Genomic DNA, 56829 nt, shown 5'->3' with positions numbered 1-56829 from the left:
AGCACGGCGCAGGAAAACCAAGCGCTGCCAGTACCAGATCTTCCGGCAGAAGATCGGCGGGCAATGTTCGATAAAGACGATCTCGTTATTTATGCCCATCATCTTTACCTCTTGGGGATTGAGTAAGCCCCGCGCTACTTTGGATCTAGTGACGTTCCCAGCCTGCAGGCTTCTCGCTGGACGGGAATACGAAGTGCTATCGACAGTAAAAGTGCCGAGCTCTCTCGATATATCGGTTGCATACTCGCTGTCATTTGGGGCATACACGACTCGTGCACCACAGCAGGCAATGATGTTCTTGGTTTGATCCGGGCCATACACGGCGCGCAGCTGAGGAATGGAGTGCGCAATCAGCAGCGGGCGGATGCCATACCCGCCCATCAACTGGATGCTGTTCTCGATAATTGGCATGCGGCCCAGCGCCGCAAACTCATCCATGATCGGCAACAACTCATGCTTGATGCTCGGGTCGTCTTCCGGCATCGTGTCCATGTTCGCGTCCAGCAGTTGCGTGAAAAAGAGATTCATCAGCAGAGAGAGGCGCGTCAAATCACCGGGATTAACTCCCAGGTAAATCGATAAGCGCTTTCGGCGAAGGTCGTAGAAGTTGAAGGAATCCCCGCTGGTGGCGGCGTCGATGAGCGGGTTCGTCCACAATTGGAGCTTGGCGGTGAAGCTCTTGCGCACCGACGACTGGGTCTGGGGGCTCAGCGCAATGAAGTCGTAAAGCATCCTCTTGCAGGTCGAGGACAGGGGCTGCCCCACCTTGTCGCGCTCGCTGATGATCCGCCGCCAATGATCGCTAACGGAGTCGTCCGCGCCATGCATGATCTGGCGGACTATTTCGCCCATGGTGCGCGGCAGCGCTGGAGTTTCGATCACATACAGGCCGAGTCCGAGGAACAGGTCGCGGCAGGACGCCGGCCAAAACGGATCGCCAGACGCCGGATCTGGCGACAGCTGGTTGGCCAGCTTCTGCAGTGCGCTAACACGCAACGGCGGATCGTCCGGGACATAGTGAATCGAGATTGGATTCCATTGCGCAGTTAAACCCTTAGGCGACAAAGGGTCGAACAAATAGACTTTGGAGAACAACCTGCGATAGCCAGCCGTGATTCGATAGCACTCCCGGCGCACGTCATTGACGATCAGGCTTCCGCTCCAAGACAACGCATTGGGCTGGACAAGACCGGCTCCCTTGCCTGAACGCGGCGGTGCGATAATGATCGCCGCCAACTGCCGGCCGAGGACTAGATAGCGCCGTCCCCATCGTCCAAGGATGATACCTCGCTCATCAAATAAACCGGCGTTGGCCACCTCGCGCAGCGTGGCAAAGCGAGCATCGCCATGCAAGGAACGGTTGATTGGCCGCAAAAGGTAGAAGACGCCCGCGGCAGCCGGAGCAGCGCCGGCGACCAGACATCCAATTAGCCAGTGTCGGGTGTACGGGTCTGTACCGTAATGCTGCCAGTACCGCACCACCGTCATTGGCGTGGCGGCAGTGGGCGGAAGTAACGGGCTGGAAAGCTTGATCAAGAATAGGTAGCTTGCCAAGTAGAGGGCGATGAGCACGCATCCGATCAGTAGCCCGCTGTATGCCAAAGCCTTGTAGCGGAGACTGTCGATCGGGGTAATGAGCATGGCAGTCTCCTATCCAAGTTGACGTGCGGCGAAGGCAGGGTCGTAGTACACCTCTGTAACAACCCTTCGACCGCCAGGCAGGCGCGTCATCTGCACCACAATGTCGACCAAGGTGTACAGGTTGTCAGTGATATCGGCGAGCTCCAGACCTGCGCCCTCCACGCTGCCTTTGATCAGCAGCGCCAGGCGGCGAAACGCGAGCTTAGCCCGGGTGGCGTGGACGGTGGTTATCGTTCCTGGGTGACCTGAATTGAGCACGTTCTGGATGAAGAAGAACGTTTCGTCGCTACGCAGCTCGGCCAGCAGCACGCGGTCGGGACGCATGCGCAGCGTGGCCTCGAGCAAGTCACGCGCTTTCAATTTAGACACGCCATTCTCGCCCTTCTTGTACTCCAGGTTGACCTGGTTGGGATGCGGCAGGCGCATCTCCCGCGTGTCCTCGACAGTGATGATCCGTTCATCGAGCGGGATCATGGCGGCTAGGGCATTGCTAAGGGTAGTCTTCCCTGACCCGGTCGCTCCGGATGACACGATGTTCTTGCGACCCTCGACCGCGGCCTCGAAGAAGCTAGCCCACTCACGCTTTCGGAACAGCTCGAGCATGGCGCGCTCGCTATCTGGCAAAGCGGCTTCGAGTCTCGTCCGTTCCTCAGCGTTCAAGAGCAGCGACTGTTCACAGCGGGTCAATTCGAAGGCGCCGCCGTCGATGATATCGTTCATCGTCAGCACCTCGCCGATCGGGCGCCGGGTCGTAAACGAGATCTTTCCAGCCTCGATAGCAGGCGGGATTACAACCTGGACCCGAAGGCCGCCCGGGATTTGCGCGCCAAGCAGCGGCCAACCCTCGGTCAAGTCCTGATTGGCTTGATTCCGCAGAAGCATGGCCAAACCTTCGCACCATTTGTAGGAGAGAGCATCATTCAGCACGGTCTCCCAACCGTCGCGCCGCTCGAGCAGTAGTTCACCCGGCCGATTGATCACGACTTCGGTAACGGTTTCATCGGCCAAATGCCCTGCTATTGGCTGCAGGTGCAGGTCAAGCGTCGAGGCGTCCGGACCCAGAGGTAGATTCTCGGCTTTCATGATTTATCTCGTCCTTTCCAGCTGGTAGACGTCGCGGAAGTCGACATCGCCTGCCAGGTAGATTAAGACTTGTGCGGAGTGCGGCTTGGTGATCGTAGGCGGAATGTTGACGGTACTTTTCAGCACTTCGGACATGACATCTTTCGGCCCTGTGATAGGCGGGAAGGAAACTGTCGTGTTGTTATTTCCGCGCTGTCGGGTGGCGATGAGGTACGGCCCAATGTCGGTAATCAGACTTATGGCGATCGCGGCCCCGAACCTGTCCCAGAAATGGTTATCAACCTGGCCCGGAATTCCCGGACGTCCGAGAAAATCCGCAGCGTCGGAGGTAAGAGGGACCATCACGTGCTGGGGCGTCTCACAGCGCTGCCAGATAATGCCTACTCGTCGCTGGCCCTGCGTAATGCCGCCGCCCTGCTTGCCCGTGCAGATTGTGCCGCGGTCCATTAGTGATACCTTGTTGTCGGCACCCGTCGCATCCTCGCCGGTAATGCATGTGACTGTGCCAGCGAGCGTCGTGTCGATCGCCGGCAATACCGTGCACGGGATTAGCTTCCCGCGAGTCATCATGAGGGTCGGATCGGGTAGCATGTAAGCGCGTGAATCAGCGACGTTGGCCGACGGGGAACCACTGCGACCGGCAGGATGTGATAACGCGTGCGACGTGGCGTCGCCCAACGGACCACCCGCCTCGACGGCCGCGGCGTGATCGCCCGTTACTACGCCAGCGGCGGCAGCGCTCACATTGCCGTCAAGATTGAAGCGAACTTCGCGTTTCAGACGACGCTCGCGCACAAGCTCACCCAAACTTTTGACCGGTGGCTGGCCAGAGGCAACACCAATACCGCCCCCCGCCTCGCCGGGCTGGCGCAGGGGCGGCGGTTTGTCGGGCGCATCATTCCCAAGGGCCGGCGTCTCTGTTTCAGGTCTGGAATCGGGCATAGTCAGCGGCGGAAGGCCGGCAGTAGCCACGGTACGTGTAAGGTCCTTTCGTGGTGCCTTCTCCTCTTTGAACTTGTCGTACACGCTCGCGTAATACTTGTACAGGAAGACCGCTGCTAACACGCATGCCGCGCACGCGACCATCCAGTTGATGATCTTGTTCTGCCGCGTAAGGCCTTTATTGACTGAACTGAGCTCACGCTCTCCCTCGATGCTGTCTTCTTCGTCGGGATCCGGCTCCTGGTACCGGGGCTTGAACAGGGACTTGAGCAGGTTCATTTGCCAGTTCCTTTCAAAATTCGTTTCACTTGAGGCGATGCTGTGTTGGTGCTGGGGCGCGGGGCGGTCGGATCATAGCCGTCGTTGAACACGCAGGCGACCTCCTTCCCGGTTTGCAGTACAAGTTTGCGGCGCACGCCCTGCACCTGCACGACGTCGTCCTTGACGTTGATGTTCTCGATCCTTTTTACGGTGCCGTCGTCATTCGATTCGTAAATTCCTGGAATGCTAGACCGGGCACGGAAGCGCAGGAAAGTCGTTCGCCCGTCATCCCATGCCTCGATAGGTGCCAGATCGCTCGTCCCTTGGACCGAGTAGCGGTGGTTGGTAACTGGAGAGGCGGCCTCCAGCAAATTGCGGACCTGGTCTGCTTCTTTGGCTGCCGTCTCTGCAGCTTGCGCGGCGCCTGGGTAGCGGAAATAGACGGTCATGAACGCAACTTCACCCTTCGCCTTCTTGGCTAGCTTTAAGTCGAAGCTATAGGAGCGCTTGTTGGTCACGACGTGCAGGTTTGCGTCGGCAACTTCTGCTGCGGGCTTGAGGAACACGCCGTCGCGCGCCTTCCGGGTAGCGGCGCCCCATGCCTCGACGTCGCCACCTGTCATGTCCACGATTTTCTCGTCCTGGTCGAAGACAATCTGGGTAAGCAGGCCAACGCGCGTATAGATCGTTACTACGTCATGCGGATCGTAGGTAGCGAAGCGGATTCGCGCGTCTTTGCGCCCAGCCTCTGGCAGTTGTGCGCCTTGGGCGCCAGCGACCATAGACAGTGCTACTAGCGCAAAACGAAGTCTTTTGTTCATGGCGCCACTCCCTGGGCATTACTTGGAGCGACCAGGGCCATTTGGGACGTCCGTGTTTGGTGGGACGCTTGCCGTGCGGGCGCAGGTGAGGGGCTCGGCTTGGTAGCTGTAAGATCACGATCGGCGGCGTAGTCGGTGACTTCCATCCCAAGGTCGTTGACACGGCGATCGCGCTCGTTCGTAGGCTGATTCACCCAACGGAACGAGAGATTGGCGACCCACGTGGTTGGCGCGCCGTCCTCAACGCCGTTCAGCGTTTCCGTCCGTGTGAAGCTGGCCCGACCGCCGATTGCCGCGCCCAACCCGTTACGCAGGACCGTGATCGCACCGACTTTGGCGCGTACCTTGCGCTCCTTTTTAAATTTGTTCGGCGGGGATTCCGGGTTGGATTTGTCCCACTTCCGCGCCCACTCGGCCTGCAGCTGGGGGCTGAGGAAGGCTGCGCAGTGGTAGTAGTGCGTATCGGCCTGTTCGTAGCTGTAACCTTCGCAGGCGGTTACGAGAGTCTCGATATTACGGCGGATCGTAGCCTCTTCTGGGGCCATCTGAAACTCGGCCAGGGAGATCAGCGGCTGCACTACCCCTCCGGCTTTGTCAACCACTAGGACCTCAGGCGGAGGGGCTGGCCGCATCGACGTCTGGACTGCGCTCCATGCGATGCCAAATGCAGCCACTGTTAAGCCACCGAACACACCGGCTATGCGCCAGGCGACGCGACGCGAGCGCTCGTTGCTAACGGCGTACCGGTCGGCCTCGTCAGCAGCGAGGTCTAGCAACTGCTGCACGTCAGCGTGGGTTTCGATCAGCTCACGTATGGCGGCCATCTGCTTGATCAGCTTGTCGGCTTCGGGTTGCTTTCTCATCGAATTCTCCCTATGCGGCGATGCCGCAGCTTGGATAAACCATCTCGGCGCGAGCTGGGGTATTGATCGGACGACGGTCTTTACCGTCACAGACCTGGAGGGTGCTCACACATCCGGCTAGGGTGCTGGCCATGGCCAACAGAATCATTAGTCTGCGCATGGTCTTCCTCACGGTTCGTAGGTAAGGTATAGCGTCTCCGGTTCGCTTTTGGCTGGACGGGACGGCTCATAGTTAAGCGACGAGGCCGGCGCCTTCGTCTTCGCCGGCTGGATGGTGTTGCGCTTGCGGCCCTGATACGAGTTCCACGCACTGCGAGCGATCTTCTTGCCAGTCCGGCCCAGCGGCTTACTGGCCTGGGCACCGAGTCTTGCACCGCTCTTGCCGAGCTTGACACCGCCGCTTCGGAGCAGCCCCGCGGTAAGTCGTCCCATACCGAACGAGGACAAGGACACCCCGCCCGCTAGTCCAGCCGCCATCGTGAGTACCGATGCAAGCGCCAGAAGCGAAACGAGACCCATCGCGATGAATGGGAATACCTGCGCGACCTCGGTGGTCGACGTCATGCTAGCGGCGCCGCTGCCAGCGTTCGCGAACAGCTTCATGATCAGCAGGTTGACCATCACGACCAGCAGCGGAATAAGGAAGTAGTTGGCCAACTGGCGGATCCAGGAATTGAAGAACCCCGCTGTCGCCTGGAATAGCAGACCAAGGAAGAACAGGGAGCCAAGTCCGATAATCACGGTCAGCGCGACTTTCGATAGCGCCATCAGGAAGAAGGCGTAAGCGGTGACAACGATGGTCACAAACCATACAAACAGCGCCACAAAGTACATGCCCATATCGCCGTCGAGCACACCTGCCTTCGCCCAGAAGCGCGCGCCGAGATCGAAACCATGTGCGAGCATCGCATCAAGACCGTTCACCACGCCGTTCGGTCCGCCCGACCTTGCTAGCCCGGTCACGAACTCATCTGGACCGCGCAAGAAAGTATTCGTGATGAGGATGTTGTAATTCGCGAGATTGAAGCCGATCCCGAACACGACACACACGGTAATGACGCGGTTGATGAACTCGTTGGCAGGCTCTTTGATCAGACCGCGATACTGTGCGAACCCCCACAGGGCCACGTACAGCGTCAACATGGTGAATGCGAATGGACCGATTACACGCGCGACTGCGGCAACGTTCTCTCCGACGTAGCTTTCGCAAACGGCATTAATGTAGTTGAGGCTGTCTGTGTAGAGACTGATCGGCGCAGCCATGATTGCGCTCCTTAGGGAACGATTCGCGGCATGCCGGAAGCGTTGCCGGCAGAAGCGACGCGGTCTGCGCGCTGCACATTGATGCAGTTCGGGTCGTGCGCGGTGCGGCCAGGATCGTTGCTGCACACCGCACTGACTCGCTGCCGCAACTCGGGCTGCGCCACATACTCTTCGACGGTGTAGATCCGATCTGCTGGCACTAGGGACACCTCGCGCTTGCAGCCGGCCATGGCGAATATGAGCAGAAGAAAAACTGGGACAAGGCGTTTCATGGCGTTCTCCTGGTAGGGATGGAAGCGGTTCCGTTACAGCTCCGGCATAGGGAACTTTGGAATTGCGGTCCCGGCCGATGCCGCACGCATCTGGCTGATCATCAGGCGTTGCGCGCGGTCTTGCGCTGTGGCGGCGCTCGCGGCGGCTTCGAGCTGGTTCTGGTCCTTTAGCAATGCGGCGTGCTCGATGGCGATCCGGTTGGCCAGGTCGTAGGCGGCTTTCGGGTCCTCGGTCTTTGCCAGGGTGGCAGTCAGGACCTGCAGGCGCGATTGCCGGGCGGCCGCGTCGTTAAATGCCGTTTGCGCCATCGCCTGGTTCGCGGCCGACAGATCTTGTGCCTGAGCGAGGAATTGCTGAAGCTGCTGGGACATCTGTGCGGCCTGCTGCGGAGTCAATACCGCCTGAGATTGGCGGATCTGCTGCGCCAGCGATGACAGGTTCCTCATCGACTGGGTCCAGTCCGGCGGCAAGGCAGAGGACATCGGCGGCAGCACCCCTGCCATCCCCCGATTGCCAGTGAAGGCCTTGTACTGGTTCGTCATGTGCTCGATCTGGGTACGCATTTGTTGATACTGCTCGGCCCACGCGGCCACTTGCTTGATCGCCTGTAGGGTGTTGATGGGGTCATTTACGATCCACTGCGCACTGGCTTGGAACGATGTTCCGGACAGGACAAGGGCTGCGACGATAGTGCGGATTTTCATGATGCCTTCCTTTCCTCGTTGAAGTGGGGAACCCAGACATCCGGATCTTCGCCGTACTGCGCAATGAGCCGGTCCATCAAAGCAAGATTGGTGGTGCGCGCCGACAGCACGGCCATGTCGTCGTCCATCCCATCCAGGGGGAGCCTGACCACAGTCGAGTGCCGTCCCTGCTTGAGCAGGAACATGCCGCAGCCCTCGGGCAGGTCGGTTTTGATCAGCTTGAATTCGCGCTCCGACAGGCCGAGGTATTCCCGATACTCCCTGCGGTCGGCCTGGGGATTAGGGAATAGGATCAACGTAGGACACTGCTCGATCAGCGTGCGGGAGATCTCCAGCCGGAGCGCATCGCTGGGCGACTGGGTATCGAGGACCACGAAGCCATTTAACTTCCGCACGGTCTTGAGCGCCTTCTTGAAATAGGCGGCGTAATGCGAGTCACCCAGTGGCTTCCAGAATTCGGCGACAAACAAGCCGAAACGACGCCCGTCGACAAGCCGCGAGGCCAGGTGTAGCAGGTGCATGTTGATTGGCGTACGCAGCTCTGGGTCGTCCAGGTACGCAGTGGTGTCGAATGCCGTTATGGGTGCGGTCCCTAGCTCGGTAGCGATCGTGGGCATTGGATTGTCGAATACCCATGCCATCGGCCCATCTGCTCGTCCTGCTTCGCGCGAGTAGCACCAGCGCGCCAACCGATCGTAAATATCTCCTTTCGGAAGGAAGTCCAGCACGCGGCCAAGACGTCTTACTTCACGCGGCTGCATATGGAGCACTGCATCGATTGCCTTGTCGACGTCCTTCCCCTCTTGAACGGTCAGTGGCTTTGTATCGATTTCAAATCCAGCCTCGGTGACAACTGGGCGGCTCATCAGTTTGCGCACAAGGACCTGTAGATGTCGCCGGGTTTCCGGCTCGTCTGGGTCAAGTGCGAACGGAGCGAGCCCGGTCGGTTCGTCAAGTCGTAGCGAATAGACCTTGCCACGCATGCGACGTACTGCGATTTCGGTATCCCGATCGGTCGAAAACAGAACCGAGGTCATACCGAATTTCTGCATCATCGTCAGCGTGAAGGTGACGGTCGCGGTCTTGCCGGATCCAGTCGGTCCCATTACAAGGGTGTTGGCCACGTCCTTCTTGTTGCCGCCGTTTTTCGCCTTCGGGTCCGACGCATGCAGGCTGAAATAGTGAGGTGTGCCGGCAGCTGTTACCAGCATGGTTATCGCGGGCCCCCAGTGGTTTCCGCTTCGGCGCCCGGTCGGGAAGTTATGAAGGGGGATGAATCCGCACAAGTTCCGGCTATTGATCGGCGAGAGCCGCGGTCGCATGCCAAAGTTTGCGGGCAGCTGCGCCCAGTAAGCTGCTTCCACGACCAAGTCTTCCCGTGCTGGCCTGATGCCGGCTTCAATCAACGCGCTGCGGGTATCAGCGACGTTCTCCTGCAAATCACTCAGGGAATTGGCCTTTACCATCACTGTGTAATGCTGTCCACCGATGACGGTTCGACGCGCCACCAGATCATCGGCAAGGTCGGGAATTTCATCAATCTGCGACTGCGCAGCATCGCCGACGTTCTCCATGCGTCGCCCCTTAAGCTGCATCTTGAGCAATGCTGCATCCTTGGCATGAAATTCAAACGACTGTGTAATGACCAGTTCGAACGGGAGTGTCAGCAAGTCATCGAGAAACAACGGGTTTGTCTCGGACGGATACCCCTCAATGCCCAACATTGCGCCGAAATGGGTTCCTGCAGGATTGAGAACCTTCACCGATTCGTCACCAAAAACGGGACGCATGCCCCCGATAAGATGCTTCAGCGGAATCGGAGCGTAGGGCACCCGTTCCCACTTGCCAGTCAGAAGGTAATTGAAGAATTCGGCGGGCCCGGAGAACAGCACGCCATTGCGTTCATAGAGTTCAAGGCACTCGGCCTCGTAATAGCCCAATGCGGCGACCAAATCGGCTACTATCCGCTCCAACTCCGCAACCTGTTTCAGTCTGGCTCTCCTGATCTCCTCCGGACTGCGCATAGCAAACAGGGCGGCCAGCACGCTCTCCGTCCGGCTTCCATATGGGCGTAGAACGACAGTGATATACAGCTCGTTTGCCATGAGGCGCTCAGCCCCGACCTTGGCCATAAATCGTTCGTTCAGCTCTCGCGCGTAACCCGGGGGGAAGTCTCCTTCGGGGTACTGGTTTTCCTCCCGCCGCACAATGTGCTGCCAGAGCGTGACGCGCGGATCTGCAAGGCTCATTACGATCCGATTCAAGCGGTCGTGCCGGTTGTTGATGACATCATCATCGGCGCACTCGAAAGCGGCCCCGGCCAGACGTAGCACGCAAAGGCACTCGCCAGCCGTGGTATCGACGATGCTTCGCGTCAGATGTCCTTTGTAAGGTATGTTCTTAGCCGCTGGCGTTTCCCGCCGCGCGGCTCTTTCTCGTCTCTCGGAAGTATTCACGCTAGTTCCTCCTTGTCAGGCGGCGCTTGATGCGCCACCGTTTAAAGAAACCGAAACGTTCCCTGAATGTGAGCGGACTGTAAGAGGCCGCAGACCAGTACCAGCGCGACGCGATGAGTGTTCCTAAGGTTGTTCTCGCCCACAACGCCAGGAGCTCGAACGTGCGCGGATCTTTCAACGTAATGAGATAGAAGACGCCGTGGACGGGAATGCACATCAGAATCCAAAGCAGGTTTTCGGTCAAAGCCAACGCTTCGACCGATACCAGCAAGTTGAGCATCGCGGCCCCATAAGGCACGCCCAGGACAGTCGAGGGCCGGGTAAGTCCGACCGCAAGGGTATCGACGTTGACGCCGTCCTCGTTGTCCATATCAGGCCCCCATCCAGCCGCGGAACATCGTCACGACTTGGTCGCGGCCGAAGAACAGGCCGGTGCCAACGATGGCGCCGATGAACCATCCCCAATTCACACGTCCAGTCCATGCAAGGAGTCCAACCACCGCGACAGCGAGCGGAATGATCGGGGTCAGGATTTGAACTACCCAATTGGTAGCCTGAGTGCCGGCGCCCGTGAACTGGGCGAACGCGGGTGCTGCCTGCAGAACGCACAATGCAGTGATCAGCACCAAACTAACTGAGCGGTTGACGGTAGTACGCATGATGATTCCCTCCTAAGGGGTGGTTGGAAAATTGGACGGTGCTTCGGAGTCTGGAGCGCGGTTGTAGGGGTTCCAAAATGCAGCTGCACCGATAGATGCTCGAGCATGCGTAGTGGCAACCGATTGCCTGGCTTTGGCAACGACATGCACGGGCTTAGGTGGCTCACGCTGGTCGACGGTGGCGAGTTCTCGCTGGAGCGCCTTGATGTTCTCGAGGCGACGATGTACTTCGGCGGCTCGATCACTAGTTGCCGCTGCAGCAAACGCGGTCTGCGCATGCGCAAGCGCTTGATGTTCAGCGGTCAATTCCGTGCGAAGAATCAGGTGTCGGTCCCTGTCGCGTGCTTGTTGCTCTTCTTTACTAATCGTCAGCTTCGAGGTCTGCGCTAACGCACATGTGGAATATGCATTTAGTAAAAAAATGGCAATAAGGAATCTGGCCATAACACATCCTTTATTTGAAGAAATTCCAAAGCACGAGATAAATGGTCAGAACGAGCAATTCGCAGGAGAAACAAGTATTACTGTTTACACAACCCCTAGAAGTTAACCATTCCGGCTTCTTCTAGACTTTGAGTAAACGCATATTTCGACCGTTGACTTAACACTAAAGTTAGTTAGCGCCGAGCTGCGCAATACGGTGCGCGATGGAGCCGAATCATGAGAAACAAAAAAAGATTAACGGCAACAGAATTCGGATCGATCAAGCTCCATCTAGGAAATTTTGAAAAGAAGAACGTTGACGCGCTTCGTCGCATATTGGTCGACGGTGCAATGCAGAAAGATATTGCGACTGAATTGGGAACGAGCAAGGAAGCTGTAAGCGCCATGGTTGGACGCGCTTGGAAAATCCATTTGCAGCATGGCCGAAGGCCAGAGGGATGGAGAACTGTAGAAGTAACGCTTCCGAAGGAATACGCTGACGTTATCGAACAACTTGCCAACATCCTGCATACGAGGATCAAAAATGAAAAAATTTGAGGCTGCAAGTCAAAAAGGTGGCGTTGGCAAAACAAACACTAACTGCAACTTTGCGTTTTTCCTTTCCGATTGCGGTGAAGGGACTGTGCTAATTAACGGTGATGAACAAGAAGATGCCAATGACACGATGGCTGAGTTCCAGCTGCCAGGCCTGTACACTCATCATCTGTTTGGTCGAGATCCGCTTGTCATCCCTCCTATTACGAACAAATTATCTTTGATTCCTTCACATAGAGAACAGTTACGTGAAATTGAAGAATCCTCTGTCGATGACTTGGAGTTACTAGACAATTTGAGAGCTCGATTAGAAGAGTTGTCCTCATACTTTGCCTACGCTGTCTTCGACACGGCAGGCGCAAACAGCCGTATTGCTAACGCATTCTTAATCGCAAGCGACTTTGTGACAGTTCCAACGAAAATTGACGAACATAGCATTCGAGAATCAATTGAAACAATCGGTCGGATTGGCGGAATAAGGTCGCACCCTGATCCGCGGGTGCGTAATGAGGATCTTGTTTTCCTAGGGCTTCTCGTCAACGAATACGATCCGCGTCAGCCTTATCAAGTTAGACAATTGGATAATCTATTAAAGACGCATGCCGAGTTAATGGTGCCCTACCCCATCACCGACCGCCAAGCTTATCGCGAAGCTATCAGCGCTCGGGTTCCGGTCTGGCGTTTAAAAAGCGATGACGGTCATCACATCAAGACAGCTGCAAGAGAAGCTGGCAAAGAGATTCATGCGGTTTTCTCATATTTCAAGAGATTAATGGATGCGCCGAAGGAGATGTGATGAGAGCTCTAACAAAGCTGAATCAAGTCGGCCTCGCCAACCACAATACTAGTGGCACTCCACCTGAAATGTCTTTGGAAAGGATCATTCGTGACCCAGCCAACCCCCGCCCTCCCCTACATTTGCGATCACCAGAGGAACAACAAAAGCAGCTTGAACTAAATGCGAGTGTTAAAAAACGTGGAGTGAAATCTCCAATCTCACTACGTCCTCACCCGTCCATGCCCAACATGTGGGTGATCAACCATGGGCATTGTCGTTATGACGCTGCAGAAGCAGTAGGCCTCACCACAATTCCCTACTTCGTCGATCCAAATTTCGATAGTTACGATCAGGTAGTGGAGAACTTACATCGCTGTGACCTGTCGATCTGGGCAATTGCAGCGTTCATCAAGCGCAAGCTGGATGAAGGGGACTCTAAATCGCAGATTGCGGAGGGGCTCGGGAAGGGCAGCCAGAACTTTGTGACCGAGCATCTGGCGCTTGTGGACGCTCCCAGCTGCGTCCATCAAGCCTATGCAAATGCCGTCAGATCTCCGCGGACCCTGTACGACTTACGCCGCGCACACGACGAGTTTCCTGAGCAGGTCGAGGAATGGTGCAACAGCGGAGCGAGGGTGACGCGTGATGCCATCAAAGAGCTGTTGGATGGACTACGTCATGACGTAGTCGGGGGTTCCTCTTCAAGCAAAGAGGTGTCTTCTCTACAGCCTCGTTCCATGACGCAAACCCAGGGCGAACCCGACACGGCTGACCAGGACGACCCAGGGCCCACACTAGAGGACGCCAAGAGCTTATTACGTCATGACGTAATTCCCGCAGCGCAGACCCAAAAAATTCCGGCCTCGGTCTTAAAACCGCCTCGTCAGACCAAAAGCCCTGGTGCTGCTCCCAAATCGTCGACGACGCTCGATCTAGTTCAGCCTTCGGCCACTCCTGCAGACATCGTGGTTAGGTATCGAGGTAGAAGGGGCAGAGTCGTGGCTGGCAGCACGGTCAAGATTCTTGTTGAGGGAGACGTTCAGCCACTGGAGGTACCGCTGGGCGATCTCGTGTTCGAGTTCGGCAGTAACGGCGGCGCGGTTGCGGAAAGCGACGAATCGAATAAGGGAGGCTCGGTGTGAACAATACTGCCATGAAGATAGCCCGACGCATGGGCCGAAGTGTTTGGAAAGCGCTTCGGTTTGTTCTCTACATCTTCTTACTCGTACTCGGCAGAATACTGCTCCCCATCTCCAGTTTCGCAGTCACCATTGGGATAGTCGTCTTCTTGTTCTGCCTGATTCTTCGCCCAGACCTTTCGATACCTATGTGGGCCGGCGCCGGTCTCGCTGTTACCGCCACCGCCGTTTCTGTGTTCTACGAAGCGGCCTTACGCGCGGTGGCGCCTGCCGACGTTGTGATTGTCAGCGATGCCTAAGACGTACGCCCACAGTCCCGGAGGGACGAGGACCCAATTGTTAAGCTCGAAGAGGTTAACAATTTAAGACGACAGTCTATCCTGCCAAATCTCAAAACCACAGGCAAGGCAAAACCGTTAAATATCGACTGAAGCATCTTACGGAGCCGAAGTAGAACCGCAACCGCCATTTTGCTTGGGAGAAGCGTCATGCCAGTGATAGGTGCGAGAGTTACCACTGATGTAAAAGTCGCGTTCGACTCGATAGCTAACGCGAGAGACAACACATGCTCATCTCTCGCAGCGAAACTGATCACAGACTTCGTTAATGAAGAAAAGCAGCTGGGCAAGCAAGCCGACCAACAAACCCTTCTTTCGTTATCGGCTCCCTTCATCGATAGTCACGAAGCAAAAAGCGAACAAGTCTCTGTTCGCTTGGAACCCTACTATTTCGCTGAACTTAACCGCATGGCCGCCGAGCGATTTTGGCGCCGAGGGACCTATCTTGGCAATCTTTTACGCGCTCACGTGGACAGACGCCCGGTGTTGTGTGATCTCGAGGTTAATGCCGTCCGACAGGTCGCGCGGCAGCTTGCAGATATGGGACGCAACCTTAATCAGATAGCCAGGAAGCTCAACACCTCGGTTGAACACGCGCATCTGGTGGCATCCATCGATTTCGAACTAATCAAAATGCTTGTCGAGTTGGAGACCAATGCAGTTCGCGCTTTGATGAAGGCGAACGTGCGCGGCTGGGGGGTGAGCGATGTCGAAGCATGAGATCCTGGATCCGAACCGCCCGGGGCGCCGCTCCGGGATCAAGCGTCTGGTGTACCGGCCGCAGAAAGACGGTCCCTATGGTAGCAAAGAAACTGGTCGCATTACGTGGCGTGAAAATCGTGACTGGTCGACTATCAAAGAGCAGTTACGCTTAACAGTCAGACGGGCACCTGAAGTCGTCATCAACGTTAAGGGCAGTCGCCGTGGCAAGGACGATGACCACGCAGCGATTAAAAGCGTCCTGCGCTACATGATGTACATCTCTCGCAACGGCCGGCTACCCACAGTCAACGAACGGGGCGATCAGTTGAATGGCCGCGAAGCAATCAAGGACACGCACGTATCCTGGGACTTGGATATGCAGCGCATGCGTAGTGCCAAAGATGCGCCCCTCCATCCATCGTTCAACATCATCTTTTCAATGCCGGCCAAGACTGACCCAGACAAGATGCTGGATGCCGTCCAGGCCTTCGCACGCGAACGCTTCCAAGGCCATCAGTATGTGATGACAATACATACCCACGAAACCGATCCGGCTGACGCCCCACCGGAACATCCACATGTGCATCTGATACTTCGGGCTGAGGATGAAGACGGCCGGCGTATTCATATTCGAAAGACAGATCTGCGAAATTGGCGGGAGGGCTTCGCCAGCCAGCTGAGAGCCCGCGGGATTGAGGCCAACGCGACATCACGCGCTGAACGCGGCCGATCCTTTAAATCTATAGGCGGCGCCGAGTGGCATATTCAGCAACGATATGAAAAAGGGCTACGTAATGGAAGCAACCCCGAGCCACCGAAAGCCAAAACGGCGCGCTTTCTTGAGGCTTCGCTAGAGCTGCAAGCGGGCCGAATCGAACCAAAGCCATGGGAAATCGCCATGGCCGCCCGGCGGCGCGATGTTCTGCGTGAACTGAAACAAAACGCAGCCAGGTTACGTCAGGAAGGAGACATCGAACTGGCTAACCAGGTCGACGGGTTCATACGGAACATGCCTCCGGTGGAATCTGAACGACGCCAGATTCAGCGTGCCCTGATTGAACAAGTCCAAAAGCGCCTGCAAGATCATGCTCAAGATAAGCAGGAAGACGTACGAAGGGAAGTCGCGAAGTCCCGATAGAGATGGATTGGAATAGAAATAGGAATAGGTCTAAATGACCTGACTGACCTCAATGGTAGCTAGGTCGAAACGACCTACTATATGCAAGAGCCCAGCAATATCAGCAGGGCATACTGACAGGAGGACTTCATGGACATGTTCGCGTTGACACCAGTTCAACCGAATCCTGCGATCGTACCGATCAAGATTCTCGAATTGGCTCCGGAAGGATGGCGCGCTTGTGTGGAAAGAGTTGCGGAAGGGTTTACCGAAGTGATCGGAGACCACGCCTACTGTCTGAACTGCGGGAATACAGTTCAGGGCGCTCAGGGCCACAATGCGACATGTCTCACGATGGTCGCAAGGCGGATCCTTGTGAACGAGCCGTATCTGCACGCGCAGAGAAACACGTCAGTATCGTTACGGGGCGTGGACATCGATGCGGCTGACAAAAGTGGACCAGCCCCCATCTCCATCCCGGTATTTCTGCCGCTAACGACAGCGCTTTCAGGGTGAAAGAACGTTGCCTAATGGCCGGTCCTGCGCGTGCCGGCCTATGTCTACACACCAGCGAGTTGTGATGAACGCGACTAAATAAGAAGTCCTGGTGGACAACACTTTGACAGATACACACCGGGCGAAGGCCGCGTCATCACAAGTTTCGCATCCAAAGAGTTGCCCGTCATTGTTTGCTCCTTGGGACGCATTGCATGCCGCAGTTGGCAAGCTCGGCATCCTGATACTTTCAACGTTTCTGATACTAGCGTTATCTCCGTTCAACAATGTCATATTCTTTCGCATTTGAAAGCGAGAATCGATGAGTACACCCACGCGATTTCATCTTGCACCGGAAACCCTTCGCCTCTATACCGATCCGGCATACCGCTCACCTGCTCCCGAAGAAGTGCGAGTAGTCATACAAATTCTCGGCCTTACAGGCGACCAAGTGGCAGGCCTTGTCGGAGTCAAGAATAGTCGTGCCGTACGACGCTGGATGGCACCATTAAGCTCAAAAACGTATGCTCAGATCGACTATTCCACCTGGCGACTGCTGCTGCTCGAAGCGGGCTTGGTCCGATTGCGGAAGCGGAGGATACAAGTTGATAAGTCGTTGAGCAGTGCTAAAGCCCTTAGGTCTAGTAGACCTACGATGGAGTTGGATCCGGCAAGCACGAAACCAAGCTTGGCAGTACTTGGATAGCGAGATAGCGTATCGATCATTGGAGAGATTGTGGCCCAGCTTATTTCAATTGAGAGGTTGGAAGCGACCATTAACAGCCTTCGTCACCTGCTCCCCCCGGTAAACGGCGTTCTGTCAAAAGAACTGCGACTATTAGCCGAAATTTACGGGAATATGATTTACATGCGTTCGCGGTCCATCGATCTTGACCAGCTTCCCGACAACGTCAGGCCCATGGCTGTCACCCTCTTGGAAGCGGCCACCGAACGCAAAAACGACTCTTCGTACGATCCAAATACGGCAACTTGCGACGTTTGCCAGTAAGGAGGAGAACATCGTGGGGTTACCAAGCGTCTTTCGGAAGCTTAAGAACGAAACGCTGGATAAATCGAAAACCGATCTTCTGTTGGCTGGCTTTATTGCAGGTCGCCATGCTAATCAAAAAATGGCATCGGCACTTGCCAAAGCTAAAAGGAGTGGAGCTACCGATCAGAAACTAGCCAATGACATTGCAAAATGGTATCTCAGGCATTTCAGGCGCAAGACACTACAATCAACTGACAGCTTGACACGTGAAAAAGCAAAGCTATACATAGGCATTGATGAAAGCAATGCTGAAGAGCATGCGTCTTTTCGCGACGTCGAAATCCCGAAATATTTTCAGAAGAAGTTAGCGGAATGGAATACTGAACGCGAACTCCGGGATCGCGACGCTATCGATTTACTCGCTAGGATAAGACTAATTCGGAATCGTATTTTTGCATCGCGAACGTTCCCGTCCTTCTTAAGAGCTATCATCTTTGAGAGAGACAATTATACATGCCAAGTGTGCCTGCGAAGTCGGGACGTGCTGAAGGCAGCAGGGCTGCATCTAGAGTGTGATCATATTGTGGCGTGGGAAGATGACGGCAAGACTACCTACGACAATGGGCAGACGATTTGCAGCGACTGTAATAAGGCCAAACATCATTCAAAACACTACCTCGGCCTGATTATGCATCTCAACCGCCCAACAAGTTAAGTGCCTATGCGGACAACGGTCAAACGGTCAGTGACAGCAACACCGGCACCACGACCGCGAGATTTGATTCCTCGACATGCAATGTTGATGGCCCGTACGCGCAGCAGCGCCAGTCAAACTGTATTCTATGAGCGTAAACAAATGGCTGGTTGAGACAGCGCACCAAACAAAGTGATCAATAAGATAACTTTATAAACAGTGCATGCGCTAACGGTGCAAAAATCCTTTCTGTAAGGAGAGGCCTGTTGACCACGACTGGTGATTTAACATGCAAACGGAATTCATGCTGTTGGCGATCTACAATAAGCCGCGGATCAGTCTTCGAGAAGTTTGCGAAGCAATCGGGATGTCAATGAAGACTGCTTATAATCAACGGTCTGCGAATACCTTTCCAATCCGTATGTCAGGTGATCCGCTACACGCTGATATACGTGACGTAGCAGCGTACCTTGACTCACTCAGGGCTCCAATCGAGACAACTTGAATCACTGCCACCGTTTCTCGCTTGAGCAATGCTAAGCCCTACACCGCGTCGGCTACAATCGGCGCCACCTTGAAGCACGCCGTCGAAAGTGCATGGCAGCGCCCCGGCCGCCCGCAATCGACTGGTCCGATGGCAAATGCGGTGGCCACCGTAGAATTCAGCGCAGCAGAGGATCGACGATGAAAGGGTTCCTCACGAACTGTGGCAATAGTTGTACTGGTTTTGGAGACAGCCAGGCGCAGCGACCGCTTGGTTGGGATGAGTGAAAGCGCGGCCTACCTGCTTTTGCCAGCCTTGCCACGCTTCCTTCTGCCGCGCATATTGCCTTCTTTCGTCCGACTTTTGCGACCGCGATATCGTTGAACCTCGCCGTAAGCTATGAACCCGGCCGCGGCGATGCCGAAGATAGCACCAACAAGTACCATCAGATCGAGCATTTCGCCCGTGACAACGAAGTTCATGCAATGCTTCCCCTTAAGCGTAGCGCATTACCGATCACAGAAACCGAACTCAGGCTCATGGCCAGCGCGGCGATCATCGGCGATAGTAGCTGCCCGGTAAAGGGCTTGGATTCAACCGGTCGACGCAACAAGTTGGCTGAATCGTTCAGCGGGTGTTTGGTATTCTAAAGTCTTCCTTGGCCGTTCGTTCAATTTGCGGGCTACCTCGTTAAGCTGGGCCTGCGAGTACTCGGAGATATCGATGCCTTTGGGGAAATACTGGCGCAGCAGTCCGTTGGTATTTTCATTGCTACCACGCTGCCAAGGGCTGTGCGGATCGCAAAAGTAGACATCGATGTCGGTTGCCATCGTAAAGCGTTTGTGGTCGGCCATCTCCTTGCCACGATCCCAAGTCAGTGATTGATAGAGCTCTTGGGGTAGCTGACGAGCGTTATCAATCAATGCGTTGATTACTGTTTCGGTATCTTTGCTCGCGACTTTTACCAGCATCACGTAACGAGTATGGCGCTCGACGAGGGTGGCGATCTGGCTGTTTCGGTCTCCAAACATCAGGTCTCCTTCCCAATGGCCCGGTACAGCTCGGTCCTCCACCATGGCAGGGCGTTCGCTGATCGATACCGTATCCCTGATCCTGCCGTGGTTATCTTTCTTTTGCGTATGATGACGCGATCGGCGCATGACCCGGGTTCGCCGAAGATGCTCCAGCAGCTCCTTCTTCAGCGCACCACGGGCTTGAATGAAGAGGCTGCGATAAATCGTTTCATGCGACACCTGGTAATCCTCGTTGCCTGGAAACGTATGCTTGAGCCACCCGGCAATTTGCTCTGGCGACCACTGTAGTTGGAGTTTACTAGCCACAACGCGCGCCAACACGGGATTGTCCACCAACTTGCAGCACTTGGGACGATGGGCTCGCTTCCAGGCAGCGGCGTCGGCACAACCAGCTCGATAGCTCGTCTTGCCACCATTGCGACTGATCTCGCGGCTGATAGTAGAAGGTGCTCGTCCAAGTGATTGAGCAATCCGACGGATGGGTTGACCAGTGGCTAGCGAGCGCGATATTTCTTCCCGCTCAGCCAAGGTCAAAGCCAATCTTGAGCGCTGCCTTTGTGCAGGCCGGATGCCGCCAGACTCGGCAAGAATTCGCTGTATCGACGAGTGGTTTCGATCGAACAGCTGGGCAATTTGCTGAAGTGATTCACCCTTCTTCCAGCGCTCCCACATGAGCGCCTTCTGGGCTTCCGTATAATAAATCCTCGGTTTTTGCTTCATCTGCAACACTCCTTCTGCTTACGCAGAGTTTAGTGTGTTGCGTCGACCGGTTGAATCCAAGACCCAAAGCAGACCTTATGCACGATGTCGAGACAACAAAGCTTCAGCTAGTTCTGCACCTCTACCGGAAGCATGAGCCGCCGACGGAGGTCTTCCCTCGTACTAAAAGCGTATCGAAAAAATGAACTGACCTCATTGCGCGGACTCTAAACGCAGTTGAGATGGAAACAAAAATAACGTCTTGCCCGTCGCCTGAAGAGTATTAATCCACATTCGACATAGATCAAAGCTATTCGAATCGTTGCATCGCCTTGCGCGAGGTTGTTGAACGACTTCCCAAGGCGAGGCATTGATCCGCAATGGGTGGACAGCCGGTCCTACCAGAGTTAGTAGCTCCATCGGACACGCTAGCATCGGGCTGACCCGACGGTCGGTCTGTTGTACGTATTCGAGCTCTGTATGTAACGCCGGCGTACAGCATTCGTACCAGCACACTCACAGGTATTTCTAGTTTAAGCCGGCGCCGACATCCGCTGGACTTTCGAAAGCCGCCGTGTACGCACCCCGTATCCCCTTTAGTGCCACAGATCGTCGTTGAACTCGCGTTGAACGCTGCCATACACAGCGCTGTGATGTCTGGCCTGCTCACCACCGTAATGTCGGAACTGTTGGCCGCTGCGGACCTGCATGCCCGACTGTTGGCGCGTCCAGCGTGACCTCGCGGCGCGCACGTTTTCTATGCTGCGCCATCCGGAGCGCTACCGTAGTCGTGCCACCGCGACGTTCGAAAACGTAATTCGTGCACGTGAAATCACGGCAGGCTGCTGCTCTAGCGGGCAGACGAAAAAATAAATGCGCTGAAATGGAATAAAGCAGCTGCAGATCCGTTCACCCAAGTAGGAACAGCTCGTTCTATCACATCCACCCAGGGAGCCCACCATGAAAACTGCACCTCTTGCCCTTCTACTTGCCATCACTGCTGGTGTCACACATCCGGCCTTCGCAGGACCGGCCCTCGACGCCGCCCAGGCACATATTGCGGCAGTCGGCGCCAGCGAGCGTGCCGCCATCGTGCGCGACTACGCCGACGACGCGCGCTTGACCTGGGTAGGCGGCCCGCTGGACGGCACCTATACCGGCCCCGTAGCCATCGGCGCGGTTTGGGACAAGTTCGGCGCTGCGGCCGGGCCGGCCCGCGTGACCGTCATGGGCATCGACGAAACGGCCAACCCGAAGGGCGCCACAGTGGTTGCCACCGTACGCTTCGACGGGAAAATCCAGGTCAAGGTACGCTACGTGCTGACCTACCGCGACGGCAAGCTTGTGAACGAAACCTGGCAGGTCGATCCCAAACCGGCCGCCAACTGATCCACGAAACGATGCGAACCTTGCCACCTGACGCCGGCGAGCAGCTCCTAGCCTGTATCCCGAGGCTGCGGCGCTATGCCCGCGCCTTGGCCGGGGATCGCGCCGACGCCGACGACCTGGTGCAGGACACGGTGGAACGTGGCTGGGCCCAGCTCGCTGCGTGGCAGCCGGGCAGCGACATGCGGGCCTGGCTGTTCTCGATCATGCATAACGTGCGTATCGATCAGGGGCGGCGGCGCAAAGTGCCAACCGAGCCGTTGGACGACGAGACACCCCAGACCGCTGGGCCGGAACGCGCCTCTGCCGGCCTCGAGCTGCGCGACCTGGGCGCCGCGTTGCGCCTGCTGCCGGAGGAGCATAGGGAGATTCTGCTGCTGGTTGGACTCGAAGAAATGCGCTATGAGGACGTGGCGCTGACCTTGGGCCTCCCGGTCGGGACCGTTATGTCGCGGCTGTCGCGCGCCCGCGAGAAACTGCGTGTATTGATGGAAGGCCGCGCCCCCGTCGTTGGCCTGAAAGTCGTCAAATGAGTATCTTCCCCATTACTGAAGCCGACCTGCACTCCTATGTCGATGGCCGCCTCCCTTCTGCCCGCATGGCCGAAGTCGAAGCCTATCTTGCAGCGCACCCGGATGAAGCAGATCGGCTGCAAGTCTACGCGGCCCAGAACGCAGCCCTGCACGCCCTGTTCGATCCAGTGCTCGAGGAAATCGTGCCGTCGCGCGTTAGTGCGCCAGTGCGCCTTGGGTGGCAGTGGCGGTGGCAAAACCTGGCCGCGGGGCTGGCTATCGCCGTGCTCGGCGGCGGCGCGGGCTGGGGACTGCGCGGCGCAGCCGACCACGACCCGCGGCTCGCGTCCGATTACACCCGTCCCGCCTTCAGCCAGCCAGCCAGGGGATTGGCGCATCAGGCCGCTGTTGCTCATGTGGTGTACAGCCCCGACGTGCGTCGCCCGGTTGAAATCGGCGCAGAACAGGAAGATCAGTTGGTCGCATGGCTATCGAAACGGCTTGGCAGCAAGATTCATCCACCGCGTCTCGGCAAGCTGGGCTACGAGCTCATCGGCGGACGCCTGCTGCCTGGTACCAGCGGCCCGGTGGCCCAGTTTATGTACCATGACCGCACTGGCCAGCGCCTCACGCTGTATGTTTCTAACGAGCAGGCGCACAACCGCGATACGGGCTTCCGTTTTGCTGCAGAAGGTCCCGTCAACGTCTTCTACTGGATCGACGGCAAATTTGGCTATGCGCTCTCTGCCGGCATCGACAAGGGAGAACTAGCGCGGGTGGCAAGCGCCGTCTACGAACAACTGGAGACACCCGTATGAAATTCTCGCAACTGTTTACCGCAGTACTCTGGAGCACTGCGGCGGCGGCTCAGGGCCAGCCAGCGCCACTTCACAATCATGGTGGGAGCGCACCACCTTACTTCGTCGCCAGTAGCGACAGGCCCTACGCGGCGCTGGCGGGCGACGCCATGGCGATTATGGACCAGGGCATGCGGCGCGCGAATACCAATGGGGTTCCAGAGCACGACTTCGTCACGATGATGATTCCGCATCACCAAGGCGCCATCGACATGGCCAAAGCCATCCTGGTGCATAGCAAAGATCCAGGACTTCGTAACCTGGCCCAAGGAATTATTGTCGAACAGCAAAACGAAATCAAGATCATGCAGGCCTGGCTACAACGCTACCAGGCCTCCCGTAGCAAGCCGCAAAAGACCTCCACCGAAAAGGACTCACATGTACACCAATGAAATCCGCCGAGCGAGCACAAGCGCCTCAATTGCTATTGCCCTCGCTTCTCTCGTCGCGCTGGCAACGCCCGCCTACGCGCTTCCCGGCCCCCAGGATCGTGTCTACACCGCGGACCAGAACAGCAATACTGTCTCGGTCATAGACCCGTCCACGAATACCCTGCTGGGCCAGATCCGCTTGGGCAACCAGCGCCCCGACGTGCTCTCGCCACTGTATAAGGGCGAGATCAACGTGCACGGGCTGGGCTTCTCGCCTGACCACAAGACACTGCTCGTCGTGTCCAATGGCTCCAATTCAGTCACCTTCATCGATACCGCGACCAACAAGGTCAAGGGCGTGACCTACATCGGCCGCTCGCCGCACGAGGGCTTCTTCACGGCCGACGGGCGTGAGGTCTGGGTCGTGGTGCGCGGCGAAGACTACATCTCGGTGATCGACCCAGCCACGTTCAAGGAAAAGCGCCGTATCCAAACAACTGGCGGACCCGGGATGGTGCTGTTCCATCCGAACGGTAAGCTCGCGTTCGTAGTGTCGAGCTTCAACCCGACCGTCGACGTCATCGACGTCAAGTCGCACAAGGTCGTCAAGCGCATTCCGGTGACGAGCCCGTTCTCACCCTTCCTGCAGTTCACTCCGGACAACAAAGAAGTCTGGATGACCCATAAGGACGTCGGCAAGGTCACCCGCATTGACACCGCTACGCTTGCTGTCAAAGGCGTGATCGACACCGGCTTCATCACCAATCACCTGGCCTTCGTCAAGACCGACAGCGGCACGCATGCCTATGTAACGGTGGGCGGCGAAAACGTCGTTAAGGTCTTCACTACCGGCAACGCGCCGGCACTGGTGGCGAGCATCCCCACTGGCGCTCTGCCTCACGGAATCTGGAGCTCAGATGATAGTAGCCGTCTCTACGTCGGCCTCGAGAATGGCGACGCCGTCGAGGTCATCGACAGCGCTAGTAACAAGGTCATCGCGCGCGTGCCGGTTGGACAAGCGCCACAGGCACTGGTCTATGTTTCGAAGGCAGCACCCGACGGGGGGGGCAAGGCCAACCTCAGTCCGCGCGCGAATAGCGAGCCACTCAACATCGCGCTCAAGCCGGCCAACGGGGATGCGGCAGGATCGGTCGTGGCACGCAACTTGGGCGTTACCGATGCGCTAGAGGTAACGCTGCACAAGCTCAAGCCGGAAACTGTGTACAAGGTGTACGCCAGCGGCCAGGCGACGCCGGTAGCCAGTTTTAGGACAAATCCGAAAGGCATGGCCAATGGCACGGCCATCGGACCAATGCGCGAAGTCGTCGGAAACCTTTCCGCCAAGCAGGGAACGGCCAGCCGCATTCTAGTCATGGAAGGCGATGTGCCCGCAGATCCGGGCAAAGCGGTGCTGATGAGCATGCAATAAGCCGGCAAGCTTAAGTTTCTAAGCAGCCAGAGCCTGAGTCCTGTATTGAACAGGACTCAAACCTTTTAGTTTGAGTTTGATTCGGTCGTGATTATAGTAATGAATGTAATTAACGGGGCGTCGCGTAACGCATCTACGCTATCGAATTTCTCGAGGTGAAACAACTCGGACTTGAGCACGGCGAAGAAGCTCTCCATGGCCGCGTCGTCAAGACAGTTCCCCTTGCGGGACATGCTTTGGACAAGTTGGCGCTCTCGAAGTTGGAGCTAAAGGGCTGGCATCCGGTAATGCCATCGCTGATCCGAATGCAGCAGTGGTTTCTCATCAGGTGCAAGCTTGTTCAGCGCTTTTTTTAGCATTGAGTCCACTAGTTCAAAAGCAGGACGTCTGCCTATTTCGAAAGCGACGATCTCGCCGTTGTACAGGTCAGCAAACCAGCCGTAGGGAACAACTGCCTTAGTTCTTGCACTGCTTGCGCTTCTTCTTTAGCGCTTGCTTTGGTTAGGCTTGAACTAAGGCTTGTAACTTTTTTAGGTATGCCAGCTCCATTCGCAGCTGATCTACCTCGGCCACCAACTCTTCGCGGCTGCGCTGATATTTGTTTGGTGGAGTATCTACATTTGGCACTACGATTGCCATAGAATTTTGTGTTCCCCTCCGGCGTAAGGTCAGCGCCTCGATGCCTCCCGCTTGATACGCACGCTCCCAAATGCCAACGGACGAATGACCGCTTATGGCCTTGGATTCAACCGGTCGACGCAACAAGTTGGCTGAATCGTTCAGCGGGTGTTTGGTATTCTAAAGTCTTCCTTGGCCGTTCGTTCAATTTGCGGGCTACCTCGTTAAGCTGGGCCTGCGAGTACTCGGAGATATCGATGCCTTTGGGGAAATACTGGCGCAGCAGTCCGTTGGTATTTTCATTGCTACCACGCTGCCAAGGGCTGTGCGGATCGCAAAAGTAGACATCGATGTCGGTTGCCATCGTAAAGCGTTTGTGGTCGGCCATCTCCTTGCCACGATCCCAAGTCAGTGATTGATAGAGCTCTTGGGGTAGCTGACGAGCGTTATCAATCAATGCGTTGATTACTGTTTCGGTATCTTTGCTCGCGACTTTTACCAGCATCACGTAACGAGTATGGCGCTCGACGAGGGTGGCGATCTGGCTGTTTCGGTCTCCAAACATCAGGTCTCCTTCCCAATGGCCCGGTACAGCTCGGTCCTCCACCATGGCAGGGCGTTCGCTGATCGATACCGTATCCCTGATCCTGCCGTGGTTATCTTTCTTTTGCGTATGATGACGCGATCGGCGCATGACCCGGGTTCGCCGAAGATGCTCCAGCAGCTCCTTCTTCAGCGCACCACGGGCTTGAATGAAGAGGCTGCGATAAATCGTTTCATGCGACACCTGGTAATCCTCGTTGCCTGGAAACGTATGCTTGAGCCACCCGGCAATTTGCTCTGGCGACCACTGTAGTTGGAGTTTACTAGCCACAACGCGCGCCAACACGGGATTGTCCACCAACTTGCAGCACTTGGGACGATGGGCTCGCTTCCAGGCAGCGGCGTCGGCACAACCAGCTCGATAGCTCGTCTTGCCACCATTGCGACTGATCTCGCGGCTGATAGTAGAAGGTGCTCGTCCAAGTGATTGAGCAATCCGACGGATGGGTTGACCAGTGGCTAGCGAGCGCGATATTTCTTCCCGCTCAGCCAAGGTCAAAGCCAATCTTGAGCGCTGCCTTTGTGCAGGCCGGATGCCGCCAGACTCGGCAAGAATTCGCTGTATCGACGAGTGGTTTCGATCGAACAGCTGGGCAATTTGCTGAAGTGATTCACCCTTCTTCCAGCGCTCCCACATGAGCGCCTTCTGGGCTTCCGTATAATAAATCCTCGGTTTTTGCTTCATCTGCAACACTCCTTCTGCTTACGCAGAGTTTAGTGTGTTGCGTCGACCGGTTGAATCCAAGGGATAAAGCAGACCTGCGGCCAGCGGAATTCCCATGGCGTTGTAAACGAAGGCAAAGCCGAGATTCTGCCTCATGTTGCGTACAGTCTCCAGCGAAAGAAGTCGCGAACGCGCAATTGCACGCAAGTCGCCCTTGATGAGCGTGACGTGCGCCGAATTGATCGCGACGTCAGTCCCGGTACCCATTGCAATGCCGACGTCCGCTTTCGCCAGCGCCGGGGCATCGTTAATGCCATCGCCGGCCATTGCCACTACCTTGCCCTGTTGCTGCAGCCGTTCGACCAGGGCCAGTTTATCCTGGGGCTTGACCTCTCCATAGACGTCGGAAATCCCGAGCTTCGACGCGACCGCCTTCGCCGTGGTCACGCCATCTCCGGTCGCCATCACCACCGTCATGCCGGCATCGCGCAGCGTCGCCAGCGCTTCCGGCGTCGTCGCCTTGACTGGATCAGACACCGCGATCAGGCCAACGAGCTTTCCTTGAAGTGCCAAGTACATGACGCTTGCACCGACTTGTCGAAGCTCTTCTGCCGCCTTCTGTAATGGCGTCCAGTCGACCTTTTCGGTATCCATGAGCGCCGTATTGCCCAGTGCAACCCGCTCGCCCTGCACTGTGCCACGCACGCCGATCCCGCTAGACGATTCGAAGGTTTCAGGCTTGTGCAGCGACAGATTCCGCCTGCGCGCTTCCGCGACGATGGCATGTGCCAGCGGATGCTCGCTCCCCTGGTCGATACTTGCCGCGATCCGTAGAACATCCTCTTCCTCGAACCCGGGCGCAGCGATCGCCCGGTCGAACGCAGGTTTTCCTTCCGTGAGCGTGCCGGTCTTGTCAACGATGATCGTATCGACCTTGCGCATCGCTTCGATCGCCGCGGCATCGCGGAACAGCACGCCCTGGGTGGCGGCGCGGCCGGTCGCGGCCATGATCGACATCGGCGTCGCCAGGCCCAATGCACACGGGCAGGCGATGATCAGGACCGCAACGGCGTTCACGAAACCGTAGACCCAGCTGGGCTCGGGCCCGAACAGTCCCCAACCGATCAAGGTAAGCAGCGCGACAGCCACGACGACGGTGACGAAATAGCCGGCGACCACGTCGGCTAGGCGCTGCATGGGCGCCCGCGAACGTTGGGCCTGCGCGACCATCTGCACGATCTGGGACAGCATGGTCTGCGACCCCACCCGTTCGGAGCGAATGACAAGACTGCCGCTCGTATTGATGGTTGCGCCGATGACCTTGTCTCCCCGCCGCTTCGTCACCGGCAGCGGCTCGCCAGTGAGCATGGCTTCGTCCACCGCGCTTTCGCCCTCCAAGACCACCCCGTCGACCGGCACCTTCTCGCCAGGCCTCACCCGCAGCGAATCGCCGATATGGACGTGCGAAAGCTCAATGTCTTCTTCCGTGCCGTCGGCGCGAATCCGTCTGGCCGTTTTGGGTGCAAGGCTGAGCAAGGATTTGATCGCCGCCGAGGTCTGTGAGCGTGCCCGTAGCTCGAGGATCTGACCGAGCAGGGTCAGCGAAACGATGACTGCAGCGGCTTCGTAGTAGACGCCGATACGGCCGTGCATCGCGAAGTTCGACGGAAACAGGCCCGGGAACACGGTCGCCACCAGGCTGTAGCCATACGCCGCGGCGACCCCGATACTGATCAAGGTCCACATATTGGGGCTGCGATTCTTGAACGACTGCGCACCACGGACAAAGAAGGGCCACCCAGCCCACAGGACGACAGGCGTGCTGAGGACGAGTTCGATCCAGCTCTGGTAAGCAAGACCACCGCTAAAGATCCGGTGTCCTGCCATCGCCAGGATGGTGACGACGACCGTCAGCGGCAGCGTCCACCGGAAACGACGGCGGAAGTCGTCCAATTCCGGATTCTCTTCATCCTCCAGCGACGGCAGCATCGGCTCCAGGGACATTCCGCATATCGGACAATTGCCCGGGGTGGCTTGCTGGATTTCCGGATGCATCGGGCAGGTGTAGATCGTCCCTGGCGGCGCCTCGGGCATAGCCGCCGGGGCGCTTTTCTCCGTATAGCTGGTGGGACTGGCGCGAAACTTGTCCATGCACTTCACGCTGCAGAAGTGATAGAGGACTCCGTCGTGCTCGACGCGCCGATCCGGCCGGTCAGCAACGCTCATGCCGCATACGGGATCGGTATAGGGCTTATCGGACGCAGCAGTCGGATGATGCTGGGATGCGCCGGCAATACCTCTGTCGCGGGCGGCGTCGACGGCGTGATGCCCGTGCGCGTGGTGGCATTCGTGGCCCTTCTGCTGGTGACCGGCGTGATCATGCACTTCATGTTTCATGGCAGCTCCAGAAAAAAACGATTGTCCTCGCGCAGCCCCGCTTGTCGCAAGCGGTGCGCGACCTGTGATGTCTATCCGTTTTCCTTGGCGTGATTCAGGGAATACCGCGGGATCTCGACCGTAAGATCTATCTCCGCGACGATGGCCTGGCACGACAACCGGGATAAGTGCTCCACGCCCCAAGCCCGGTCAAGCATGTCTTCCTCATCCTCGCTCGCTTGGGCGAGGGACGAGAATCCCTCCCTTACGATGACGTGACACGTCGTGCAGGCACCAACCTTGCCGCATGCGTGCTCGATGTCGACGTCATTTTCCAGCAGCGCGTCGCAAATGCTGGTGCCGGGAGCGGCCTCGATCGACGCGCCGCCGGGCGCGCATTCCGGATGCGATAGTACGGTAATTCTAGGCATGCGCCAACTCCTTTCCGGCACCTGGACTGCGGTACCGGCAGAACAGACAGCGTGGCGTCTCGTCCGAATCGGAGAGCGCACTCTCTGCCTGCTTCGCACGCGCGAAGTCGTGCAAGGCTGTACTGGGCATTGCGGCCATGCGCTCGTCTGAACTGTGGGCCTCGCGGCGGGTGGACTCATACATAAATTGCCTCCGAAAAGTGGACTAGTCCACTGTAAACCTTCCAATGATGGAAAGGTCAAGCGGAATTTCCGCTGAACGAAGGCGCAGGTAGCGGCATGCCTGCCAGGTTGAAGCGGCTTCGCAGCCGCTTCAACCCATCTCCGGTCAGAACTCGTTGTCCTTCCGCTTGTCACCTGTCATCGGTACAAAGCCGCAGTCCGAGTAGCGCTTACACAGCATCTCCCGCATGTCGTTGATGCCGTTTTTCTGGACGACCACGATGTTTTCGCAGTAGCGCCGCAACCCGTCATGGTTCAGGTCGCTCTTGACCGTGCAGTGCAGGCTCGGCGCAAGCGCACCCAGGTGATGGTTGCTGAAGGACCTCAGGAAGACCTGGTTGAACTGCGTCCCGGCCGGCGTCGCCTCGAGCATGGCAATCATGCGTCGGCCGTCCGCCGTGAGCTGTGGCTGATAATGGATGCCGTACCACTCCCTCAGGAATCGCTGGGCACGGCCGATCTCCTCGCGCTGCTCACGGTTTCCCATACGCGCCATGGACTTGATCTCGTCGTCGCTCGCCTTTGCCGGGGTCGCGTTGAAGCCTGGCGTCGGTGACGTCCCCTCCTGGGGGGCTACGACCTGCGCGTCACGGGTCAGGTCCGTACCGGCAGCCAGTTCGGTCATCCGCAGGGCGGAATAGTGGTGATTGATAATGAAGACGAGGTAATTCTTTTCAAACTGTGCGGTCGCTCCCCTGCCCGGTCCGTCGGCGTGGGCCACGCCGATGGCAGGCACGAGCAAGCTCAGGCCCAGTCCGAGATTGCGCACCAGCGCGCGGAGGTTGCGGACAACGGAAGAACGGTCGGAATGATTGGTTGCGGTGTTCATGTTGGCTCCTTTAGACACAATAGAACGATTCATTTAGCCGAGGCGAAGGCAAGCCCTCGCCGGCGCCGTACTGCGCAGGCGGCGATGCCTGCCCCCACTAGGAACATCGCGTATGCCGATGGTTCCGGCACAGCAAGGACAACATTGTTTGCGGTCGCCCAGTAGACATTTCCTTGCTCGCCAATGGTGCGCAGCGCTACCTCGGTCAAGGGGCGGGTCGACAGGAATCCGAGGAACGAGGTGGGTGCCGATCCATCCAGGGTGTAGCTTGCGATACTTGATCCGTCCATCGCCGTGAGCTCGATCGTTCGTCCGGGTACATAGCCGCCATAGGCATCGGTCGCGAAGAAGCTCCCGCCAAAGCCGAACACCCCGGGTGAAAACGCGTTGAAGCGCACGGCATCGGCGGCTAGCGTCGGCGCCAGATAGACGTCGCCTTCATTCATCGCTGGAAAGAAACCACCTTCTCCCGGTCCCGCACTGACCCGATACCCGTATGCACCCGCGGTACGTGAGAGCTCGGCATCCAGTTCAGAGGCTGGAAGGTCGTCGAAACGGTCGGTTCCGGACGCCGACACTGCCGACAGGAACATTGCCTCGTCGGTAAAAATAGTGATGTCGGCACGTACCGGCACCACGACAGACAATAGGAGAGCCGCCAGCAGAGCTGGCTTGGGCAATGCATTATTGCTTTTCATGTTCTACCTCATTGCTCAGTTGTTCATGCGAACGCCACCGTGCCCGCGCAGAGAAACGCGGACCTGCAGCTTCGAAGGAGAGATCAAATACCTTGCGGCCTCGTATCGTTTGCGAACGGCAACGCGAGGACGGCACGATGCAATGCGTCAAGAGCGCGGAGGCGGATCGAGGACGGGGGGGATGAAACTGGAAAAGGCGGCCTGGAAGGAATGCGACCGCTCGGAAGAAGTGGAAGGTGCGCCCAGCGGTGTGGATGAGGGGATAGGCGCGTAGGGAAGGTTAAAGTGCGAGCAACAGAGCGACTTCGATTTGTAACAGCTTCCATCGCTGCTTTCTGGCACGCCGGAGCGCATTTGCGGGCAATCATCCTTATGGGCCCGGGCATCTGTCTTCACGACCTGCAGTTCAGCCTTCAAGTTGTGGCATGTGACAGCCGCGGTCGCGTACCCATGGTACCCGACCAACAGACACAGCAAACACCAGGCTATCTTTCGGAAGGCGGCAGTCATGCCAAAAACTGTAGCATTTGCTTTGATGTACCGCTGTCCGATACGGAGTGACAAGCTTTCTTTGCGGAGAAGACCTGACGAGGCGATCGCGGCACCGGCGTCTAACCCTTACACCGGTGCCGTGGCCCGGCCCCTACTTGCCCGATGCCTGGTGTTTCGACAGCCATTGGTCGAGTTTTTTGATTTCCTTAGTCTGGTCGGAAATCACCTTCTTGGCCATTGCCTGCATCTGCGGATCCTTGCCATTCTTGAGCTGGGCCTTTGCCATGTCGATGCCGGCCTGGTGGTGCGAACGCATCATCATGGCGAAGTCGTGATCGTGATCACCGGTCATCTGCATGCTCGACATCTTCTGGTGCATGGCCTCCATCGACTGCATCATCTCGTGACCAGGCATGCCCTGGTGCTGCCCCGCCTGGCCAGACGCGGCGCCATGCTGTGCGTGCTGCCCCGACTGCGCAAACGCGTTCACTGACACACCAGAAACAAGTGCAAGCGCACCGGCCATGAGAGCAATACGGGCCCGGATTTTCTTCATGTTCGTCTCCTCGAACGAAATTGATCACCGTGCGACGCCGAAAAAACGCAGCACGTCCATTCGCGATTCTGGATGAAGTCCGATGAGGCATGCTGTGCGCTAACGCACCCTGTCAGTACATCTCGTCGACTAGCCGTGCCTGCCGCCCTGACTTTGGTCAGCCTTAAGGGCTGCTCCAGCCAAAAATGTCGTGCTATACTCACGGCAACTATGAACCGCGCAATTAAGACATTTCTGGTTTGGCTCCTGCTGGCCGTGCTTCCTCTGCACGCGCTTGCGGCCAATCGTATGTCCTGCGGCCCGGTTCACCAGCAGTCCAGCCAGACTTCGATTAATCTGGAAATGCAGTCCCACGAGCACATGGCCGATGCGCACGCTCATGACGGTGGCGAGCATGCAAGCCAATCGGACGACTCCCTGGTCGGCGCCGATTTGACAGACTCCAAGCCAGGCAAGAAACCGCACTCCACCTGCAGTGCATGCTCCGCGTTCTGCCTGGGCGCCGTTGCGCCACCCTCCACTCACTTCGCTGTCCCGGCTTTCGACGGCTCCGACGCAGTCGTCGTTGCGCCTGCGGCATTTGCCGTTGGCTTCATCCAGGACGGCCCCCGACGCCCTCCGCGGCACCAATCCGCTTAATCGTAACAAGAGGTGACCCGCTGCCCTTTGGCGGCGCCGTCATCGCTCTTGAGCAATCGTGCGTGCCCGTGCACGCCCTGTTACCGATTTTGAGGATTGTCCATGACCTCCAAGCTTTTGGCCGCCGCTATTGGCGTCCTGCTGGTCCTGCCGATGTACGCGCACGCCCAGCAATCCCGTCCGCTGCCAGACCCTGCAGACCCCGCCGTGGCGGTGCCACCGACCGTGTACGAATCGGTCATTCCCAGTCGTTCGCCTGCACCGCAGGACGGCCAGACGACGCCCGATAAATCCTGGCGCGCCGCAAACGATGCTGTTGCGGGAGTGCCGAGCCACGCGGGGCATGGTGCTCACGGCGGTGAGCAGAACCACCACGGCCACAACGCGGCGCCGGCTCCGTCCGCGCCCGCCACGCCAGCGAAGCCGGCCAATCCGGCGCCTGTGGATCACAGCAAACATCATTAAGCCGAACAGATAATGACAACAAAGCTTTCTATTCCTGCACTGCGCGCCGTTGCGGCGGGCGCCATGCTCCTTGCGTTGACCGGTTGCGCAACGTTTTCCAAGGACGGCGGCCTGGACGCTGTTTCGGCCTTGACCGCCGAGCGCACCGGCCAGGACATTCGCCTGCCAAAGGCAAATGCCGATGGCGCGGCCATCCAGGACGAGCTGAATCAGCTGCTGAAACAGCCGCTCACCGCCGACAGGGCGGTCCGTGCCGCCCTGCTCAACAACCGTGGCCTCCGTGCCTCGCTCGCCGAACTGGGTGTCGCCGAGGCCGACCTGGTGCAAGCCGGCCGCATGGCCAACCCCGGTTTCAGCTTTGGCCGCATGTCCGGTGGCGGCGAGACCGAGATCGAGCGCAGCGTCATGTTCGACCTCGTCGGGCTCGTCACCATCCCGATCCGCCGCGATATCGAGTCGCGTCGCTTCGAGGGCGCCAAGCTGGCCGCGGCAACCGAAGCGGTCCGGTTGGCGGCAGACACCCGCAAGGCCTACTTCAATGCCGTCGCGGCAGTGCAGTCGGCGCGCTACGCGGAACAAGTCCGCGAGGCAGCCGGCGCGAGCGCCGAGCTTGCGCAACGCATGGCCAAGGTCGGACACCTGAGTGCCCTCGACCAGGCTCGCGAGCAGGCATTCGCAAGCGAAGCCTCGACCCAGCTGGCGCGCGCACGCCACAACGCGACGGCGGCGCGCGAGCAGCTGGCGCGGCTGATGGGGGTGTGGGGCGAGAACACGGCCTTCCGGCTTCCGGACAGGCTGCCGGACCTGCCGGAGGCCCCGCGTGAGGCGGGCAGTATCGAGTCGCTCGCCATGCAGCAGCGCCTCGATGTGCGCCTGGCAAAGCTCGGCACCGAGTCGACCGCGCGCGCCCTGGGTCTGACGAAGGCAACCGGCGTCATCAACGTGCTCGAGGCTGGCTACGTCAACTCGAGCAAGTCCGGTTCGCCGCGGGAGAACGGTTACGAGATTGAGCTAGCTTTGCCGATCTTCGATTGGGGAGGCGCACGTGTCGCGAAAGCCGAAGCGCTGTACATGCAATCGGTCCACCGCACGGCCGACACCGCCATTAGCGCTCGCTCCCAGGTCCGTGAAGCCTACTCCGCTTACCGCACGACCTATGACGTCGCCAGGCAGCATCGGGACGAGCTGGTCCCGCTGCGGAAGAAGATCTCCGAGGAGTCCCTGCTTCGCTACAACGGCATGCTCATGAGCGTGTTCGAACTGCTGGCCGACGCGCGCGCACAGATTGCGGGCGTGAATGCGGCCATCGATGCCCAACGTGACTTCTGGATCGCCGAAACGGATCTGCAGGCCGCCATCACCGGCACTGGCGGTTCGTCGATCTCCATGGCTTCCACCGCCGCGGCAACCGAAGCCGCCGCGGGACATTAAACAAGGATTGAATCAGCAATGAGTTCTCGTCGAGATTTCTTCACTGGCGCAGCCGCCCTCGTGGGCGCAGGACTGGTCAGCCGCGCTGGTGCGGCCACCCTCCCGGAAGCGCCGATCATGAGCAGCGCCGCAACGCAGCCGCCACCTCCGCCGCCCAACGGCCGTCCCTACAACCCGGTCGTTACACTGAACGGCTGGTCTCTCCCCTGGCGCATGAACAACGGCGTCAAGGAGTTCCACCTGATCGCCGAACCCGTGGTGCGCGAGATCGCGCCCGGCATGAAGGCGAACCTGTGGGGCTACAACGGCCAAAGCCCGGGCCCGACCATCGAAGTGGTCGAAGGCGACCGCGTGCGCATTTTCGTGACCAACAAGCTGCCAGAGCACACCAGCATCCACTGGCATGGCCAGCGCCTGCCCAACGGCATGGACGGCGTCACCGGCCTGAACCAGCCCGGGATCCAGCCGGGCAAGACCTTCGTGTACGAGTTCGTCGCTCGCCGCCCCGGTACCTTCATGTACCACCCGCATGCCGACGAGATGGTGCAGATGGCGATGGGCATGATGGGCTTCTGGGTCACGCACCCAAAGAACCCGGCCCATCACAAGGTCGATCGCGATTTCGTCTTCCTGCTGAACGCCTATGACATCGAGCCGGGCAGCTATACGCCCCGCGTCAACGAGATGCTCGACTTTAACATCTGGACCTTCAACAGCCGCGCCTTCCCGGGCATCGACACCATGAACGTGCGCCAGGGCGACCGCGTGCGCATCCGCGCCGGCAACCTGACGATGACGAATCACCCAATCCACCTGCATGGCCACGAATTCGAGGTCACCGGCACCGATGGCGGCTGGACCCGTCCGGAGTCGCGCTGGCCGGAGGTGACGACCGATATCGCCGTAGGCCAGATGCGCGCCATCGAGTTCATCGCGGACGAGCCGGGGGACTGGGCCTTCCACTGCCACAAGTCGCACCACACCATGAACGCGATGGGACATGACGTGCCGAACCTGATCGGCGTCGACCATCGGGGCGTGGCCGAGAAAATCACGAAGCTCGTTCCCGACTACATGGTCATGGGTGAGAAAGGCGGCTCGATGGGCGACATGGAGATGCCGCTGCCGGAAAACACGCTGCCGATGATGACCGGCCAGGGACCGTTCGGTGGCGTCGAGATGGGCGGCATGTTCACGGTGCTCAAGGTCCGCAAGGATCAGAAGCCGGGCGACTACAAGGATCCGGGCTGGTACAAGCACCCCGCCGGCACGGTGGCGTACGAATGGAAAGGCGAGCCGCCAGCGGCGGTACGCAACCAGAGTGGGGGCGGCCAGTCCATGCCCGCCACGAAGCCTGCAGACATCGAGGTAACTGTTCGTAAGCCGACTGGCCACCAGGGCCATCACTAACTAGAGTATGACCCAACCAGAGTACCAAAGGAGTCTCTCATGAAACGATTATTACGTCAGACCGCACTCGCCGCTGCGTTGTGCACACCTTTGTTTGCGATGGCGGCCGCCCCGGTCGTCGAGGTATTCAAGAGCGAATCCTGCGGCTGCTGCGCGGCCTGGGTGGATCATCTGAAGGCCAACGGCTTCGTTACCAAGGTGTCGAACGTCGCCAACCCGTCGGACTACCGCGAACGGGGTGGTATCCCCAACGAGCTGGGCTCGTGCCATACCGCGATGGTGCGAGGCTATGCGATCGAAGGGCACGTGCCGGCGGACGACATCAAGCGGTTGCTGGCCGAAAGGCCAAAGGCAAAGGGACTGGCAGTACCCGCGATGCCGCTCGGCTCCCCCGGCATGGAAGGTCCGCGCAAGGACCCGTTCGACGTCGTGCTGGTGCAGGCCAATGGCAAGACCAAAGTTTTCAAACACTACAACTGAACCAACCCAACGAAAGGAACGACGATGAACGCATTCTCGAAACTGACCCTGGCTATCGTCATGAGCGCCGCAAGCTCTGTCGCATTCGCGCAGGACTCCCACGCAGGCCATGGCGCGGCGCATGCGGGCCACGAAGCGCCGGCATCGGCGGAGCTGACGGATGGCGAAGTGAAGAAGATCGACAAAGAGGCCGGCAAGATCACCTTGCGCCACGGCGAAATCAAGAACCTCAACATGGGCGCGATGACCATGGTCCTGCGCGTGAAGGACGCGAGTATGCTCGACCAGGTCAAGGTGGGCGACAACGTCAAGTTCGCAGCCGACCGGGTGAACGGCGCCGTGACCATCGTACAGATGCAGAAAGCGCAGTAAGCACAACCTGTCCCATCACCTGGCCCTGCGCACAGTGCGCAGGATATTAAGGAGAAAGAAATGAACATCAAGAACCTCGTTCTTGCCGCAGCCGCAGCCGTGGCGACGATCGCAGCTCCAGCTGCCCTCGCCCACGCAAAACTGTTGGCCTCATCCCCCCAGGCCAACAGCGTCGTGAGCACCGCACCGGCCGAGGTGCGCCTGCAGTTCAATGAGCCCCTGGAACTGCCCTTCAGCAAGGTCAAACTGGTCGACGAGAAAGGGGCGGTCGTGGAGCCGTCGAAGATCGCTGCCGACCCTGCCGACGCGAAGGCGCTGATCGCCACCACGCCGGGGCTGCACGCGGGGGCCTACCGCGTGCAATGGACCACAGTCACCCGCGATGGACACAAGGTCAAGGGCGAATTCTCGTTCCAGGTGAAGTAATTGGAGTCGGATTTCGCGTCCGCGCAGCGCGCCGTCACCGCTTTTCTGAACCTGTCGCTGGCCGTACTGGTCGGGGCCAGCGCCGCAACGCTCTGGTTGCGCACCAGGACCTCCCCGTGGGCGCGCGCCATGCTGCCGCGCCTGCGGACGGCCCTGCTGGCGGGAACTGGCACGGCGATACTGGCCTATGTCGCCATTCTCTGGATCGAGGCGGCGTCGATGGCCGAAGTCCCGCTTGCCGAAGCATGGCCCGCAGTGCGGTCACTCATCACCGGGACACACTTCGGGCTCGCGTGGATGATCGGCGCTGCCGCGCTTGTCGTGGCGGGGGCGGCCTCCGCCGCTGGCGCGCGCTTCCAGGCAGCCGCAGCGACATCCGCAGTCCGTATCGGGGCGATCGGCGTGCTGCTCTACAGCCGCAGCATGGTCAGCCACGCCGGCGCTGCTGGCGACTTCACCTGGGCCGTCGCAGCCGATTGGGTCCACCTGGTGTTGATCAGTATCTGGGTGGGAGAAGTGATCGTGGCGGGCTTGATCACCTTGCGAGTCCTGCCTGACGCCGCATCAGGGAGCCGGGCCGACTGCGCACTCTATGTCGACGCCCTCTCGCGCAGCGCGACCGTCGCCCTGGTCGGCATTTTCGCGACCGGTGCGATCAGCACCTGGCGCGTGCTGGAAAGCCCTGCGGACCTGTTCGGCAATCCTTACGGAACGACCTTGCTCATCAAGGTCGGGCTGGTATTGTGCGCGGCGGCGCTTGGTGGGTTCAACCGCTTCGTTGTCATGCCTGCCTTGCTGCGCTCCCTGCAACAGCAAGGGCAAGAGGCGCGCGCTGCCGGCGGCCTGTTTGCACGCGTGCTGCAGGTCGAGGCAATCGTCCTTGTCGCGGTGCTCATCGCAGCAGCCTTCCTGACCTCAACTTCGCCACCTATGGCGTCCTAAACAATAACTATATCCAAGGAGTACACGTGTTCAAGAAATCACTGGCAGTTATTATCCTGGCCACCGGCTTGTTCGGTATCCATGCAAGCAGCTTTGCAGCGTCGCCCAAGGAGACCCTTGCGGCTTTCCATGAAGCGCTTGTCAGCGGCGACAAGACGAAGGCGCTCGCGCAGCTGTCTCCCGAGATTGCGATCTATGAAGCCGGCTACGTGGAACGCTCGCGCGACGAATATGCGAGTCATCACCTCGGCGGCGACATGCAGTTCGCCAAGAGCTCGACCCGGAAAGTACTGAAGCAGACCGAACGCATCGATGGCAACACTGCGGTCGTTTGGGAAGAAACGGAGACGACCGGAACCTCGCGCGGCCAACCGGTGCACGTGTTCGGCACAGGCACCGCCGTCCTCGAGAAGAAGGGCGACGATTGGTTGATCGTGCACGTGCATTGGTCCTCGCGCAAGGCGAAGTGACATTGGGAAGGCGGGCGTTGGCTGCCCGCCTTTCTGCCCGACCTCACTGGGTCGGGCGGCCACCGCATCAGAAAATGTAGCCTGATCCGACAGTACTGATCCCTGCGATAAACGCCGGCTCTTCGTTGAACATGAAGTCGGACTGGCGCAGGTCGACCTTGTAGACTCCCTGCAGCAGTACCGAGCCGTCCGCGGAACCATCGCCATCGGTATCCCATGAGATGAGCGCGCCGGCGTCGACGTCCCGTACCGATACCTGCTCCGGCAGGATGTCGATGAACGCGATGTGATCGAAGGCGCCCTGCGCCGCCCCCCTGGCTTCGAAGTCGAGCACGATATCGTGGCCGCTGTCGGGCATCACCATGAACGCATCGGCGCCTGTGCCGCCGCGGATGGTATCGTTGCCCATGCCGCCTTCGATCATGTCGTGGCCGGCACCGGCGTCGATCGTGTCGTCCCCTTCCGCCCCCATCACCTCGTCTTCCTCGTCGCCGCCGGCAAGCCGATCGTTGCCCATGCCGCCATCAAGGCGGTCCGAGCCCGCGCCGCCGTCCAGCTGGTCGTTACCGGCGTCTCCCTGGAGGATGTCGTTGCCGCCGTTACCGAACAGCCGGTCGTTGCCGTCGCGACCGAACAGCTGGTCCCAGCTCGCACCGCCATCGAACCGGTCGGCGCCGTCCGTGCCGACCTTGACGGTATAGTGTTCGTCACCAGTGAAGTCGAAGCCTACCGGCGTGTCGCGCCGGAGCATGGCGTCGGCGATACGGTCGAACGCCGGGTTCGCACGGTCCGAGCCTGCGATCGCCGGACCTTCCTGGCTCATGGTCGCTCGCTCGGGCGTTGGCCCATTGGCGGGGCGCGAGGATGGCGGAAGCTCGGGAGAATCGGCGAACATGAAGTCGTCCTGCGACAGCTCGGCCTTCGTCACCCCGTTGAGCAGCACCGAGCCGCCCTTCCAGCTGATCCTGACGCCTTCGACCGTATCGGCGAAGGACAGGTCGCCCCAACGCAGGCCACTGATCGCCAGGTGGTCGAACATGCCTGGGCCAGCCGTGAAATCCCGGATCACGTCGTTGCCGCTGTCGGGAGAGATCATGAAGGCGTCGGCGCCACGGCCGCCGATCAGGATGTCGTCGCCCGCTCCGCCGTTGAGGTCACCGTGCCCATCGCCCTCGTCGAGGATATCGTTGCCCATGCCGCCCATCAGCCCGTCGGCTTCCGCGCCGCCGAACAGCCGATCGTTGCCCATCCCGCCCACCAGGCGGTCGCCGCCGTCGCCGCCGACCAGCAGGTCGGCCCCGGCATCGCCGAACAGGTTGTCCTGCCCCGCGCCACCACCCAGCGAATCATTGCCGCCCAGCCCCCACAAGTAGTCGCGTGCTTCGCTACCCTGGAATGCATTGGAGGAGCCGGTGCCGACACGGATCGCATAATCGTAGGGTGCTTTGCCGGCGTCGAAATCGAAGGAAATGCCGTCAAACCGGGACTGCTGCGCCGCGACCCGCTCCAGCGCGCGCTCACCTGCGTCCTGCAGGCGCGCTTCCAATCGGTCTCTTGCTGTATTCATATTGTTTGCCATAATCTGTTCTCCTGAGATTGGACTTGCTCGGTGCTAAGGGCCGACGGACGCCGGCCCCCCCTGCTCAGTGGGATGCCGCGTGGGCGCCGGTTGCGGTCCCGGCGCCGGAACCAGACTGGGCCATGCTGCGGCACTCCTGGGCACAGCGGCGGCAAGCCGCGGCGCAGTCCTGGCAATGCTGCGCCTGGTGCTGCGCACACTCGTCCGCACAGGCTTCGCAAATGTCGGCGCACAGCTGGCACACCTGCATGGCGTGCTCGCTCGACCGGCTCATGAGTTGTGCGGCCAGGCGGCACATCGCCGCGCATTCATTGTCCAGCTCGATGCAACGGGCCATCATCTTCGGATCCGGCTCCTGCAGGCAGGCGGCGGCGCAGCTGTCGCAGGCCTGGGCACAGTCGTAGCAAGCCTGGATGCAAGATTGAAACTGATTCTGGTTCATGATCTTTCTCCTTGAAGTTCATTGACAGGTCGCCTCTTCCAGGACGTCGCGCGCCTGTCTGACGCGTCGAATAGCGATCCTGATGCTCCGCGTGGGATCAGAACCAGAAACGGACGCCGGCCACCGCCTGCACCTCGCTCCTGTCTCCTGCCCGCTGCCGCGTGATGTCCGCGGTCCTTCCGAACTGCCTGCTCCAGGTCACGCCGAGATAGGGCGCGAACTTCCGCGTGATCTCATAGCGCAGGCGCAGGCCGGCATTGATGTCCGAGAGCCCGCTTCCGGTCCCGCGCTCGGGGTCGGCGCGACTGTACAGGTTGGCGCCGATCTCGGGTTCGAGGATCAGGCGCGGTGTGAACAGCACCTCGTACTTGGCGTTCAGCCGCGCCGCAAGTCCGCTTCCTGGTCGCCAGTAGGCCGTGGCTTCGGTCTCGAACCAGTACGGCGCCAGGCCCTGCACACCGAAGGCGAGCCAGTCCCGGCTCTTGCCCTCGCCGCTGTCGTGCCGGATGCCAAGCTGGGTACTCCAGAAGGTCGCGAATGCCCGGTCCCATAGCAGCTCGGTACGCGCCGCTTCCAGCGTTCCGCCCCGCCGCTCCCCCTCGAACTTGACCCACGCCTTGTTGTAGTCGTTGCCGTACCACGCCTCGAGCTCGACATTCTGCCCGCGCTCGCCATCGCCCTTGGCTGCCTCGGCCTTGTCCACCAAGACTTTCCAGAACGGCGCGTTATCGTTCATCTCGTGGTTGCCAAGGTGCGCAAACTGTGTGCCTTCGTTATAGGCGCTGGGGTCGCGCGCATCAGCCGGCGGGGGGCCACCCTGCATCCGGCCCATCTGCATGCCATGTCCTCCGCTGGACTGGCCCGTTTGCGCCATTCCCGCGCGGGTGGACGTGGCCGGCGCTGCATCTGTGGCCGGGTGGCCCATCGCCGCATGATCCATGGCGGGCGCCTGTACCGCTCCGGCCTGTCCCTGGCGGGCAGGTTGTGGCTGAACAGGCATGGTATGCCCTGCCTGAGCGCCATGTCCCTGGTGCTGGCTGTCTTGCCCGGATTGGACCGCCGGCGGCGGGGCAGGATGATCGTGTGTGGAAGCACCTTGTAGGGGCGCGCTCGGTGCGGGAACAGGACTGCCGTGTCCCATCGCAGCATGATCCCCGGGGTGCGCCTGCCCGGATACCGCCGGTGCGTGCGATGCCGCTGGCTGTGCAGGCATGGCGTGCCCGGCATGGCCACTATGTTGTTCCTGTGGCTGGTCCTTCTGCCCGGACTGGACGGATTGCTGCTTGCCTGGCTCGTTGGAGCGCTTTGCCTTGGCCTGTTTCGGGCTGGCATCCCTCTGTGGCCGCGCCTGCGTTTCTTGAGACGCGGTGCTGCTTGTGGATGCGGGGCTGCCATGCCCCATCGCTGCATGATCGACGGCGGGCTGCCCGGGAGCGGGCGCCTCGCTGGACTGGCCGCGTCCTTCCGAGTCCGGAATGGCTTGTGCCGCGGCGTTTTGCGACAGCAGCAAGACAAGTACCAATGCGCAGGGAATCGGTCGCTTCGACTGGTTTTTCATGATACGACGACCTCCCTGAACATGCCGGCTTCCATGTGATAGATGAGATGACAGTGGAACGCCCAATGCCCGGGTGCGTCGGCGGTCACGCGGAAGCTGACGCGTTGGGCTGGTTGCACGTTGATGGTGTGCTTGCGGACCTGGAACTGGCCCGATTCCGATTCAAGCTCGCTCCACATGCCGTGCAGGTGGATCGGGTGATTCATCATTGTGTCGTTGACCAGGACGACCCGCAGGCGCTCCCCATACCTAAAGCGGATGGGCAGGGACTCCGAGAATTTCTGGCCGTCGAACGACCACATGAAGCGCTCCATGTTCCCCGTCAGGTGCAGCTCGATCTCTCGGGACGGTTCGCGCGGATCGATAGGGCCGCCAATGGTCCGCAGGTCGGCATAGGTCAGCACCCGGCGCCCGTTGTCGCGCAGGTTAACGCCGGGGTCGTCCAAGTTCGTCCTGGGCATGTCGACGTGCATGTCGACGCCTGGACCGTATTCGGTGCGTGCGTGGGTCACCTTAGGCGGCTGCACCGGGGTGGCTGCTGGCGACGCCATCTGTGCATGGCCTGCGTGCGCAGCTTCCGCCGGCATTGTCTGCTGTGCCTGGCCCTGCGCCATCGAATGCATGCTGTGCGCCGCTGCGCCTGCTGTGGCTGGTGCCGCGGCGCGATTCATGGCCGGCATCGCTGCACCATGCGCACCATGCGCGCCTCCCATGGCCATGGCCCCCATCATGTCGACCATCGTGAGCCACTTTGCTTCATCGATGTCTGGCACCGGGGCCTGCATGCCAGGACGTGGAGCCAGCGTCGCGCGTACCGATCCCGAGCGCCCGATCGATTGGGCGAAGATCGTATAAGCCCGGTCTTCGGCAGGCTCGACAATCACATCGTAGGTTTCGGCAACCGATATGCGGAATTCGTCCACTGCAACCGGTTCCACATCCTGTCCGTCCGCAGAGACCACCGTCATTTTCAATCCAGGAATGCGGACGTCAAAAATCGTGGTGGCGGCCCCGTTGATGAACCGAAGCCGCACTTTCTCGCCTGGCCGGAAAATCCCCGTCCAGTTCTTCTCCGCGGTGGCGCCGTTGATCAGGAAGCGCAGCGCGCCGCTGATGTTCCTGCTGGCCGTCACATCGCTGAAGTCGGTCGGCATCATGCGCATCTGGTTCCACATCTTGCGCTTGTCGACGGCGGCCGCGAATCCCATGCGCTGGATGTCCTGCACAAACTCGCCAAAGGTCGGCTGCTTGTTGTTGAAGAAGTCGCTCATCTTCTTCAGGTTGGCCATCACACGTTCAGGCTTTTCATCGGTCCAGTCCGAAAGCATGACAACATAATCCCGGTCAGCCCGGACCCGGTCTGCCCCCTTGGGAAGGATGACGATCGGGCCGTACAGCCCGGTTTGCTCCTGGAATCCCGAATGGCTGTGATACCAGTAGGTTCCCGTCTGCTTCACCTCGAACCGGTAGGTAAAGGTCTGGCCCGGGGCAATCCCGGAGAAACTCAGCCCGGGTACGCCATCCATGTCTGCCGGCAGCAAGATGCCATGCCAGTGAATAGAGCTGACCGTTGGCAAGCGGTTCGTGACTCGGATCGTGACGGTGTCGCCTTCGTTCCAGTACAGCGTCGGTGCCGGCACTTGGCCATTGACGGCGGTGGCGATCCGCTCGGCGCCGGTGTAGTTGACGGGCGTGGGCCCGATGACGAGATCGAACTCGGTGCCACGCAGGCTTCGCCGGTCCGCTTGCTGTGCAAATAGCAGACGCGGGCTCAATCCTGCCAGGCCTGCTGCGGCGCCGAGTCCCTGCAGAAAACGGCGGCGCCAGTTGCTTGTGCAACTGTCGCCTATTTCAAAGGCATTCATGTAACTCTCCAGTCAAAAAGGGAAAACCTGTTTTCGAGCGGGACGATGGAATCCGCCCCGCATCATCTGCCCGCCTCGCCAATCGTTGGCCGCGCACAGCAGGACCGCCGCGCAATCGCACGAGCTCACAATGTCGGCTACGATGCCACCGCACACGCGGCGGCACGACAGCGAAGGCCAGCAGGTGCTGGGCAAGCAGGTTGAAGTCGTAGTTGCGCCTCGGAGATGCGCTGCTCCGCATCACGACAAGGGGGATGAGCTAGCGCGAGGAGGTCGTTCAAGACGGGCTGGGAATTGCCCGGTGAAGGAAGAAACGGAGGGTGAACGCAGCGTTTCCGCAGGTTCTTGCGCTGCAGTCATGGCAATGAAAGGCGGCGGAGCATAGCTGCCGATACAGCATCCGGAACACTTTCCGCAGCTCGAACTCTTATGGCCACCCATGTTCGCACAGGCACCATCGGGATCGGTCGCCTTTGCCGCCGCCGTAGCAGCGTCAGCGTGTGTTTTTTTGCCAGACAGATCGGCGCCTATTCCATGCTCTTCGTGTGCCAACGAGCGAGCGGTGTCCACTGCCAGAGCATGATGCGCCATGCCGCACTGATACCTCGTCACCCCCGCGATGCTCTGTATCGGCAGGGTAACGAACAGCAGGCACAAAAGAAATGTCCGTAGGCTTTGGCGCATGTGATGAATTTAACATGTCCCGTTTCATGTAATGCGCACGTTTCCCTTCGGCAGTAGCTGTCATTGCTAGTGCGGCGCAACCAAGTGGTATCAAGCGGTCTCGCTACCCCGCATTAACTGCTCGCTCATCTGCTTCGTGAACCACCCAGATTTTGTAGGGGCTTCATTTGAGAAAACGGAGCTAGGAAGGAGCAATCGAAGCATTCCCCGATGTCATCGGGTACTTTGCCCATGGTCAGTGAAGCGAGCAGCAAGTGCGAATTGCGGTGGCGGCGACCACGCCGATTATGGCCAAGATCGGCTGCGCGCCTGAAACGTTGCGCCTTCAGGTACGCCAGCAGGAGCGTGGGACGGGCCAGCGTCCGCCTTCACGAAAGCCGGGGCGGCTCACTGGCTCGCTACCTGGGACGCCGGGTATCCGGCAGAGCTAATCTTGTTGACAATTGCTTCCGGGCTCGCCGTACTCTCGACATGAACCAAGCGGTCTTTCAGCAGCACCTCCACTTTTGCGTTCGGATCCAAGGCCTGCACTGCACGCGTAACCCGGGCGGCGCAACCGCCGCAGGACATTTTTTCTACCTTGAGCTCGTACATATCGTACCTCCTGTTTGTTTGCTCTATACGTACTTTAGACCTTCCCATCATGGGAAGGTCAAGCACTACCTGCAACGATGTCCCAGGCGGACATGCCTGACAACCACGCAGTCATTGCCGCCAAACGAACAGACCGCTACACTTGTCTTTCCAGAAAGATATTTATAGCGTATGTGCTCTTCTACACTGGCGGTTGCCAACAATGGGGTCGCCGACTTGATCCACCAATACAAGCAGGATGCCGAGTCGGTCTACAACACCTGGTTCATCGGTAGCGAGGACCGCATGAAAGCCTTCCGCTCGATCCGGCGCGGCGTTATCGACACCGTCCAGGCAATTTCGAAAGGCAGCTTCGGAAACGATTTCCGCGGTTCGCCACTCGAGGATGTACTCTGCGCGATCACCGAGCAGAAACAGATGTTCGAAGGGGCCGCCCATCCCTTCTATTGGAAACCGAAGCTGCGCATCCCCGACATCTACGAGAGCGAAGCGAACCAGCGCAGGTTCGGCAGCTTCCTGTCAGCCTGCCTGAATGCCACGCGAGAGGAACAACTGCTTGCCGAGATGAGCCGTCTGGCCGAAGCCGGCATCAAGGGGCTGGGCCCGGCGGCGGCCACGATTCTTTACTTTCTCCATCCCACTCTGATCCCGCCTTTCAACACCGCGATCATCAACGGCTTTAATGCGCTGTTTGGAACGAAGCTCAAACTGGGCTGCTGGCACAGCTACCTAGCCATGCGGGAAGCGATCGTCGAGGTCAACAATCAGCACAGGCAGCTATTGTCGAAGGATCTCGGTGCGTTCGCAGGACTCCTGTTCGAAATCGGTACGGGACGAATCGCCACCGCGGGCAATGCAGACGCGACCCTGGCTGCGCTCCAAGAAAAAGCCGCCAAGGCTAACAAGCGCCGGCACGAACAGGTGCTGGCGGATCAGGCCGGCGTATCCGAGCACACACGCATGCAGCACCTGCTGATCCGCCTGGGCCGCGCACTGAAGTATCGCGTCCACGTCGCGCGTAATGACCGGCATCATTCCTTTGCGGGTGAGGCATTCGTCCTGGCGACGACCGATAAGCTGCCGGACATCGGCGCCCAGGATGAAGTCATGAATACGATCGGCTTGATCGACGTGTTGTGGCTGAGCGAGGACGGCGAGCACATCGTGTGCGCCTTCGAAATCGAAAAGAGTACCTCGATTTACTCGGGCATCCTGAGGATGAAGGACCTGGCCCAGTCCTTGCCGGAGCAGGCATGTCATTACTACATCGTTGCCCCGGATACCCGCGAACAGGAAGTGATCGCCCAGCTCAGCCGGCCATCATTCAAACAGGAAGCTGGCGATGTGCCGGTCATGTACATTCCCTTCGGCCTGCTTGCCCAGCATTGCGAAGCCCTGTGCATGTTTGGCAGCGACCTGCATGTACTGCGCAAGATCGCGCGAGGCAAGGCCATCATTTGACCGCCAGGCGGACCTGTCCATGGTGAGTATATGGGATCGTTCTCGGGATAAATTTGAACCGCTGACCCAATAACAGTGCATTGAGGTCCCAGTTCAACGCTCCTCGCCTGCTTGGTGCTCATGCGCACGGGGCTTGCCCTCAGGCGAAGGCTTCATGTCGTCTGTTTTGGCGTGTCCTTTCATGGGACCTTCAGCAGCATCGTGCATCTCTCCAGAAGGTGCTCCCGCATGAGAATGGCCACTGCTGCTTTGGACCAGCGCTTCGTAGCTTTCTTTGTTCAGGTCCGGCAATTTCTGGAGCAAAGAGACCAGGTTCCAGATGTCGGCATCGTTCATGCTCTTTCCCCACGCAGGCATCCCAGATGCCTTGATGCCGTGCTTGATGCTCCAGAACGCTCGTGATGGCTCGACCCGGGTGTTCGACAGGTTCGGCGGTGCAGGATATAAACCGCGACTGAGTTCGGTTTCTCCCATCCCAGGCGACAGGTGGCACTGCGCGCACATCGCGTCGTAGTTGCCAGCCCCCTTAACGAGGGACGCACGATTTGCAAGGTCGGGCACCTTGACGTTCGCTGCCCGTGCACGGACGGACTGTTCACGCACAAAATTGATTGCCGCATACACTGGACGCGAGTGAGGCGCATCAGCTGCAACATTGAAGGCGCCGGACCAGGCGATTGCAAAGGCTGCGAACAGAAGAATTGCTGCTATCGCGACAGTAATGGCAGCGGTCTGTTTAACGACTGGTTTCATTTTGTGCCTCCTTTCACTGTTTGACAACTAAGCACCCGGGGAATCAGCCACGCCCGCGACGTCGGCACATCCGCCGGCTTCTGGCCGCGCCTGGCGGCCGATTCTCGAACCTGGCCAGGCGCCTATTCAGGGATGTCTTGTGGGCTGGGTGTTTTGCTGCACGTCTCAACAGGAGGGCGCCCCGATAGTGGTCTCGAGCATGGCCAACGTCAGGACTCCAAGTGTTGCCGCAGCCGTACTGCATTAGAAGCCTTTGACGCGGTAAAGACCGTACGTTGACGCACTCGTGCGCGGCTCCGTGGCGGTCGACGTCCGAATTGTGGGCATGGGAGCTCCTAAGGTCTCATGCAGGGCAACGCAGGAAGTGCTTGGCTGATTCATCGCTAAAAAGCTTGATGCCAGTCAATGTTTTTGGCATGCGCCGAGCGAGCGTACACCATAGCATTCACCAAGTACACGCAGCCGCGCTACGAAGGCGCGGGCGGTGCGTCAGGGAGAAGGCAGATGAAATACATCGTTCTACGCATAAATGTTGACAGCGGTCCTCTGAAAACTGGCAAAGGCCGCATTGAACCTCTTGAGGCGCTTGACGTTGGTATCGTTAAGCTCGGCATCGAGGATATCGCGTCGACAGCCTACGCCAGCTTCTTGCGCGACCCTGGCGTATCGGCCGTTGCCCCATTGATGCCGGTAAAACTGATCGTACCGCTGGCGCCCTCGGCCACGGGAACCGATGCGAATTGGGGTTTGCAAGCCATCGCTGCAGATACGAGTCCCTTCTCCGGTCGTGGCGCCCGTATCGCAGTCCTCGATACCGGCATCGATGCGACCCATGCTGCGTTCGCAGGCGTCGAGCTGACCCAGGTGGACTTCACCGGCGACGGAAACGGTGATGGCAACGGGCACGGTACGCATTGTGCGGGCACGATCCTCGGGCGCGACGTGGACGGCAAGCGGGTCGGCGTTGCACGCGGTGTGCAGCAGGCATTGATTGGAAAAGTCCTGGATTCGGCCGGTCAGGGGGACTCCGCCCAGCTGTTTCAAGCCCTGATGTGGGCAATGCAAAATGGGGCGCATATCGTCTCGATGTCACTGGGGTTCGATTTCCCCGGCATGGTCGCGCGTCTAGCGAATCAGGAGGGGTGGCCAGTCGATCTGGCCACCTCGAGTGCGCTTGAAGCTTACCGGGCGAACCTGCGCATGTTCGATGCCATTATGGAACTCTACAACGCGCAAGCCGCATTTGGCTCGTCCCCACTCGTCGTCGCCGCTGCCGGCAACGAAAGCCGCCGCGACCTCGACGCCAGCTACCGTCTCGCGGCTTCGTTGCCGTCTGCCGCCACGCACGTGATCTCGGTCGCCGCGGTTGGCCAGGCACTGGACCGGTTTTCCGTGGCGCCGTTCTCGAATTCGATGGCGACGATTGCGGCGCCAGGTGTGGACATTCGCTCAGCCCAACTTGGCGGAGGATTGGCCGCGCTGAGCGGGACCAGCATGGCCTGCCCGCACGTCGCGGGCGCATGCGCATTGTGGTGCGAAGCAATCCAGACGCGTGGGCAAACGCCCACTTCGCTCCTGGTACAGTCGCAACTGATGAGCACAGCCAAACCGGACGTGTTCGCCAGCGACACGGACGAGCAGGATGTCGGCGCCGGCCTGGTACAGTGTCCGCTCGCCTAGTCCTGGGGCATATCCCGTAATTCCTCCCGAGGTCACGTGCGCGGGTCGTGGAGGAAGGCAAAATGAGGCGTTCCGGCGGTCGACGACACGGAGCACAAGGAATAGCCCGAGCGATCTTCGTCCTTCAGATCTTGAAATCGTCGTAGGCGATGTTCGCCTCCCCGACTCCAAGACTGCGCAACATTGCCAGGGTACTCGACAGCATCGCCGGCGGGCCGCAAACGTAGAACTCGAGCGAGGCGATGTTCGGGTGCGTACGCAGCAGACCCTCCAGCGCGGCTTCGTGTACCAGTCCTGCGGGCGCGCCGTTTACTGCCTCCTCCGACAGCACCAGGTGCCAGCGGAAGTTCGGGTGTTTCGCTGCGAATGCCTGCATCTCGTCCACATACGGCGCATCGCGCCGGCTGCGCGCCCCGTACCAGAAGTGCAGCGGCTCGGTGGCACCCTTTGTCAGGAGCTCATGGATCATGGCGCGCAATGGCGCCATCCCGGCGCCGCCGCCAATGAACACTTTCTCACGCGCCCCGGGCTTCAGTGCGAAATCGCCGAATGGTCCGCTGAAGCGAACTTCGTCACCGACCTTGAGCGTGTACATGTAGCCTGATCCCCTGCCCGGTTGTTTCCCAGGCATGAAGCGGACCAGGAAAGTCAACTGCGAGCCGGCACATTCCACCGGTACCGATATCGAATACGACCGTCGAACGGGCGTCTCATTCGCAAGCGTCGACAGCACAACTGCGGCACGCCAGTCCTCCTGGTGCTCCTCGGGGACATCCAGCTGGCTGGCCTCGCGTGCGTACGCGGGCACGTGGATCTGGACATAGGCGCCCGGCCGGCATTCCATTTGGTCCTGCGGGCGCACTGTGATCTCCCGCAGGAACGGCGTCACCGGCTTGACGCTGGTGACCACCCCTATGCGTTCGGCAGACGACGCAAGGGTGTTCCCGACGTCGACGTCGAGACTGCGCGTTACAGGAAGGTTACAGGCCAACCTGTACCCGGCCGCGAGCTTCTGCGGCGACAGCAGTGCGCGGTCCGCGCTCGTAGGTTCAGGCGCCTGTCCAACGCATCGTACTTCACACAAACCGCAGCTTTGGCCGCCGCCGCAGTTCGACGGCAACTGCAGGCCCGAGCGGGCGAGCGCCTGGAACACGGTATCGCCCTGAACCGCCTCGACCGCGCGATGCATCGTGCCATGAGCGTCGACCAGGTTGACGGTACGGCGCCGCCGCCAGCGGCTTGGAACGAATTCCGCGAGCCGCACGCTGGCGAACAGCAGCCAGACACCGCTCAAGGCCATCCACAGTCCGCCGATCGCACTGGAGACAAGCAAGGGATTGTTGAAATTGGTCCTTTCGCTGTAGTCCATGATGTGGAGCATCCAGAACAGGTCGAACAGGCGCCAGGTGCTGTTCCTGTGTTCGAGCACCGTTCCCGACAGGCTGGAGACATAGACCGAGGTCTCGTCGGCGTCGTCGAAGTCGACGCGCCAGACGGGCTCCTTGTGTTTGCGGGCCTCGAGTGTGAAGTTCAGCAGGCGCGGCACTCCGGCTTTCCCGCTTCCGGAATAGGACGCACGCGCGATCTCCCCTGCCAGGCTGGCGTCCACCGCCACCGCATTGCCGTCCGCTGCGCTGACCATCCAGCTGCGCTTGTCGTTCTGCAGCCGGTACACGGGCCGGTCGAGCACCCAGCCGGAAGTGATCGCCATGACGTTTTCCCGGCTGGCCGCAAGCACCGCGTCCGTGCTGAGCACATCCTTGGGCCACGCGGGCGGCGCCGGTGGCCTGGTGCGGAACTCACGTCCCTGCACCTTGTTCGCGTCGAGCAGGCTCATGACGACGCCGCTCGACATCCACAGCAGGAACTGGATCGCCAGGATCACCCCCACCCACTTGTGCAAACGTCTCATCCAATGGCTCATGCCTGCTTCCTCCGGTTGAAGCTGTAGAAGAGCAGCCATGCGCCGCTGATGGCGAACAGCAGGCCAGTAATCGACGCCGTGCGCAGCAGCGTGTTGTTCACGTTCTCGCGTTCCTCGTAGTCCATGATGTGGAACATCCAAAGGAAATCGAACCATCGCCAGAGTTCATGACGCCGGGCCACCAGGTCGCCGGTATACGGGGAAAAGTAAAGCGTCGTCTGTCCGGGCTCGTCGTAGTGGACGGCCCACAGCGGCACCGGGCGCGCTCCGACCTCCTGGGGCGCCTTGGTCACCCATTCGACGCCCTTGATACTGCCCTCGCCCACGTAGGCCGCATCGGCCAGGGCGATGATCTGGTCGCGATCGAGCGGGCTGATCTTCTCGCCGCTGACGGCGTCCACCAGGCTCGTTTGCTTGCCCTGCTTGACTTCATAGACTTCCTTGCCGAGCAGGTTTTTCATGCGGACGGCCGTAATGCCCGGGTAGGCTTCGTGCAGGCTAGCCTGGCTGATACGGGCGGCGGACGGGTTAAGCCTTTCGGTCGGGACGTGGGCCAGGTGGTCGCCGTGGACGACTTCGAGCGGAACCACGACCATGTACAGGCCGCTGATCATCCAGAGCAGCGCCTGCACCCCGATGACGAGCCCGATCCATTTGTGGGCGCGTCGCACCCAGAAAGCTAATTGCATAGTTGTTGTAATAGATAGGTTACCCGGTCAGCCCGGGCGAGCCGGAGCGAAGCATACACGCTCGCGGGCCGCCCGGCATCATTGAATGGCTAGAACTTGTAGCCCAGGCGAACGTGCCAGCGGCGCCCCAGCAGGTCGTAGGTCATCGTATCGGTGTTCCCGTCCGTCCAGCTCTGGATATACGGGGCACGCTTGTCGAACAGGTTGTCGACCCCGAACGAGACCGCCATCGCCTTGTTGAACGCATACTTCACGCTGGCGTTGTGGTAGGCGATGCTCGGTGCGTGCGAACCGATGTCTTCCGGTGCGGCATTGATGTCCTCGGCCTTACCGATGTACTGGACCGTATAGGAACCCGACCACGGTCCGCTGGACGAGGTCAGGGACGCCGTCGACCGCCACTTGGCATAGCTTCCGCGTCCGCCCGTGATCTTGCCGGCGTACTCGATGACCTCGCCGCCAGGGAATGGCGTCACGTCGAAGCGGTTGAGGCGGGAGACGTCGGCCGTGAGCGACGAGGCCCATCCGAACAGGCTGAAGTCATACATGGCGCCGAAATCCAGGCCGGCGACCTTCTGCTGCGCGGCGTTCTCCGGCTGGGACGACAAGAAATTGATCTCGCCGGTGCGCGGATCGCGGGTGAAGCTCGAAGGCCGGCAGAAGATGTGCGACAGTCCCGGCGAGTTGTAGCAGACCGACAGCTTGGTCGAGCCCGGAACCGTTTCGATGGCATTGTCGATCTTGATGTTGAAGTAGTCGAGGGTCAGCGTCAGCGCCCGGGACGGGGTCCATACCATCCCGACCGTAAAGGTGTCCGCCTCTTCCGGCTCCAGGTTCTGATTGCCGCCACCAGTCGTCAGGATCGACGGACCGAACTGCCTATAGCCGACCGGGACGCCGGACGCCTGGCAGTTCTTGTAGACCGCCGAATTCGGATCGAGAGTATTCCAGTTGTTGCACGGGTCGGTCGTTGTCAGGTTGCCTTCGGAGACGCCGCCGAACAGTTCCGGGACGTTCGGGACGCGGAAGGCCGTGGAACGGTTCGCGCGCATCTTGAGCGAAGGAATCACCTGCCAGTCCAGGCCCAGCTTGTAGGTTCCCTGTGAGCCGAACAGGCTGTAGTCGGAATATCGGGCGGCGGCATTCATGGTCAGCGACTGCACCAGTGGCAGCTTGGCCAGCAAGGGTACGGACAGTTCGGCGAATACTTCACGCGCGCTGTACTCGCCGGCGATAGGATCCATGGCGTTAGTATTGGCAGCGCCGGACACGATCAGGCTGTCCGGATCGCGCCACCCCTGCTCGCGGCGGTATTCGAAGCCGGAAGCAAAGCCCACCGGCCCCGCCGGCAGCGAGAACAGCTCGCCGCTGACGCTGGCGTTGAAACTCTTCTGGTCATTGCCGCCGTGGTCGCGGGTCGTGAAGTGGATGTACTCCAGTACCGCCGGGCTCAGATTGCCATAACCGAGGTAGTTGCCGCAGGGAGCGGCGGTTGGGGTCTTGCCGCAGGTCGCAGCATTTAGGGTCGCGTCCACGCGGTCCAGGTTGATGATGTTCGTCATCCCGTCCACGCCCGTGTTCCGGCCCCAATTGAGGGATGCCGACCAGTCCCACTTCTCTCCAAGCGCTCCTTTCAGGCCAGCGACGATGCGAAAGGTATTCGTTTCCTGGAAAAAGTGACGCGGGCCGACCTCCGCGATCCGGCGGCGCTCCAGCGTGAGGTTCTGGCCGGTCGGGTTGGTCGGGTGGCTGGCAGCGATCTCGATCGGGCGGTAGACGCCTATCGCTCCTGGCGTAGCCAGCTGCCTGGACTTGCGGTTCGTGAACATGAGTTCGGTGAACATGTCGACACTGTCGGTCAGGCGCGCATTGCCGAAGGCGCTGACGCCGACTCGCTTGATCGGGTTGACCGCGTTCAGGAAGGGGTTGCTGTTATAGGCGTGCTTGGCCGCGCTGTAGGTTTCGAAGCCGCGCGGATTTCCGTTTGGATCCTGGTTGAAGTTGACCCGGCGGCCGTCGGCCAAACGGGCGCGGCCGCCGATGGTCGACGAGCTGCCGGAGCAGACCAGTTCGCCGTCGTCCTCGAACAGCGAGCACGGCGCGCGCGACGCGAGGTTCACCTCGCCGCTTTCCGAATAGTTCAGCGACGCCATGAGCGAACCGCGCTCACCACGGCTACCCCAAACCAGGTCGGCGGATTTCTCGTCCCCGTCGCCGCGCTCGGTCCTGCCGAACCGGACCGCTGCCTCGACGCCATCGAAGGCCTTCTTGGTGATGATGTTGACGACGCCAGCGACGGCATCAGCGCCGTAGATGGCCGACGCACCGTCCTTCAGCACCTCGATCCGTTCGATCATCGCCACCGGAATCATATTCAGGTCGACGGAGCTGTTGGCGCCGGTACCGCCGGACACCACACGGCGTCCGTTCAGAAGCACCAAGGTGCGGTCGATGCCGAGGCCGCGCAGGTTCACCTGCGTCGTGCCATAGCCATTACTGGTCCAATACGCACTGGTCTGGTTCCCTGCCGTGCCTGCGGAAGACGGCAGCCGCTGGAGCAGCGTCTCGACTGAAATCGCGCCGGAACGCTGGATGGTGTCGGCGTCGATGACGGTCACGGGACCGACGCCGGTCAGTTGTTCCTGCCGCAGGTTGATCCGGCTACCGGTGATCTGGACGCGCTCCATCGCGCTCGCCTGGGTGTTGTCGCTAGTAGCGGGCTGTTGCGCGTGAGCGCTCTGCTGCAGGACCAGCAGTGCAAGCGCGGCTGTCGTTCTTGGGACATATTTGTGAACCATTTACCCTCCGGGGCTATTGTTTTAGAAGCTAAAGGACCGTGACGCCTGCCGCTGCGATTCACGGCATATGGTGGAGAAAGCACATCGGGGACCCGCTTGTCTATACAACATTCAGCATTTTCAATTTACCCCCATTTCTTCTTTTTGGCAATAAAGATCAACTTTGTCGCATTTTTGCCTTATAAAATTTTGAGGCGAGCGATTCCACCGCCCAAAACACGACTCGGCGTCGAACGGCTTGCGGGGTTCACCGCAAGCCTGCGTTAACTACTGACCGCTCAGACCACGATCACGCGGCCGCCATCTGGCGGCACTCCGCAGCGCATCTGCGGCAGGCCGCAGCGCACTCCTGGCAGTGCTGCATGGGATGCTTGCCGCACTCTTCCGCACACATGTCGCACAGCGCGGCGCAGGCCTGGCAAACCAGCTTCGCCGCCTCGCCCCCGCGCGCCATCACTGCGGCGGCGACGCGGCATAGCTGTGCGCAGTCGATATCGAGCGCGATACAGCGCGCCATCGTCTTAACGTCGTCCTCCTGCAGGCAGGCGGCGGCGCACATGTCGCAAGCGTCGGCGCAGTCGTTGCACGCCTCGATACATGATTCGTGTTGCTGGTTCATGGTGTTCTCCCAAAAAAGATGATTGATCTCGGTCTCGCTTCAGGACTATCCCTATTCCACGGCGCTAGCGTCCGCCACGCCGCATTGTCTGATCAGAACCACAGGCGCACGCCCGCTACCGCCTGCACTTCGCTGGGGTCGCCACCCCGCATGCGCGTGAAATCGGCGGTTTCTCCAAACTGTCGGTTCCAGGTGACGCCGATGTAAGGCGCGAACTTGCGCGTGACCTCGTAGCGCAGCCGCAGGCCCACGCTGAGATCGGAGACGCCGTTGCCCGTCCCGTGTTCGGGATCCGCGCGGCTGTACAGGTTCGCGCTCAGCTCGGGCTCGAGGATCAGGCGGGGCGTGAACAGGATTTCGTATTTCGCGTTAAGGCGTGCAGCGAAGCCGCTTCCCGAACGCCAGTACGCGGTGGCCTCGGTCTCGAACCAGTACGGCGCCAGGCCCTGGACGCCCACGGCCAGCCAGTCCTTTCCTCCACCGTCGCCGCCGTCGTGCCTCACGCCCAGCTGGGTACTCCAGAACGGCGCAAATGCCCGGTCCCACAGTAGCTCGGTGCGGGACGATTCGAGGGAACCACCCCGCCGCTCTCCCTCGACCTTGACCCAGGCCTTGTTGTAGTCATTGCCGTACCAGGCCTCGGCCTCGAGGTTCTGACCGTGTTCGCCATCGCCCCTCGCCGCTTCCAGCTTGTCGACCAGTACCTTCCCGAACGGAGCGTTGTCGTTCATTTCGTGATTCCCGAAGTTCGCGTGCCGGGTTCCCTCGTTATAAGCGTTCGGATCGCGGGCGTCGGGCGGAGGGGCGCCTCCCTGCATGGGCCCCATTTGCATGGCATGGCCCGCCATGCCGCCACCCGTCCCGGCCGCGTGTTCCTGGCGAGCGCTTCCTGCTGCGGGGGCGGCACCGTGTCCCATGGCTGCGTGATCCATGCCGGGCGCGGCCGTGGATGTCGGCTGGGCCGGTGGCTTCGTGGGAGCGGCTGGTTGTGCCGCGTGGCTCGAATGGCCGGTTGCGTGACCCTGGTGTTGCGCCGCCGGCGCCGGCGGGGCCTCCTTGGGTGGCTCTGCCGTGTTGCCATGCCCGGCA

55 protein-coding genes and 1 pseudogene (2 of these 56 only partly in view) are annotated in these 56829 nt (G+C 59.7%); 23 read left to right on the top strand and 33 right to left on the bottom strand.

The genetic code is table 11. The annotated features are described in order from the left end of the window. From AC56LU_RS22015 to AC56LU_RS21960, 12 genes are all read right to left on the bottom strand, one after another. A protein-coding gene (locus AC56LU_RS22015; RefSeq protein ID WP_497177732.1) for a type IV secretory system conjugative DNA transfer family protein crosses the window boundary here: on the bottom strand, positions 1-1641 show its 5' portion. The gene continues 261 nt to the left of window position 1, outside the view; only the first 1641 of its 1902 coding nucleotides appear in the window; the start codon lies at positions 1639-1641; the stop codon falls past the left edge of the window. A 9-nt stretch (positions 1642-1650) separates the two neighbouring features. After that, complete coding sequence (gene virB11 / locus AC56LU_RS22010) at positions 1651-2724, bottom strand: P-type DNA transfer ATPase VirB11 (RefSeq protein ID WP_497177731.1); 1074 nt, start codon at positions 2722-2724, stop codon at positions 1651-1653. 3 nt (positions 2725-2727) lie between these two features. Continuing rightward, the gene (locus AC56LU_RS22005; RefSeq protein ID WP_497177730.1) at positions 2728-3945 is read right to left on the bottom strand and encodes a TrbI/VirB10 family protein; all 1218 of its coding nucleotides are present in this window, start codon (positions 3943-3945) and stop codon (positions 2728-2730) included. Then, complete coding sequence (locus tag AC56LU_RS22000) at positions 3942-4748, bottom strand: TrbG/VirB9 family P-type conjugative transfer protein (RefSeq protein WP_497177729.1); 807 nt, start codon at positions 4746-4748, stop codon at positions 3942-3944. The genes AC56LU_RS22005 and AC56LU_RS22000 overlap by 4 nt, the downstream gene beginning before the upstream one ends. Then, entirely contained in the window at positions 4745-5611 is an 867-nt protein-coding gene (locus AC56LU_RS21995) for a VirB8 family type IV secretion system protein (RefSeq protein WP_497177728.1), read from the bottom strand. Before AC56LU_RS21995 ends, AC56LU_RS22000 begins: the two co-directional genes overlap by 4 nt. 168 nt (positions 5612-5779) lie before the next feature. After that, complete coding sequence (locus AC56LU_RS21990; protein ID WP_497177727.1) at positions 5780-6874, bottom strand: TrbL/VirB6 family protein; 1095 nt, start codon at positions 6872-6874, stop codon at positions 5780-5782. Positions 6875-6885: 11 nt separating this feature from the next. Continuing rightward, on the bottom strand, positions 6886-7146 hold the full coding sequence (locus AC56LU_RS21985) for an EexN family lipoprotein (protein ID WP_497177726.1): 261 nt from the start codon (positions 7144-7146) through the stop codon (positions 6886-6888). Between the two features lie 33 nt (positions 7147-7179). Further along, on the bottom strand, positions 7180-7851 hold the full coding sequence (locus tag AC56LU_RS21980; RefSeq protein WP_497177725.1) for a type IV secretion system protein: 672 nt from the start codon (positions 7849-7851) through the stop codon (positions 7180-7182). Further along, entirely contained in the window at positions 7848-10307 is a 2460-nt protein-coding gene (locus tag AC56LU_RS21975) for a VirB4 family type IV secretion/conjugal transfer ATPase (protein WP_497177724.1), read from the bottom strand. Before AC56LU_RS21975 ends, AC56LU_RS21980 begins: the two co-directional genes overlap by 4 nt. 1 nt (position 10308) lies before the next feature. Further along, positions 10309-10677: a VirB3 family type IV secretion system protein gene (locus tag AC56LU_RS21970; RefSeq protein ID WP_497177723.1), complete on the bottom strand. Its 369-nt coding sequence runs from the start codon at positions 10675-10677 to the stop codon at positions 10309-10311. Between the two features lies 1 nt (position 10678). Then, entirely contained in the window at positions 10679-10966 is a 288-nt protein-coding gene (locus AC56LU_RS21965; RefSeq protein ID WP_497177722.1) for a TrbC/VirB2 family protein, read from the bottom strand. 12 nt (positions 10967-10978) lie between these two features. Continuing rightward, entirely contained in the window at positions 10979-11410 is a 432-nt protein-coding gene (locus tag AC56LU_RS21960; RefSeq protein WP_497177721.1) for a hypothetical protein, read from the bottom strand. Positions 11411-11626: 216 nt separating this feature from the next. On the opposite strand from AC56LU_RS21960, the gene AC56LU_RS21955 reads away from it, so the two are divergent. From AC56LU_RS21955 to AC56LU_RS21920, 8 genes are all read left to right on the top strand, one after another. Next, on the top strand, positions 11627-11947 hold the full coding sequence (locus AC56LU_RS21955) for a TrfB-related DNA-binding protein (protein WP_497177720.1): 321 nt from the start codon (positions 11627-11629) through the stop codon (positions 11945-11947). Next, on the top strand, positions 11934-12740 hold the full coding sequence (locus tag AC56LU_RS21950) for a ParA family protein (RefSeq protein WP_497177719.1): 807 nt from the start codon (positions 11934-11936) through the stop codon (positions 12738-12740). The genes AC56LU_RS21955 and AC56LU_RS21950 overlap by 14 nt, the downstream gene beginning before the upstream one ends. Then, complete coding sequence (locus tag AC56LU_RS21945; protein WP_497177718.1) at positions 12740-13864, top strand: ParB/RepB/Spo0J family partition protein; 1125 nt, start codon at positions 12740-12742, stop codon at positions 13862-13864. The genes AC56LU_RS21950 and AC56LU_RS21945 overlap by 1 nt, the downstream gene beginning before the upstream one ends. 485 nt (positions 13865-14349) lie before the next feature. Then, on the top strand, positions 14350-14919 hold the full coding sequence (mobC, locus tag AC56LU_RS21940) for a plasmid mobilization relaxosome protein MobC (protein WP_497177717.1): 570 nt from the start codon (positions 14350-14352) through the stop codon (positions 14917-14919). After that, the gene (locus AC56LU_RS21935; RefSeq protein WP_497177716.1) at positions 14906-16039 is read left to right on the top strand and encodes a relaxase/mobilization nuclease domain-containing protein; all 1134 of its coding nucleotides are present in this window, start codon (positions 14906-14908) and stop codon (positions 16037-16039) included. The genes mobC and AC56LU_RS21935 overlap by 14 nt, the downstream gene beginning before the upstream one ends. Positions 16040-16168: 129 nt before the next feature. Beyond that, positions 16169-16534, top strand: coding sequence for a hypothetical protein (locus tag AC56LU_RS21930; RefSeq protein ID WP_497177715.1), 366 nt, complete (start codon positions 16169-16171; stop codon positions 16532-16534). A 715-nt stretch (positions 16535-17249) separates the two neighbouring features. Further along, a complete protein-coding gene (locus AC56LU_RS21925) occupies positions 17250-17522 on the top strand; it encodes a DUF3717 domain-containing protein (protein ID WP_497177714.1) in 273 nt (90 codons plus the stop codon). Between the two features lie 13 nt (positions 17523-17535). Then, positions 17536-18219, top strand: a complete 684-nt coding sequence (locus AC56LU_RS21920; RefSeq protein ID WP_497177713.1) for an HNH endonuclease — start codon at positions 17536-17538, stop codon at positions 18217-18219. A gap of 759 nt (positions 18220-18978) precedes the next feature. Here the strand turns inward: AC56LU_RS21920 and AC56LU_RS21915 are convergent. Both AC56LU_RS21915 and AC56LU_RS21910 read right to left on the bottom strand, forming a co-directional pair. Further along, entirely contained in the window at positions 18979-19164 is a 186-nt protein-coding gene (locus AC56LU_RS21915; RefSeq protein ID WP_497177712.1) for a hypothetical protein, read from the bottom strand. 111 nt (positions 19165-19275) lie between these two features. Then, positions 19276-20436 carry an IS30 family transposase gene (locus AC56LU_RS21910; RefSeq protein WP_494379472.1) on the bottom strand — a complete coding sequence of 387 codons (1161 nt, stop codon included), beginning with the start codon at positions 20434-20436 and terminating at the stop codon, positions 19276-19278. A 939-nt stretch (positions 20437-21375) separates the two neighbouring features. Here AC56LU_RS21910 and AC56LU_RS21905 point away from each other — a divergent pair. The 5 genes from AC56LU_RS21905 to AC56LU_RS21885 are packed head-to-tail and all read left to right on the top strand — an operon-like array spanning position 21376 to position 24970. Then, the gene (locus AC56LU_RS21905; RefSeq protein WP_259213780.1) at positions 21376-21804 is read left to right on the top strand and encodes a nuclear transport factor 2 family protein; all 429 of its coding nucleotides are present in this window, start codon (positions 21376-21378) and stop codon (positions 21802-21804) included. 20 nt (positions 21805-21824) lie between these two features. After that, positions 21825-22334 (top strand): RNA polymerase sigma factor, encoded by a 510-nt coding sequence (locus AC56LU_RS21900; RefSeq protein WP_497177711.1) that lies wholly within the window; start codon positions 21825-21827, stop codon positions 22332-22334. Next, positions 22331-23131, top strand: a complete 801-nt coding sequence (locus AC56LU_RS21895; protein WP_494379474.1) for an anti-sigma factor family protein — start codon at positions 22331-22333, stop codon at positions 23129-23131. Before AC56LU_RS21900 ends, AC56LU_RS21895 begins: the two co-directional genes overlap by 4 nt. Then, positions 23128-23562, top strand: coding sequence for a DUF305 domain-containing protein (locus AC56LU_RS21890; protein ID WP_454160720.1), 435 nt, complete (start codon positions 23128-23130; stop codon positions 23560-23562). The genes AC56LU_RS21895 and AC56LU_RS21890 overlap by 4 nt, the downstream gene beginning before the upstream one ends. After that, the gene (locus AC56LU_RS21885) at positions 23549-24970 is read left to right on the top strand and encodes a YVTN family beta-propeller repeat protein (protein WP_494379475.1); all 1422 of its coding nucleotides are present in this window, start codon (positions 23549-23551) and stop codon (positions 24968-24970) included. Before AC56LU_RS21890 ends, AC56LU_RS21885 begins: the two co-directional genes overlap by 14 nt. A gap of 18 nt (positions 24971-24988) precedes the next feature. On the opposite strand, the pseudogene AC56LU_RS21880 reads toward AC56LU_RS21885, so the two are convergent. The 8 genes and pseudogenes from AC56LU_RS21880 to AC56LU_RS21845 all read right to left on the bottom strand — a co-directional run. Continuing rightward, positions 24989-25398 (bottom strand): annotated as a pseudogene (locus AC56LU_RS21880) (transposase); the annotation flags it as partial. Between the two features lie 317 nt (positions 25399-25715). Continuing rightward, positions 25716-26876: an IS30 family transposase gene (locus AC56LU_RS21875; RefSeq protein ID WP_494379472.1), complete on the bottom strand. Its 1161-nt coding sequence runs from the start codon at positions 26874-26876 to the stop codon at positions 25716-25718. Positions 26877-26894: 18 nt separating this feature from the next. Beyond that, on the bottom strand, positions 26895-29252 hold the full coding sequence (locus AC56LU_RS21870) for a heavy metal translocating P-type ATPase (RefSeq protein WP_497177710.1): 2358 nt from the start codon (positions 29250-29252) through the stop codon (positions 26895-26897). Between the two features lie 71 nt (positions 29253-29323). Further along, complete coding sequence (fdx, locus tag AC56LU_RS21865; protein WP_312183824.1) at positions 29324-29662, bottom strand: ISC system 2Fe-2S type ferredoxin; 339 nt, start codon at positions 29660-29662, stop codon at positions 29324-29326. A 328-nt stretch (positions 29663-29990) separates the two neighbouring features. Beyond that, the gene (locus tag AC56LU_RS21860) at positions 29991-30713 is read right to left on the bottom strand and encodes a DUF305 domain-containing protein (RefSeq protein WP_071362867.1); all 723 of its coding nucleotides are present in this window, start codon (positions 30711-30713) and stop codon (positions 29991-29993) included. Between the two features lie 29 nt (positions 30714-30742). Further along, the gene (locus AC56LU_RS21855) at positions 30743-31411 is read right to left on the bottom strand and encodes a PEP-CTERM sorting domain-containing protein (protein ID WP_312183828.1); all 669 of its coding nucleotides are present in this window, start codon (positions 31409-31411) and stop codon (positions 30743-30745) included. A gap of 643 nt (positions 31412-32054) precedes the next feature. Further along, a complete protein-coding gene (locus tag AC56LU_RS21850; RefSeq protein WP_229410196.1) occupies positions 32055-32459 on the bottom strand; it encodes a DUF305 domain-containing protein in 405 nt (134 codons plus the stop codon). A 129-nt stretch (positions 32460-32588) separates the two neighbouring features. After that, a complete protein-coding gene (locus tag AC56LU_RS21845) occupies positions 32589-32855 on the bottom strand; it encodes a hypothetical protein (protein WP_497177709.1) in 267 nt (88 codons plus the stop codon). Between the two features lie 345 nt (positions 32856-33200). Here AC56LU_RS21845 and AC56LU_RS21840 point away from each other — a divergent pair, with 345 nt between their 5' ends. From AC56LU_RS21840 to AC56LU_RS21805, 8 genes are read left to right on the top strand one after another with little or no spacing between them, the layout of a single operon-like run. Continuing rightward, on the top strand, positions 33201-33563 hold the full coding sequence (locus AC56LU_RS21840) for a hypothetical protein (RefSeq protein WP_143054573.1): 363 nt from the start codon (positions 33201-33203) through the stop codon (positions 33561-33563). 12 nt (positions 33564-33575) lie between these two features. Then, complete coding sequence (locus AC56LU_RS21835; protein ID WP_312183831.1) at positions 33576-34994, top strand: TolC family protein; 1419 nt, start codon at positions 33576-33578, stop codon at positions 34992-34994. Positions 34995-35012: 18 nt separating this feature from the next. Further along, positions 35013-36404 (top strand): multicopper oxidase family protein, encoded by a 1392-nt coding sequence (locus AC56LU_RS21830; protein WP_312183833.1) that lies wholly within the window; start codon positions 35013-35015, stop codon positions 36402-36404. A gap of 39 nt (positions 36405-36443) precedes the next feature. Next, entirely contained in the window at positions 36444-36884 is a 441-nt protein-coding gene (locus tag AC56LU_RS21825) for a DUF411 domain-containing protein (RefSeq protein WP_497177708.1), read from the top strand. 24 nt (positions 36885-36908) lie between these two features. After that, the gene (locus tag AC56LU_RS21820) at positions 36909-37256 is read left to right on the top strand and encodes a copper-binding protein (protein ID WP_071362874.1); all 348 of its coding nucleotides are present in this window, start codon (positions 36909-36911) and stop codon (positions 37254-37256) included. 60 nt (positions 37257-37316) lie between these two features. After that, positions 37317-37682, top strand: coding sequence for a copper homeostasis periplasmic binding protein CopC (gene copC / locus AC56LU_RS21815; protein WP_071362875.1), 366 nt, complete (start codon positions 37317-37319; stop codon positions 37680-37682). Continuing rightward, the gene (locus tag AC56LU_RS21810; protein WP_312183838.1) at positions 37683-38624 is read left to right on the top strand and encodes a CopD family protein; all 942 of its coding nucleotides are present in this window, start codon (positions 37683-37685) and stop codon (positions 38622-38624) included. Between the two features lie 26 nt (positions 38625-38650). Beyond that, positions 38651-39094 (top strand): YybH family protein, encoded by a 444-nt coding sequence (locus AC56LU_RS21805; RefSeq protein ID WP_083415461.1) that lies wholly within the window; start codon positions 38651-38653, stop codon positions 39092-39094. A 67-nt stretch (positions 39095-39161) separates the two neighbouring features. Here the strand turns inward: AC56LU_RS21805 and AC56LU_RS21800 are convergent, their stop codons facing one another. From AC56LU_RS21800 to AC56LU_RS21780, 5 genes are all read right to left on the bottom strand, one after another. Next, positions 39162-40661, bottom strand: a complete 1500-nt coding sequence (locus AC56LU_RS21800) for a calcium-binding protein (RefSeq protein WP_497177707.1) — start codon at positions 40659-40661, stop codon at positions 39162-39164. A 76-nt stretch (positions 40662-40737) separates the two neighbouring features. Beyond that, positions 40738-41115, bottom strand: coding sequence for a four-helix bundle copper-binding protein (locus AC56LU_RS21795; RefSeq protein ID WP_071362878.1), 378 nt, complete (start codon positions 41113-41115; stop codon positions 40738-40740). A 97-nt stretch (positions 41116-41212) separates the two neighbouring features. Continuing rightward, on the bottom strand, positions 41213-42055 hold the full coding sequence (locus AC56LU_RS21790) for a copper resistance protein B (protein ID WP_497177706.1): 843 nt from the start codon (positions 42053-42055) through the stop codon (positions 41213-41215). Between the two features lie 614 nt (positions 42056-42669). Beyond that, complete coding sequence (locus tag AC56LU_RS21785; RefSeq protein WP_281907685.1) at positions 42670-44538, bottom strand: copper resistance system multicopper oxidase; 1869 nt, start codon at positions 44536-44538, stop codon at positions 42670-42672. A gap of 1071 nt (positions 44539-45609) precedes the next feature. Then, complete coding sequence (locus AC56LU_RS21780) at positions 45610-45816, bottom strand: heavy-metal-associated domain-containing protein (protein WP_071362880.1); 207 nt, start codon at positions 45814-45816, stop codon at positions 45610-45612. A 216-nt stretch (positions 45817-46032) separates the two neighbouring features. Here AC56LU_RS21780 and AC56LU_RS21775 point away from each other — a divergent pair, with 216 nt between their 5' ends. Further along, complete coding sequence (locus AC56LU_RS21775) at positions 46033-47277, top strand: type II restriction enzyme NmeDI-related protein (protein ID WP_497177705.1); 1245 nt, start codon at positions 46033-46035, stop codon at positions 47275-47277. Between the two features lie 93 nt (positions 47278-47370). On the opposite strand, the gene AC56LU_RS21770 is transcribed toward AC56LU_RS21775, so the two are convergent. Next, the gene (locus AC56LU_RS21770) at positions 47371-48030 is read right to left on the bottom strand and encodes a c-type cytochrome (protein WP_497177704.1); all 660 of its coding nucleotides are present in this window, start codon (positions 48028-48030) and stop codon (positions 47371-47373) included. 504 nt (positions 48031-48534) lie between these two features. Between AC56LU_RS21770 and AC56LU_RS21765 the strand changes: the two genes are divergently transcribed. After that, positions 48535-49710 carry a S8 family peptidase gene (locus AC56LU_RS21765; protein ID WP_083415612.1) on the top strand — a complete coding sequence of 392 codons (1176 nt, stop codon included), beginning with the start codon at positions 48535-48537 and terminating at the stop codon, positions 49708-49710. 124 nt (positions 49711-49834) lie between these two features. On the opposite strand, the gene AC56LU_RS21760 is transcribed toward AC56LU_RS21765, so the two are convergent. The 5 genes from AC56LU_RS21760 to AC56LU_RS21740 all read right to left on the bottom strand — a co-directional run. After that, positions 49835-51634: a 2Fe-2S iron-sulfur cluster-binding protein gene (locus AC56LU_RS21760; RefSeq protein ID WP_497177703.1), complete on the bottom strand. Its 1800-nt coding sequence runs from the start codon at positions 51632-51634 to the stop codon at positions 49835-49837. Then, positions 51631-52323: a PepSY domain-containing protein gene (locus AC56LU_RS21755; RefSeq protein ID WP_071362885.1), complete on the bottom strand. Its 693-nt coding sequence runs from the start codon at positions 52321-52323 to the stop codon at positions 51631-51633. Before AC56LU_RS21755 ends, AC56LU_RS21760 begins: the two co-directional genes overlap by 4 nt. An 89-nt stretch (positions 52324-52412) precedes the next feature. Beyond that, entirely contained in the window at positions 52413-55121 is a 2709-nt protein-coding gene (locus AC56LU_RS21750; protein WP_497177702.1) for a TonB-dependent receptor, read from the bottom strand. A 289-nt stretch (positions 55122-55410) separates the two neighbouring features. Next, the gene (locus tag AC56LU_RS21745) at positions 55411-55740 is read right to left on the bottom strand and encodes a four-helix bundle copper-binding protein (RefSeq protein WP_497177701.1); all 330 of its coding nucleotides are present in this window, start codon (positions 55738-55740) and stop codon (positions 55411-55413) included. Between the two features lie 92 nt (positions 55741-55832). Then, a protein-coding gene (locus AC56LU_RS21740; RefSeq protein ID WP_497177700.1) for a copper resistance protein B crosses the window boundary here: on the bottom strand, positions 55833-56829 show its 3' portion. 248 nt of this gene lie beyond the right edge of the window; 997 of the gene's 1245 nt are visible here — the last part of the coding sequence; its start codon lies beyond the right edge, outside the window; it ends in the stop codon at positions 55833-55835.

The sequence above is a fragment of the Telluria sp. PB2R4 genome (assembly GCF_059685695.1).
Note: the sequence above shows the minus strand (reverse complement) of the source record. Positions and strands in the feature narration are given on the sequence as shown.

What these genes read in the sequence shown, in the direction of transcription:
- AC56LU_RS21835 (WP_312183831.1), top strand. Translation starts at nt 33,576, where the DNA reads ATGACAACAAAGCTTTCTATTCCTGCACTGCGCGCCGTTGCGGCGGGC.
- AC56LU_RS21885 (WP_494379475.1), top strand. Translation starts at nt 23,549, where the DNA reads ATGTACACCAATGAAATCCGCCGAGCGAGCACAAGCGCCTCAATTGCT.
- AC56LU_RS21965 (WP_497177722.1), bottom strand. Translation starts at nt 10,966, where the DNA reads ATGCGTACTACCGTCAACCGCTCAGTTAGTTTGGTGCTGATCACTGCA.
- AC56LU_RS21780 (WP_071362880.1), bottom strand. Translation starts at nt 45,816, where the DNA reads ATGTACGAGCTCAAGGTAGAAAAAATGTCCTGCGGCGGTTGCGCCGCC.
- AC56LU_RS21825 (WP_497177708.1), top strand. Translation starts at nt 36,444, where the DNA reads ATGAAACGATTATTACGTCAGACCGCACTCGCCGCTGCGTTGTGCACA.
- AC56LU_RS21795 (WP_071362878.1), bottom strand. Translation starts at nt 41,115, where the DNA reads ATGAACCAGAATCAGTTTCAATCTTGCATCCAGGCTTGCTACGACTGT.
- AC56LU_RS21895 (WP_494379474.1), top strand. Translation starts at nt 22,331, where the DNA reads ATGAGTATCTTCCCCATTACTGAAGCCGACCTGCACTCCTATGTCGAT.
- AC56LU_RS21955 (WP_497177720.1), top strand. Translation starts at nt 11,627, where the DNA reads ATGAGAAACAAAAAAAGATTAACGGCAACAGAATTCGGATCGATCAAG.
- AC56LU_RS21750 (WP_497177702.1), bottom strand. Translation starts at nt 55,121, where the DNA reads ATGGTTCACAAATATGTCCCAAGAACGACAGCCGCGCTTGCACTGCTG.
- AC56LU_RS21995 (WP_497177728.1), bottom strand. Translation starts at nt 5,611, where the DNA reads ATGAGAAAGCAACCCGAAGCCGACAAGCTGATCAAGCAGATGGCCGCC.
- AC56LU_RS21905 (WP_259213780.1), top strand. Translation starts at nt 21,376, where the DNA reads ATGAAAACTGCACCTCTTGCCCTTCTACTTGCCATCACTGCTGGTGTC.
- AC56LU_RS21830 (WP_312183833.1), top strand. Translation starts at nt 35,013, where the DNA reads ATGAGTTCTCGTCGAGATTTCTTCACTGGCGCAGCCGCCCTCGTGGGC.
- AC56LU_RS21990 (WP_497177727.1), bottom strand. Translation starts at nt 6,874, where the DNA reads ATGGCTGCGCCGATCAGTCTCTACACAGACAGCCTCAACTACATTAAT.
- AC56LU_RS21970 (WP_497177723.1), bottom strand. Translation starts at nt 10,677, where the DNA reads ATGGACAACGAGGACGGCGTCAACGTCGATACCCTTGCGGTCGGACTT.
- AC56LU_RS21980 (WP_497177725.1), bottom strand. Translation starts at nt 7,851, where the DNA reads ATGAAAATCCGCACTATCGTCGCAGCCCTTGTCCTGTCCGGAACATCG.
- mobC (WP_497177717.1), top strand. Translation starts at nt 14,350, where the DNA reads ATGCCAGTGATAGGTGCGAGAGTTACCACTGATGTAAAAGTCGCGTTC.
- AC56LU_RS21930 (WP_497177715.1), top strand. Translation starts at nt 16,169, where the DNA reads ATGGACATGTTCGCGTTGACACCAGTTCAACCGAATCCTGCGATCGTA.
- AC56LU_RS21860 (WP_071362867.1), bottom strand. Translation starts at nt 30,713, where the DNA reads ATGAACACCGCAACCAATCATTCCGACCGTTCTTCCGTTGTCCGCAAC.
- AC56LU_RS21840 (WP_143054573.1), top strand. Translation starts at nt 33,201, where the DNA reads ATGACCTCCAAGCTTTTGGCCGCCGCTATTGGCGTCCTGCTGGTCCTG.
- AC56LU_RS21950 (WP_497177719.1), top strand. Translation starts at nt 11,934, where the DNA reads ATGAAAAAATTTGAGGCTGCAAGTCAAAAAGGTGGCGTTGGCAAAACA.
- AC56LU_RS21870 (WP_497177710.1), bottom strand. Translation starts at nt 29,252, where the DNA reads ATGAAACATGAAGTGCATGATCACGCCGGTCACCAGCAGAAGGGCCAC.
- AC56LU_RS21770 (WP_497177704.1), bottom strand. Translation starts at nt 48,030, where the DNA reads ATGAAACCAGTCGTTAAACAGACCGCTGCCATTACTGTCGCGATAGCA.
- virB11 (WP_497177731.1), bottom strand. Translation starts at nt 2,724, where the DNA reads ATGAAAGCCGAGAATCTACCTCTGGGTCCGGACGCCTCGACGCTTGAC.
- AC56LU_RS21845 (WP_497177709.1), bottom strand. Translation starts at nt 32,855, where the DNA reads ATGCTCGCCACCGTCATGAGCGTGCGCATCGGCCATGTGCTCGTGGGA.
- AC56LU_RS21755 (WP_071362885.1), bottom strand. Translation starts at nt 52,323, where the DNA reads ATGCAATTAGCTTTCTGGGTGCGACGCGCCCACAAATGGATCGGGCTC.
- AC56LU_RS22000 (WP_497177729.1), bottom strand. Translation starts at nt 4,748, where the DNA reads ATGAACAAAAGACTTCGTTTTGCGCTAGTAGCACTGTCTATGGTCGCT.
- AC56LU_RS21945 (WP_497177718.1), top strand. Translation starts at nt 12,740, where the DNA reads ATGAGAGCTCTAACAAAGCTGAATCAAGTCGGCCTCGCCAACCACAAT.
- AC56LU_RS21745 (WP_497177701.1), bottom strand. Translation starts at nt 55,740, where the DNA reads ATGAACCAGCAACACGAATCATGTATCGAGGCGTGCAACGACTGCGCC.
- AC56LU_RS21890 (WP_454160720.1), top strand. Translation starts at nt 23,128, where the DNA reads ATGAAATTCTCGCAACTGTTTACCGCAGTACTCTGGAGCACTGCGGCG.
- copC (WP_071362875.1), top strand. Translation starts at nt 37,317, where the DNA reads ATGAACATCAAGAACCTCGTTCTTGCCGCAGCCGCAGCCGTGGCGACG.
- AC56LU_RS21850 (WP_229410196.1), bottom strand. Translation starts at nt 32,459, where the DNA reads ATGAAGAAAATCCGGGCCCGTATTGCTCTCATGGCCGGTGCGCTTGCA.
- AC56LU_RS21765 (WP_083415612.1), top strand. Translation starts at nt 48,535, where the DNA reads ATGAAATACATCGTTCTACGCATAAATGTTGACAGCGGTCCTCTGAAA.
- AC56LU_RS21790 (WP_497177706.1), bottom strand. Translation starts at nt 42,055, where the DNA reads ATGGATCATGCGGCGATGGGCCACCCGGCCACAGATGCAGCGCCGGCC.
- AC56LU_RS21985 (WP_497177726.1), bottom strand. Translation starts at nt 7,146, where the DNA reads ATGAAACGCCTTGTCCCAGTTTTTCTTCTGCTCATATTCGCCATGGCC.
- AC56LU_RS21915 (WP_497177712.1), bottom strand. Translation starts at nt 19,164, where the DNA reads ATGAACTTCGTTGTCACGGGCGAAATGCTCGATCTGATGGTACTTGTT.
- AC56LU_RS21910 (WP_494379472.1), bottom strand. Translation starts at nt 20,436, where the DNA reads ATGAAGCAAAAACCGAGGATTTATTATACGGAAGCCCAGAAGGCGCTC.
- AC56LU_RS21935 (WP_497177716.1), top strand. Translation starts at nt 14,906, where the DNA reads ATGTCGAAGCATGAGATCCTGGATCCGAACCGCCCGGGGCGCCGCTCC.
- AC56LU_RS21960 (WP_497177721.1), bottom strand. Translation starts at nt 11,410, where the DNA reads ATGGCCAGATTCCTTATTGCCATTTTTTTACTAAATGCATATTCCACA.
- AC56LU_RS21785 (WP_281907685.1), bottom strand. Translation starts at nt 44,538, where the DNA reads ATGAATGCCTTTGAAATAGGCGACAGTTGCACAAGCAACTGGCGCCGC.
- fdx (WP_312183824.1), bottom strand. Translation starts at nt 29,662, where the DNA reads ATGCCTAGAATTACCGTACTATCGCATCCGGAATGCGCGCCCGGCGGC.
- AC56LU_RS21800 (WP_497177707.1), bottom strand. Translation starts at nt 40,661, where the DNA reads ATGAATACAGCAAGAGACCGATTGGAAGCGCGCCTGCAGGACGCAGGT.
- AC56LU_RS22005 (WP_497177730.1), bottom strand. Translation starts at nt 3,945, where the DNA reads ATGAACCTGCTCAAGTCCCTGTTCAAGCCCCGGTACCAGGAGCCGGAT.
- AC56LU_RS21875 (WP_494379472.1), bottom strand. Translation starts at nt 26,876, where the DNA reads ATGAAGCAAAAACCGAGGATTTATTATACGGAAGCCCAGAAGGCGCTC.
- AC56LU_RS21760 (WP_497177703.1), bottom strand. Translation starts at nt 51,634, where the DNA reads ATGAGCCATTGGATGAGACGTTTGCACAAGTGGGTGGGGGTGATCCTG.
- AC56LU_RS21820 (WP_071362874.1), top strand. Translation starts at nt 36,909, where the DNA reads ATGAACGCATTCTCGAAACTGACCCTGGCTATCGTCATGAGCGCCGCA.
- AC56LU_RS21855 (WP_312183828.1), bottom strand. Translation starts at nt 31,411, where the DNA reads ATGAAAAGCAATAATGCATTGCCCAAGCCAGCTCTGCTGGCGGCTCTC.